Source organism: Pseudomonas asplenii, assembly GCF_001293465.1.
Lineage (GTDB): Bacteria > Pseudomonadota > Gammaproteobacteria > Pseudomonadales > Pseudomonadaceae > Aquipseudomonas > Aquipseudomonas fuscovaginae_B.
In genome coordinates this window covers 2,131-59,801 of record NZ_JSYZ01000003.1, presented here as the reverse complement: position 1 = coordinate 59,801, position 57,671 = coordinate 2,131, and the positions used below count along the sequence as shown (strand labels likewise).

Annotated in this window: 38 protein-coding genes, 1 tRNA gene and 3 rRNA genes (1 of these 42 running past the window's edge); 9 read left to right on the top strand and 33 right to left on the bottom strand. The window is 64.7% G+C overall.

From position 1 onward, the window contains the following. From PF66_RS04225 to PF66_RS04130, 20 genes are all read right to left on the bottom strand, one after another. Nucleotides 1–4,327, bottom strand: the 5' portion of a protein-coding gene (locus tag PF66_RS04225; protein WP_054061971.1) for a dermonecrotic toxin domain-containing protein. 890 nt of this gene lie to the left of the window's left edge; the window shows 4,327 of its 5,217 coding nt (coding positions 1–4,327); it begins with the start codon at nt 4,325–4,327; its stop codon lies beyond the left edge, outside the window. Nucleotides 4,328–4,398: 71 nt separating this feature from the next. After that, on the bottom strand, nt 4,399–4,914 hold the full coding sequence (pgaD, locus tag PF66_RS04220) for a poly-beta-1,6-N-acetyl-D-glucosamine biosynthesis protein PgaD (RefSeq protein WP_054061970.1): 516 nt from the start codon (nt 4,912–4,914) through the stop codon (nt 4,399–4,401). Nucleotides 4,915–4,916: 2 nt separating this feature from the next. Next, complete coding sequence (gene pgaC, locus PF66_RS04215) at nt 4,917–6,266, bottom strand: poly-beta-1,6-N-acetyl-D-glucosamine synthase (RefSeq protein WP_054061360.1); 1,350 nt, start codon at nt 6,264–6,266, stop codon at nt 4,917–4,919. Nucleotides 6,267–6,270: 4 nt separating this feature from the next. Continuing rightward, nucleotides 6,271–8,268: a poly-beta-1,6-N-acetyl-D-glucosamine N-deacetylase PgaB gene (pgaB, locus tag PF66_RS04210; RefSeq protein WP_054062200.1), complete on the bottom strand. Its 1,998-nt coding sequence runs from the start codon at nt 8,266–8,268 to the stop codon at nt 6,271–6,273. Between the two features lie 12 nt (nt 8,269–8,280). Next, nucleotides 8,281–10,761, bottom strand: coding sequence for a poly-beta-1,6 N-acetyl-D-glucosamine export porin PgaA (gene pgaA / locus PF66_RS04205; RefSeq protein WP_054061969.1), 2,481 nt, complete (start codon nt 10,759–10,761; stop codon nt 8,281–8,283). Between the two features lie 189 nt (nt 10,762–10,950). After that, nucleotides 10,951–12,462, bottom strand: coding sequence for a YdgA family protein (locus PF66_RS04200; protein ID WP_054061968.1), 1,512 nt, complete (start codon nt 12,460–12,462; stop codon nt 10,951–10,953). 252 nt (nt 12,463–12,714) lie between these two features. Beyond that, on the bottom strand, nt 12,715–13,350 hold the full coding sequence (locus PF66_RS04195; RefSeq protein WP_054057377.1) for a hypothetical protein: 636 nt from the start codon (nt 13,348–13,350) through the stop codon (nt 12,715–12,717). A gap of 165 nt (nt 13,351–13,515) precedes the next feature. Further along, nucleotides 13,516–14,166 carry a hypothetical protein gene (locus PF66_RS04190; RefSeq protein WP_054061967.1) on the bottom strand — a complete coding sequence of 217 codons (651 nt, stop codon included), beginning with the start codon at nt 14,164–14,166 and terminating at the stop codon, nt 13,516–13,518. A 69-nt stretch (nt 14,167–14,235) separates the two neighbouring features. Beyond that, entirely contained in the window at nt 14,236–15,672 is a 1,437-nt protein-coding gene (locus tag PF66_RS04185) for an efflux transporter outer membrane subunit (RefSeq protein ID WP_054061966.1), read from the bottom strand. After that, entirely contained in the window at nt 15,669–16,583 is a 915-nt protein-coding gene (locus PF66_RS04180) for an efflux RND transporter periplasmic adaptor subunit (protein ID WP_054057375.1), read from the bottom strand. Before PF66_RS04180 ends, PF66_RS04185 begins: the two co-directional genes overlap by 4 nt. After that, nucleotides 16,580–16,789 carry a DUF1656 domain-containing protein gene (locus PF66_RS04175; protein WP_054057374.1) on the bottom strand — a complete coding sequence of 70 codons (210 nt, stop codon included), beginning with the start codon at nt 16,787–16,789 and terminating at the stop codon, nt 16,580–16,582. The genes PF66_RS04180 and PF66_RS04175 overlap by 4 nt, the downstream gene beginning before the upstream one ends. Then, nucleotides 16,786–18,870, bottom strand: a complete 2,085-nt coding sequence (locus PF66_RS04170; protein ID WP_054061965.1) for an FUSC family protein — start codon at nt 18,868–18,870, stop codon at nt 16,786–16,788. Before PF66_RS04170 ends, PF66_RS04175 begins: the two co-directional genes overlap by 4 nt. Next, nucleotides 18,867–19,280: a MarR family winged helix-turn-helix transcriptional regulator gene (locus PF66_RS04165; RefSeq protein WP_054059117.1), complete on the bottom strand. Its 414-nt coding sequence runs from the start codon at nt 19,278–19,280 to the stop codon at nt 18,867–18,869. Before PF66_RS04165 ends, PF66_RS04170 begins: the two co-directional genes overlap by 4 nt. Before the next feature lie 132 nt (nt 19,281–19,412). Beyond that, a complete protein-coding gene (locus PF66_RS04160) occupies nt 19,413–19,658 on the bottom strand; it encodes a DUF2789 domain-containing protein (protein WP_054059116.1) in 246 nt (81 codons plus the stop codon). 240 nt (nt 19,659–19,898) lie between these two features. Further along, nucleotides 19,899–20,831: an aspartyl beta-hydroxylase gene (locus PF66_RS04155; protein WP_054061964.1), complete on the bottom strand. Its 933-nt coding sequence runs from the start codon at nt 20,829–20,831 to the stop codon at nt 19,899–19,901. Further along, nucleotides 20,819–21,607 (bottom strand): aspartyl/asparaginyl beta-hydroxylase domain-containing protein, encoded by a 789-nt coding sequence (locus tag PF66_RS04150; RefSeq protein WP_054061963.1) that lies wholly within the window; start codon nt 21,605–21,607, stop codon nt 20,819–20,821. Before PF66_RS04150 ends, PF66_RS04155 begins: the two co-directional genes overlap by 13 nt. A gap of 75 nt (nt 21,608–21,682) precedes the next feature. Further along, nucleotides 21,683–23,200, bottom strand: a complete 1,518-nt coding sequence (locus PF66_RS04145; protein WP_054060932.1) for a TolC family protein — start codon at nt 23,198–23,200, stop codon at nt 21,683–21,685. A gap of 75 nt (nt 23,201–23,275) precedes the next feature. Next, the gene (locus PF66_RS04140; RefSeq protein ID WP_081009787.1) at nt 23,276–29,266 is read right to left on the bottom strand and encodes an Ig-like domain-containing protein; all 5,991 of its coding nucleotides are present in this window, start codon (nt 29,264–29,266) and stop codon (nt 23,276–23,278) included. 122 nt (nt 29,267–29,388) lie between these two features. Next, a complete protein-coding gene (locus tag PF66_RS04135) occupies nt 29,389–30,234 on the bottom strand; it encodes a sulfotransferase family protein (protein ID WP_192842830.1) in 846 nt (281 codons plus the stop codon). 177 nt (nt 30,235–30,411) lie between these two features. Then, on the bottom strand, nt 30,412–32,001 hold the full coding sequence (locus PF66_RS04130; RefSeq protein WP_054061961.1) for a glycosyltransferase family 39 protein: 1,590 nt from the start codon (nt 31,999–32,001) through the stop codon (nt 30,412–30,414). A 221-nt stretch (nt 32,002–32,222) separates the two neighbouring features. Between PF66_RS04130 and PF66_RS04125 the strand changes: the two genes are divergently transcribed. Both PF66_RS04125 and PF66_RS04120 read left to right on the top strand, forming a co-directional pair. Continuing rightward, nucleotides 32,223–32,810: a phage tail protein gene (locus PF66_RS04125; RefSeq protein ID WP_054061960.1), complete on the top strand. Its 588-nt coding sequence runs from the start codon at nt 32,223–32,225 to the stop codon at nt 32,808–32,810. Nucleotides 32,811–32,861: 51 nt separating this feature from the next. Further along, nucleotides 32,862–33,173, top strand: coding sequence for a DUF6916 family protein (locus PF66_RS04120; RefSeq protein WP_054061356.1), 312 nt, complete (start codon nt 32,862–32,864; stop codon nt 33,171–33,173). Here the strand turns inward: PF66_RS04120 and PF66_RS04115 are convergent. The 4 genes from PF66_RS04115 to PF66_RS04100 are packed head-to-tail and all read right to left on the bottom strand — an operon-like array spanning nt 33,166 to nt 37,884. After that, nucleotides 33,166–33,660, bottom strand: a complete 495-nt coding sequence (locus tag PF66_RS04115) for a GNAT family N-acetyltransferase (RefSeq protein WP_054061357.1) — start codon at nt 33,658–33,660, stop codon at nt 33,166–33,168. The genes PF66_RS04120 and PF66_RS04115 overlap by 8 nt on opposite strands. A gap of 29 nt (nt 33,661–33,689) precedes the next feature. Then, nucleotides 33,690–35,786: an HlyD family efflux transporter periplasmic adaptor subunit gene (locus tag PF66_RS04110; RefSeq protein WP_054061959.1), complete on the bottom strand. Its 2,097-nt coding sequence runs from the start codon at nt 35,784–35,786 to the stop codon at nt 33,690–33,692. Beyond that, the gene (locus tag PF66_RS04105; RefSeq protein ID WP_054061958.1) at nt 35,786–37,108 is read right to left on the bottom strand and encodes an efflux RND transporter periplasmic adaptor subunit; all 1,323 of its coding nucleotides are present in this window, start codon (nt 37,106–37,108) and stop codon (nt 35,786–35,788) included. The genes PF66_RS04110 and PF66_RS04105 overlap by 1 nt, the downstream gene beginning before the upstream one ends. Next, complete coding sequence (locus tag PF66_RS04100; protein ID WP_054061285.1) at nt 37,105–37,884, bottom strand: efflux RND transporter periplasmic adaptor subunit; 780 nt, start codon at nt 37,882–37,884, stop codon at nt 37,105–37,107. The genes PF66_RS04105 and PF66_RS04100 overlap by 4 nt, the downstream gene beginning before the upstream one ends. Nucleotides 37,885–38,096: 212 nt before the next feature. Here PF66_RS04100 and PF66_RS04095 point away from each other — a divergent pair, with 212 nt between their 5' ends. Then, a complete protein-coding gene (locus tag PF66_RS04095) occupies nt 38,097–40,271 on the top strand; it encodes a hypothetical protein (RefSeq protein ID WP_054061957.1) in 2,175 nt (724 codons plus the stop codon). Nucleotides 40,272–40,277: 6 nt separating this feature from the next. Beyond that, nucleotides 40,278–40,982, top strand: a complete 705-nt coding sequence (locus tag PF66_RS04090) for a DUF3142 domain-containing protein (RefSeq protein ID WP_054061956.1) — start codon at nt 40,278–40,280, stop codon at nt 40,980–40,982. A gap of 137 nt (nt 40,983–41,119) precedes the next feature. On the opposite strand, the gene PF66_RS04085 is transcribed toward PF66_RS04090, so the two are convergent. The 4 genes from PF66_RS04085 to PF66_RS04070 are packed head-to-tail and all read right to left on the bottom strand — an operon-like array spanning nt 41,120 to nt 44,824. Next, nucleotides 41,120–41,986, bottom strand: coding sequence for an ABC transporter permease (locus PF66_RS04085; protein ID WP_054061288.1), 867 nt, complete (start codon nt 41,984–41,986; stop codon nt 41,120–41,122). An 18-nt stretch (nt 41,987–42,004) separates the two neighbouring features. Then, the gene (locus PF66_RS04080; RefSeq protein WP_054061955.1) at nt 42,005–42,859 is read right to left on the bottom strand and encodes an ABC transporter ATP-binding protein; all 855 of its coding nucleotides are present in this window, start codon (nt 42,857–42,859) and stop codon (nt 42,005–42,007) included. Nucleotides 42,860–42,864: 5 nt separating this feature from the next. After that, complete coding sequence (locus PF66_RS04075; protein WP_054061290.1) at nt 42,865–43,902, bottom strand: ABC transporter substrate-binding protein; 1,038 nt, start codon at nt 43,900–43,902, stop codon at nt 42,865–42,867. A gap of 25 nt (nt 43,903–43,927) precedes the next feature. Further along, nucleotides 43,928–44,824 carry a TauD/TfdA dioxygenase family protein gene (locus PF66_RS04070; RefSeq protein WP_054061954.1) on the bottom strand — a complete coding sequence of 299 codons (897 nt, stop codon included), beginning with the start codon at nt 44,822–44,824 and terminating at the stop codon, nt 43,928–43,930. 437 nt (nt 44,825–45,261) lie between these two features. Between PF66_RS04070 and PF66_RS04065 the strand changes: the two genes are divergently transcribed. The 5 genes from PF66_RS04065 to PF66_RS04050 all read left to right on the top strand — a co-directional run bounded on the left by PF66_RS04065 (nt 45,262) and on the right by PF66_RS04050 (nt 51,674). Next, the gene (locus PF66_RS04065) at nt 45,262–45,945 is read left to right on the top strand and encodes a GntR family transcriptional regulator (RefSeq protein WP_054061953.1); all 684 of its coding nucleotides are present in this window, start codon (nt 45,262–45,264) and stop codon (nt 45,943–45,945) included. A gap of 695 nt (nt 45,946–46,640) precedes the next feature. Continuing rightward, entirely contained in the window at nt 46,641–46,817 is a 177-nt protein-coding gene (locus PF66_RS31790) for a DUF3050 domain-containing protein (protein ID WP_239688152.1), read from the top strand. Then, a complete protein-coding gene (locus PF66_RS04060) occupies nt 46,814–47,761 on the top strand; it encodes a diiron oxygenase (protein WP_054061293.1) in 948 nt (315 codons plus the stop codon). Before PF66_RS31790 ends, PF66_RS04060 begins: the two co-directional genes overlap by 4 nt. Further along, entirely contained in the window at nt 47,758–51,177 is a 3,420-nt protein-coding gene (locus PF66_RS04055) for an amino acid adenylation domain-containing protein (RefSeq protein WP_054061952.1), read from the top strand. The genes PF66_RS04060 and PF66_RS04055 overlap by 4 nt, the downstream gene beginning before the upstream one ends. Before the next feature lie 29 nt (nt 51,178–51,206). Beyond that, nucleotides 51,207–51,674 (top strand): SRPBCC family protein, encoded by a 468-nt coding sequence (locus tag PF66_RS04050; protein WP_054057380.1) that lies wholly within the window; start codon nt 51,207–51,209, stop codon nt 51,672–51,674. A gap of 93 nt (nt 51,675–51,767) precedes the next feature. On the opposite strand, the gene PF66_RS04045 is transcribed toward PF66_RS04050, so the two are convergent. The 5 genes from PF66_RS04045 to PF66_RS04025 all read right to left on the bottom strand — a co-directional run bounded on the left by PF66_RS04045 (nt 51,768) and on the right by PF66_RS04025 (nt 57,671). Beyond that, nucleotides 51,768–53,648 carry a methyl-accepting chemotaxis protein gene (locus tag PF66_RS04045; RefSeq protein ID WP_054061951.1) on the bottom strand — a complete coding sequence of 627 codons (1,881 nt, stop codon included), beginning with the start codon at nt 53,646–53,648 and terminating at the stop codon, nt 51,768–51,770. Between the two features lie 316 nt (nt 53,649–53,964). Then, nucleotides 53,965–54,080, bottom strand: a 5S ribosomal RNA gene (gene rrf / locus PF66_RS04040). Between the two features lie 109 nt (nt 54,081–54,189). Further along, nucleotides 54,190–54,305: ribosomal RNA gene (gene rrf, locus PF66_RS04035) — 5S ribosomal RNA — on the bottom strand. Between the two features lie 149 nt (nt 54,306–54,454). Continuing rightward, a 23S ribosomal RNA gene (locus PF66_RS04030) occupies nt 54,455–57,345 on the bottom strand. Nucleotides 57,346–57,595: 250 nt separating this feature from the next. Then, nucleotides 57,596–57,671 (bottom strand) — tRNA-Ala (locus tag PF66_RS04025).

Below are 57,671 nucleotides of genomic sequence, written 5' to 3'. Positions count from 1 at the left end.
CCAGCAGTTCGAAATAACGATCGTCGAGCTTCAACAGGCGGGCATCGCTGCCCCGCCGTCGGTACAGGTCCTGGCCTGTCGGCAGCTCCACGACTTCGTCCTCGGCCAGTGCCAGGCCCCAGTTCCTCCAGTGCGTGGATGACACGGCCGGACGGCGGCTCATCCACTCCGGTCGCAACATCGGAGCAGGTGCCGGCGCGGGGCTCGGCCTCGTTTCCCAGGGCCGGTGGAAAGGGCTGCGACTGGGCCCCGGCTGCGGTTCGGGGGCGTCGGCACGCAACAGGTGCTCACCCGACTCGCGGATGTACAGGATCAACTCGTTCGGCTGTGCGGCCGTCCGCTTCAGGCGCAGGACCTGCTCGCCCTTGGGCCGGTAGACCTCATAGCGATGCACGCCGTCGCTGATGAACTGCACGCCGTTTTTCACCTGGCTGCCGGCGTTGGTCGGGCCGTGCAGGCGTACCCCATCATCCCCGGCGATGTTCGCCGCATAGCCCGGGAGTGGCGGTGCGGGACGGCTGCCCGCATCGAGCCTTTTCAGCGCGGCAGCGCCCTTGACATATAACGTGCGGCGCCGACCGATGCTTCTCAGCGCCGCCCGTGCCCAGTTGCCCAGGGCGGCCCGTGCCGGCCGGGCGCCTGCGGCCAGCGGATAGACGATCGGGGCGACATCGATGAGGGTCATGTGCACCGCCTTGAACAGCTCGAACGCATCGCGCGGATCACCACTGCGGGAGAACCGGCGCAAGGCCGCGGCACTATCGTGGACGTCGACGGCGATGCTGGCGATCGGCACCACCGACAACACCCTCAGCCAGTACGCCGTGCGCTGCTCGTGCTCATGCACCTCGCGCTGCTGCGCCAGTTGCCAGCTGGAGTTCGAGACCACCCTGGCGCGCTGCTGCGCCTGCAGCACAAGGGCGTGGGCGAGGATCAGCGCCAGGTCCGAACGCGGGGTCTTCTCCAGGCGCAGCCAATGCCCGGGATTCTGCCCGATCTCGCGCAGGACTTCCTGCCTGAGCGCCTCGGGCCCCGGAAAAGGCTGCTCCACCTCGCTGTTCCACCAGCTCCGGATGACCTTGAACAGCCAGCCAGGTCTGGCCGTCAACAGCGGCTCGGCCAGCGCAGCGGTCGTCGCCGGCTCCAGGCCAGCGTCCGGGCAGGCCATGGCAGGCGTCCGCTCGGCGGGGTACTGCGCGATGACCTCTGCCGCCCAGCCCACCGCCAGGCGCTGGGCGATATCCCCAGCCCGTTGCAACGCCTGCCCACCGTCGACCAGCGCCCGCTGCGCCGCCAGCAGATCCGGGTACTCGGTCAGCACCTGGGCATGGGGCGCCCCCGGCAGGTAGACCACGGTCATGCCGGACACCCTGTCGCGGATCGCCACGGCATTGCCGACATGCCGGGCCTTGGCGAAGGCCCGGCCGGCGAAGGTGATGAAGTACAACTCCGGTGCCGGAGCGTCGTGGCGCGGGTTCGCGACAGGTGTGTCGTTCAGGGCCTGTTCGAACAGCCGCGCGGCCTGCTCACCGAGCCCCTGTTGTCGCGCGCTGAACAGTTCCAGGCGAGCCCGCTGGCGAACCAGACGATCCAGCAGTGCCCGCTCAAAGGCCGGCACCGCTTCGCTGCGGGGGTCGTCGACACCGTAGAAAGCCTGCTGGATCAATGTGTCGTACTGCCCGCCCAGGTCCAGGGCGGAGATGGTCGAGATCAGGTAGTCCGGCGTCAGGCGCTGCTGCCACGCGGAGTCCAGGATCCGCCCCTGCTGCAGCCGCAGTCGGGTGCCGGGCGCTTGCGGGTCGAGGTTCTCCAGGGCCAGTTGCAGGAAACTGTAGCGGTGCCGTTGCTCGCTGACCACCGTCTTCGGGCCGGCCCCGCCGACCGGATTCTCGGGATGCCCGACCCACACCCGCTCGACGCTGTCGGGCAGGTCGAACAACGGCTTGTCGATCTCCAAGCCCGGATGAAGGCCGTCCTGCCTGAGCCGCTCGATGAGCTTCCCGCGGGCGAAGTCATCCAGGTCCGGCAGACGCTGTTCCAGGCGCCGGGTCAGGGCCTGCGCGCTCAGTTGACAGGACCTCAGCAGGCGAGCGTACTGCTGGCGCCTGCCGAACGTCGCCTGCGCCAGCCAGGCGGGCAGCTCACGGGCCTGGGCAGCCGTCAGTTGCAGGGCGGCGATGTTCTCCAGCGCCTGCTCACGGGCGTCATGCTCCGGGACATTCAGGCTCTGCTCCAACTCATGGGCGAGCATCTGCAACGAGCTGCGCGCATCGCCGATTTCCGAGAAGGGTCGCAGCCCACCTTCGATCGCCTGGCAGAGCCGCAGGTGCTCGCGGATCTGCTGTCGCAGCCCGTGCCGCACGGCATCCGCGGCGATGACCCGGTAATGCACGGGCACCCGCGCCCCTGGAGCCAACTGACGCAGCCAGTCGCGTAGCGCACCGCGCCGGTCCCGGGCAACCAGCGGCCAAAGGGTCTCACATTCAGGGTCGAGCAGGGTCAGGCCCAGTTGCTGCGACAGGCTTTCGAGGCTGACGAACACGGCCAGGCCACCCAGCCGGCCTGGCACGAACAGCCATGTCGCGGTGTTCAGTTGCGGATCCGCCAGGGCCTGACGGGTGGTGACGATGCAGGCCCCGGTCAGCGCCCAGGACGAATCCTCAGGTCCCACCGCAATGCCTGCCACCTGGGTATCGAGCGCCGTTCGCGACGCAGCCGGAAGGACATCGAGCAGACGCTCCAGCTCAGGTTGCTCGATCAGCCCGAGCTGCCGTTGCATCCGCGCCTCATGCAACAGGGCCTGGCAGTGACCATCGAGCAGCCTGTCGGTCAGCTCGACACCCTGCTCGTCCTTGCCGCTCCAGAATGCTGGCCGGGCATAACTGTCACGGTCCCGCAGCAGTTCACGGACACGGGCCACCTGCCGCAGCCACGGCTCATGATCGTCCAGTAACGCCTTGGGCTGCGAGCCTGCATGTTGCTCGAACAGCTTGAGCAGGCCGCGCTCCTGTTCGCGAACCTTGCCTTGCCGCAGATGCAGGGGAATGTCGGCGGCCAGGCTGCCAAAGGTGATCGCCAGCATCCCGTGCCGTTCATCACTGCGCAGCAGGCGTGCGAGCAGCGGGCGAATCGCCGGCAGGTGGGCCAACGCGCCACGGGTCTGCTGCATGGCCTCTATGGCCTGCAAGGGTTCCAGGCCTGCGCTGTCGGTCGACAACTGCGGCAACAGGCGGGCCGTATTGAGCTGCAACGCAGCGGCCCACTCGCTGGCCAGTTGCGTTTCCAGTCGGGCCAGGGCGCTGTGGGCCAGGGCATCGTCGGCCAGTGGCGCACATTCCAGGAAACCATAAGGCAGGGCGGTAGGATCCGCCGGGGCAAACAGCTGGTGACGTTCCTGCAGCGGCAGCAGTTGCCAGGCTGAATAGTTGCCCGGCGCATTGAGGTGCGTTGGCAGTTCGCGCTGCAGTTCGGCCAGGTTGGTGAACTCGAAGAACTCCTCGGCCACCCCCGGTACGTAGACGATCTGTCGACCGGACAGCTCGCTGCCCGAACTCCACAGGTGCAGGGCGCCACTGAGCCTGGGGGCAACCTGGCCGACACCCGGCCAGACCAGTTCCGACACCGCCAGTTTGGCCCAACGCCCGCCGGCAAGTGCCCGGGCCTGGGCCGACGGTGTGTCCAGCAGGCCCATCAGCATTGCCGTTGCCGCCGGGGACAGCACGCCAAGGCCATGGGCAAGCAACACCTTGTCGTGAAACAGCCGCTTGTGCAGCTCGACCAGCCGCTCCCGGCGGGAAACGTGGCTGCCCTGCGCCGGCTGCTGCCAGTAGTGGAGCAGACTGGCGGCGATGCTGGAGGCCAGCCCCAAGGCCTGGAGGCGTGCCAGGATCTGATCGGGTGTCAGTGCCAACGGGCTGTCCGGCTCGCCAGCCAGTGTCAGCCGCGTTCCCGTTTGCAGGGAGAGGAATGGATTGCGCAACATCGACAGGGCGAGTTGTATCAGGCTGCGTTCCGTCTGCCCACTTTCCCGGCCCGCAGGAGCGCTGAACAGCAGGCGCTGCGGATCATGCCCAAAGGCTTCGCGCAGCAGTTGCCCGAGCACGACATCGATCTGCGGTGCCCGCTCCAGCAGTCGCCCGAGTTCGCGTTGGCTATCGAGACCGCGCGTCAATGCCGCCTGGAGCCGATTGAGCGACAGGCTGGGATGCCGCGAAGCGGCCAGGTGCTTGAACAGTCGCTCTTCGAAACGCTTGAGCAGCAGGTTGTCGGGCACCGGCAACACCGCCGCCCGAGCCGTGCTGGCCGGGTCCTGCTGGAGGCTCTCCATGAGCTTTCCCTCTTTTCCATGAAAAAAGGCAAAGCCTAAGGCGCCAGTTGCCAGGTCCAGGCGTTAGATAATTAGCCCTGCGGCTTGCCATCCCCCTCCGACGGCAGGCGGATCACATGCGGATGCGCCGGCGGCGCCAGGGGCGAAGGCTGCTCGCCCGGCTCGACCCGATACAGATGGGTGATCACCTCGCGCACCCCGCCGTCCTCGTCGTTGTGCACGATCATCGAGCCGGACTCGCGCATCCGCGCGAACTTGTCCTCGCTCAACCGGAAGCTGCGGCTCAGCCCGTCGTCGCCGACCACCGGCGGGGCCAGGCGCCGTTGCGCAAAGCCACGGCTCTTGCGCTGCTGATAACGGGCCCAGGTGATCAGCACCAGCGCATTCAGCAAGGCCACCCACAGGTAGATCTGCAGGGTGTCGAGAGCCTTGAAGAACGAAATGTCGATGCGCGGGCCGGCGTGGCCGTCGAACATCGGCCACAGCCCCTCGACCAGCAGATACAGGAGGCCGGCCCAGGCCAACAGGGTGACCAGCGTATCGATGAGCACCATCAGGGGATGCTGGCGGGTCTTGATGATTTTCATGCTCACACCTTCTGCTTGTCGCCATCGAACGGCTTGATGCCCCGGTCCGGGCTGACCCAGCGGGCCCGCCTGCCGGCCTGGCCGAACAGCACCCGGGGAAAGCTGACCAGGGTGGTGAACAGGCTGATGAGCCAGAACACCAGGGGGTACCAGATCACCCAGAACATGATCTTCCACAGGTCCCGTTCATAGCGGCGGTCGATCAGCACACTGACCGCGAACTGCCCCAGGCAGACCACCGCCAGCAGCAACCCGGTAAAGGCCGGGGGCAGGATGCGCTGCACGTTGATCGCCTCCGGCAGTTCGATGAACAGGCCCAGGCAGTAGAAGATGATCGACAGCACGAAGGTGAACGCCCAGCCGGTGGACAGGCAGTACTCGAACAGCAGTGGCCACAGGTAGCGATGGCGCCAGTGCCAGATACCGCGCACGTTCTTGAACAGCACTTCCGCCCCGCCCCGGGCCCAGCGCAGCCGCTGCTTCCACAGCCCGCGCAGGGTTTCCGGCATGAGGATCCAGCACAGCGCCCGAGGCTCGTAGAACACGCTCCAGTGATCGAGCTGCAGCTTCCAGCTGATGTCGATGTCCTCGGTGATCATGTCCGGGCTCCAGTAGCCCACCCGGTCGAGCGCCGTGCGGCGGAAGGCGCAGACCACCCCGGAGACCGTGAAGATCCGCCCGAACACCCGTTGGGTGCGCTTGATCAGGCCGATGATCGAGGAGAACTCGCCGACCTGGACCCGCCCGACCAGGGTCGAGCGGGTGCGGATCCGCGGGTTGCCGGTGACCGCGCCCAGCCGCGGGTTCTGCAGCAACGGTGCGACCAGGTAGGCGGCGGTATGCGGCGCCAGCAGCGCGTCGCCATCGATGCACACCAGGTACTCGCTGCGAGCCGCCACCGCGCCCATGCTCAGGGCCACCGCCTTGCCCTGGTTCTGAGCCAGGTGAATGACCCGCAGGCGCGGGTCCTGCAGCGCCAGCTCGTCGAGCATCTGCCCGGTGTTGTCGCTGGAACCGTCGTTGATGGCGATCACTTCGATGTTCGGGTAATGCTGGGCCAGTGCCGCGTCGATGGTCTCGGCAACATTGTCGCCCTCGTTGAAGCAGGGGATCAGGATCGAGATCAGCGGCTCGCCCGGCAACGGCGGCGGCAGGGTATCGGCCTCCCAGGGCCAGTGCCGCTCCCAGTGCAGCCAGAAGTACAGGCCGCCGGCCATCCACAGGCCCGACATGAACAACGGGTAGAAGAACACGAAGTCCATCAGGAATTGCCCGGTGACCAGGAAAATCACGCCCAGGGGAAAACCGAGGACGAGCGCCAGGACGATCAGTGCCACGATTCGATCCATCATGATCTTAAGGATTCCACTTGTTGGAAAGTGCCGGACGCACCACCTGCACGGCTGGGCGGCCATCGAGGAAGTTGTCCGGGTAGTAGCCGAAGCTGGTGGCGCCCTTGCGCTTGAGCTGGCCCATCCATTGCACCAACTGTTCGCCGTCCAGATCCTGCGCCGGCTGGCTGCGCCAGTCCCGCGCCTGCAGTTCGAACACCGTGCGCTTGAGGGCACCGGGGCGCTGTCCGACCTTGTCGACCAGCGCCTGCAGCCAGTCGGCCGCGTGCCGCTCGCTCTGCCCTTCCATCAAGGGCATGGCCATCGGCGCGGTCCAGTCGTAGTTGGCGAGGAAGTCATCGAGATTCTGCGCGAACCAGGCCTCGCTCTGCGGGTTCAGTACCGGTTCGGCGAACAGGTTGCGCGCGGTCTGCACCTGCGGCCCGCGAATGGCCCGGACCTTGGCGGTCAGCTCATGGGTGAAGTCGATCAGGTAGCGGCTCTTGAAACGCGCCCAGCGTTGCAACGTGGCCGGATCGTCGCGCAAGGCACCGATACTGTCCGGCAGACCGGCGGCGGCGTAGGTCCGCAGCGCCTGCGGGCTGGCATCCTCGAAGTCGGACAGCACGGCATCGTCGTGATAGAGGATGCCGTCGACCGAGGTCAGCCGGGCCAGGTCCTCGTAGATCTCGCCGACCACCCGGCGTACCTCGGGGTCGAACGGCGACAGGCGCCGATACTGTTGTGGATCGACCGCAACCTGCCCGGTGGCCGGGTCCCAGCGGCTGACCCGCGGCAGCTTTTCATCCAGGGCGAAGCTGAGCACCGGCATCCAGGCGAACACCTGGACATGGGCGCGGGTGCGCAACTGCCAGGCGACCCGGTCGAACAGGTCGGCACGCACCGGCAGGTGCCGGTTGGGGAAGTACAGTGAGCGGGCCAGGCCGTCGCCCGTCGGGTCGGCGAAGGCCTGCAGGAACACGGTGCTGGCGCCCAGGTCGGCGATGCGCTGCACCAGCCGGCCGAGGTTGGCTTCCTGCTGGCCCGGATCCGGGTCGTAGACGTTGTCCAGGTCGACATGCACCACCCGCATCGGCACGTGGTCCTGCATCGCCACGACGCTGCTGGCGAAGTGCACCAGATCCGGGTCGGAAGACACCAGCAGGCGCGGGCTGTTCAACAGTTGATCGAGGCTGTCGATACCGTCATCCAGGGTCAGGGCGACCTGGTAACCCTGGCTTTCGATCACCTTCAGCGCCGTGCCATCGGCGACGCCGTAGGGCCAGACCCAGACCCGTGGCGAGTACCCGGTGGCCGCGCGGATCTTCGCCGAGATCGCCTGCACGTCGGCCCGCAGGCGCGCCTGGAACTCGGCCTCGCTTTCATAGCGGCCGGTCTTGGCGTCGTAGCGGCGGGTCGCCGCCGCCGGTTGCAGGTTGCCCTGGGGGTTGGCGAGCACGCCCTGGTGGCTGGCATTGGTGTGGGCGGCGATTTCCACCAGCCCGGAAGCCGCCACTTCGCGGATCTGGGCCCAGCTCAGGAACTGCGAGCGCGGGCGCAGTTGGCCAGCGAAATCCACCGGTTTGTCCGTCGGCGTGTCGATCCACACACCGACCGGCGCCAGCACCGCCGGCCAATGATAGCTGCGCAGCAGCGGCATCACCCGGGTGTAGAAGCTCGAGTAGCCATCGTCGAAGGTCAGCAGCACCGCCTTGGGCGGCAGCTCCGGGCCGCCGTTGCGCGCCGCCAGGATCTGATCCACGCTCACGGGCCGGTAGCCGTTCTCGCGCAACCAGGCCAACTGGTCGACCAGCCGTTCGGTGCGCACCGCGACGACTTCCTGGTCGGGGTCGCGGTCCTGGACATCGTGGTAGGTCAGGCTCAGGAAGTGGTTTTTCGGCCAAGGCGCCTCGTTGGCCGGCACCGGCCGCTGCGCCGGCGCGACGAACTCGGCCGGAGCCTGCGCGCAGGCTCCGGCCAGCAAGGCTCCCAGCAACAGGACGCAACGCGTGATCAGAAGCATCATCCACCTCGACTAGAAGCGGTAGGTAAGGTCCAGGAGCAGGCGCACGTCGCGCTCGCGTTCACCGTCATAGGGTCTGCTGATCCAGCTGAGGTTGGCCCCGGCCTCCAGCACATCGTTCCAGATCACCCGCTGGCCATAGCCCAGCAGGGCAATCGCACCGGTGGAATGATCGCGCTGGCTGTAGCTGCCGGCACCGACCTGGAACTGCTGGCTCCACTGGGTTTCGTAACGGTGGTACAGCACATGGTTGATATTCACCGTCGGCAGCACGCTGAAGTCGGACTTGGGATTGAAGTACGGCACGTCCTCGTTCTTGCTGTTGTGGCTGGCGCCGACTTCCAGGCCCAGGTCCACTTGCACGTGGGCGGTGCTGTAGAGGCCCTCGCGCCCGGTGAGCAGGTATTCGGTGCGATGGTTGCCGTCGCTGAAATGCGACGGGGTGATCGCCAGTTTCCATTCGCGGCTTTCATTGGCCCGCCAGCGCAGGAAGGCGCTGGCCGAATTGGCGCTGATGTCGTTCTTCAGGGCGCGCAGCGGTGTCGCCGCCGCCAGGCGTTCGAGGCTGCCGCCGTACTGCCAGTGATCGTCGATGTCGAAGGCGGCCGATAACCGGGCGCCGAGCTTGTTGCCATAGCCATAGGACTGGTTGGAGATCTCCGCCTGCAGGGTCATGTCGCGGGAGCGGTTTTCCACCCCCAGCCGCTGCCAGCGGCGCCGGGCATCACCTTCGGTGAAACGGCCGAAGGCATAGCCGGCGCCGGCGAACAGCCGCCAGTCTTCGCTGATCGGCGGGCTGTAGAGCACGCTCTCGATACCATAGTCGCGGCTGCCGGTGACCGCGCCGGCGCCGCTGCTGCCACCCCCGAAACTCCGGCCGGTGTAGCCCTCGACCCGCAGTTCGGCCATGTCGTGGACCTCCCGCTGCCGTGCCAGGCGCTGGACCTGCTGGTTCTCCGGGAAACGCGCGACGACGTCATCGGTCAGCACATCGAGCTGGCGCCACTCCTGCAGCGCCAGGGCGGTATTGGCCTGGGACAGCTCGAGGCCCAGGTTACGTGGCAGTACGCTTTCGGTCTCCTTGTTGAGGGCCTCGGCACGTCGTGGCCAGCCACGGGCCAGATAGGTGTCGGCCTGGGCAACCCGCACGCTGACGTTGCCCGGGGCCTTGCTCGCCAGGGCCTCCAGACCCTGCTCACTGGCGGGCAGGTTGCCGTTGTGCTGGCCCATCTGCGCCGCCAGTTGCTGGGCGTCGATCCACTCGTCATTGGGTACGCCGATGGGCTGGCCCTTGAGCTCGAGGCGGGCCTGGGTGGTCCTGGCCAGGTTTTCGGCGACCTCAAGGGCCTCTTCCGGCCGATCGCTTTCGATCAGGGCGTAGGCCAGTGCCGAGGTATCGTCCACCCGGTCGGCCGGACCGGCATCGGGTGACGCCAGCTCCTGACGGTACAGTTGCGCCGCGTTCTCCGGCTGCCGAAGCGCCAGGTAGGCCGCCGCCACCCAGCGCTGGGCGTAGGTCGGAAGCGTCACGCCGTCATCGAGCAGCTTTTGCTGCTCGGTCAGCACCTCGGCATTACGCGAACGGGCCTTGAGCGCCCCCAGACGGTCGATGCGCCAGCGCACCAGGTCGTCATGGGCCTGCGGGTCCGCCGACCAGGTGGCAAACAGCCGGTCGTAGTCGGCCAGGGCCCGATCGGCCACCTCAAAACGCTCCCGCTCGGTGCGGCTCGGCCGTTCCGCCAGGCGCACCCGCTCAGCGGCCAGTTCGCCTTCGAGACGACGGGTCGCGGCCGCGTCGAGCAGCCCGGGATGCCGCTCGGCCAGGCGCAGGGCCGGCTCCGGCAGGCGTGCCCGTTGCAGGGCGAATACGTATTCGCGCAATACCTGGGGCTTGTCCGGAGCGCGGGCAAAGGCCTGGTCGTATTCGAACAGGGCATCGCTGTCGGCGCCCGAGCGGGTCAGTGCATAACCCAGCGCCATGTGGCCCGACGGGTCGCCGGGGCGCCGTGCCACCTGCTCGCGGGCGCGGCGTATCGCGTCCTGGGGATTGCCGTCATCGGCCTCGGTCACCGCCAGCCCCAGTTGCAGGTCGATATTGCCCGGTTCGCGCTCCAGTGCCCGGCGATACAGGCGCTCGGCATCGTCCCAGCGTTTCAGGTTGCGATAGGCCCGGGCCACGGCGCCCAGGGCCTGGGAGGGCAGGACGCGCTGCACGCCCTGGGTTTCGTAGACGCTGACCACTTCGGCATCCAGCCCGGCCCAGCTGGCGATCTGCAGATGGTCGCTGACCTGCCCGGCCGATTGCCGGGTCGCCGGCAGTTGCCGCAGGAACGTCAGTGCCGGCGTATAACTGCCGTCACGGGCCTGGCGGATCAGCTGATCGTAGGAGGTATCGGCCTGCGCGGCGAGTGGCCACAGCAGTTGGCTGCACAGCGCCACACCGAGCAACGGGCGCAATCTGCCGCCTGGGCAGAACAGGGTATTACGCGGCATATCGTCCAATTCCCGAAGGCAGCCGGAGTCCAATGCTCCCGCCTGTTCCAGACGGGCAGGACGGGGCCACATGACAGCAGGCGGAACCCATGGTTCCGCTGTCTTTCAGGAAGGGTAGACGAAAAAAACGGGGGCAGGATCCAGAGTGGAAGGGCATCGGCCAGGACGGCCGATGCCGCGTTCGAAACGTTACTCGGCCGCTTCCGCGCCGCCCAGGCCACCGGCCTTGGACATGATCAGGGCAATGAAGTCTTCCACCGGCATTTTCTGTCCGTTGAAGTCCACCTGGCCTGCGGCATAGTGCAGCTTGGACACGATATCCATGCCCTCGATGGTCGCCATCTCGGTGGACAACGCCATGGTTCCGGCCATCTCACTGGTCATCGACGCCTGCTGGGCGATCAGCTTGGGATCGGTCTGGCCTTCGAGCAGCGCCTGTACGCCGGCCAGGTCGGCGATCATCGGCTTGGACAGCGACAGCTTGGCGTCCAGCTGCGAAACCAGTTGCTTGCCCAGTTCCAGCGGCGGCAGTTGCGTGGACGACGGGTTGTCCAGATTCACCTGCAGGTTGAAGCGGCTTTCACCATTGGCGGTCTTGAACGACAGGTTCTCCACGGCGATCTGCGGCTTGCCGGCCAGCAGTTTCTTGATGTCGGCCTGGGCCTTGATCTGCTGCTCGGCGCTCAGCTCGGGCACCGCCGGGGCGTCTTCACCCTGGGTGGCGGCCTGTTGCATGGCCTTCAGTTCGGCCCGGTACATCTCGGTCAGCGAACGCACCGCCGGGATATCCAGGCTCTTCGCGCTCAGGTTCAGTTTCGCGCTGCCCACCGACTTGCCGTTGTAGCCGATGTCGCCGACGGTGTAGTCCAGACGACCGGACAGCACGTTGCCGTTGGCCTCCAGGTTGTCTTTCTGTTCGAAGTCCTTGACCGTCACCACCACCGGTTGCTCACCATAGGTGACCTTGGCACTGCTCAGCTCCAGGGTGTTGCCGCCCAGGTAGAAACCGAAGTCGCTGCGGGTCAGGTCGCTGGCCACGGTGAAACCGCCGAGTTCGACCGACACCGGGCCGTCCTCTTCGGACTGGCCGGTGATCTTCACGCTGTCCATGTAGCCGTTGGCCTTGATCTTCGCACCCTTTGCGGTGCCGGCCACGTTCAGGTTGAGCCCGGAAAACTTCACCGTGCTCTTGTCGTCCGGGGCGAAATCCAGCGGGATCAGTTCGATGTTGCCGTCGACCGAACGGTCGTAGCCCAGCGCGACCATACCCTTGAGCGGTGCGGCGCCCTTGGCGGCATCGAACCATTTGGCGGTCAGGTCGTTCTTCTCCAGCTCGTAGTTGCTGTTGAACATCACCGGCGCCAGCTTGAACGACTTCAGGCGCGACCACGGCAGCGGACCGTGCTCGATGTGATCGACGAACAGCAGCTCGATGTCCTGGTTCTCTTCGCTCAGTTGCAGGTTCTGCAGCTTGAGCCGGTAGTGCGCGGTGCTGGTGAACAGGTTGCGCTCCAGCGACACCAGTTCGATGCTCGCATTCGCCCCGCCGCTGTTCAGGGCTGTCTTGAGTTGGGCGTTGGCCTCCTGGATGGAGCTGTTCAGCGCTCCTTCCAGCTGATTGCCGGTGTACCAGGCACCGGCGGTGCTCAAGGCACCCACCACGACGACAACCCCCAACAGCAAGCCTGCTGATTTATTCATGAATGACCCGATCAGATATCCGTTGTGTTGAAAAATGCTGGTCTTCCCTGAACCCTTGACCGGGTTCGGCTCGACGGCGCCCCGAAAGCGCGCAGAGTAGCATTTGCACCAGGATGGACGCACCTGCCGACCTCGCCTCGGCATGTGACGCAGAAAGCAAAATGCACGCAAAGATGCCGCTCGCCCGGCGGACACGCCGGGCGACGGTGGATGAACCCCGGGCCGAAGACCCGGTGACGGACAGGCGAAGACTCAGGAGTATTGCAGTTCCATCTCGTCCAACTGGTGATCGAAGGTTTTCAGCCGGGCGGTCCAGGTATACACCAGCACCTCGAAGTCGCGGTTGATCACCACCCCGTCCGGCGAGTCGTTACGCGGGTCGCAGACGTCCAGCTGATAGCGCTCACGGGCCATGGCGCTGGCCACGTCCGCCAGCTCGCGGGCGTTTTTCAGCCAGTGGCGCTCGTCGTGGGCCACTTCCCGGTCGAGTTTCAGGCATTGGCTCTTGAGGGTCTCCAGGCTTTTCTCCAGCGGCGTGCCGGTCAGCTCGCCCATGACCTCCTGGAAAGTCCGCCCGGGCTGCCAGTAGCTGCCCCAGAAATAGCGGTCGAACACGGTTTCGACCCGGCGCAGGGCAACCTTGGTGTCCCAGACCAGCACCAGGGTCTTGCTCTGCGACAACTGTCGCTTCCTGATCTGTTGGGTCTGGTAGCTGGCCCAGGCCACTACCACGATGGACATCACGGCGATCAGGGCACAGACGCTGTCGAGGAACACCAGCGCCTTGTCGATCTGGTGGGCGAGCATCACGCCATAGAAGTACGCCGCCGACAGCAGCACCAGGGCGACTACCGCACACCAGAAACCGGGAGCATAAGGGTTTTTCATTATTAGAATCCCCATCAGGCCACGCCGGCCGCGCCAGGGGATTCACCCGAAGCCCCGAACCAGCGGCGGCCAGCCGCTAATTCAGAGCATAGCAATGGACTTGGCGTATCGACGGACGACCGAAGCTCGTTCGTCCGAAGTTCTTCTACCGGGCCGGAAGTGGGTTCATGAACACACGGGGATGAGAACTTTCTGCGTGTTCTCATTGCTCGCGGCGTCTTTCATGACGAACTCCAGCTCATGTTCGTGGCCGGAATCGGCAGGTATCAGCACCTGGCAGTGCATGTACTTGGCAGACGTCCCATCAACCGGAATCACCTTCCCTCCCGACCGGACAAGAACCCCCTGGGGGACCGGGAAGTTGATCCCGTCATCATCGACCCGGAACAGCACTCCAACCGTCTGGCCCGCCTTGATCACGCGCGAATCGAGACGCAGCTCACCCAGCCGGGGGATATCCGATTGCGCGGCAGGTCGCGGTGGAGTCAGGTCCAGCACGTCTTCAGAGGCAAAGAATCCTGGATGGCGCTCCGTCATCAGCAGGTCTTCCACCTGCTCCTTGATGTGATGCCCCAGCCACTCCTGCATTTCGAGCATCCGGGTCTGCATATCCTGCTGATTTCGCAGCAACGCGGTGCGCAAGGCGTTCAACTGCTGGAGCTCCAGTCCCCGCTCGATCCGCTGGCTGTCCAGCGCCGAGATCGTCTCCTTCATTTCCCCATCACGCTTCTGGATGAGATAGACGCACCAGGCGATAACACCGGAGGCGATGATGCTGATGACCGTACAAACTACCGAAAGAGTATCGGAATCCATGTTCTGCTGATTTCCCGAGAGTGGCTGACCCGACAACGATTATACGGGGTCGTCATACCGGATCCCGATTCACTTGCCAGCGGTTGCGGATGTACTTTCCCACCCCCCGCCCAGCGCCAGGAACAGCTCGATCTGACTCATCGCCACCTGGGTGTTGGCAGAGGCCAGTTGCGCGCGCATGTCGGTGTAGGTGCGGGTGGCCTGCAGGTCGGCGAGGAACGACGCGCGGCCGGCGGTGAAGAAGCGGTGCGTCTGCTCCGCGGCCAGCTTGGCCGACTGCTCGGCATCGGCCAGGGCATCGCGGCGGTCGAGTTGCGCGGTGTACTGGGCCAGGCTGGTCTGGGTCTCGCGGATGGCGTTGAGCACCACCCCGTCGAAATGCGCCAGCACACCTTGAGTGGTCGCCTCGGCTTCGCGGATACGGGCCCTGGCACCATTGGTCGGTACCGTCCAACTGATCGCCGGGCCGAACCCCCAGCGGTTGGTCGAGGGTTCGCCAAGGTCCTTGGCGAAGCCGACCGTGCCAAGGGTGGCGCCAATGCTGATGTTCGGATACAGCTCACCCGTGGCGACGCCAATCCCGGCGGTCGCCGCCGCCAGCCGGCGTTCGGCCTGGCGGATGTCCGGACGGCGCTTGAGCAGTTCGGCACCGTCGCCTACCGGCAGCAACTGGGCGATATGCGGCAACTGGGCGCAATCGGCGACACCGGCCGGCAACTGATCGACGGGTTTGGCCAGCAGCATCGACAAGCGGTACAGGCCGGCCTGGCGCGCCGCCGTGTAGCGCGGCAATTCGGCGCGCAGGGACTTGAACTGGGTCTGCGAGCGGGTGACCTGGGTTTCGTCGCCGCGCCCGGCATCGCGCAGGCGCTTGGTCAGCTCGGTGCTCTGGGCCTGCAGATCGAGGGAGTGTTCGGCGATCTCACGCTCCTCGTTGGCCGCGCAGATCTGCGTATAGGAACGCACCACGTCGGCCACCAGGGTGATCCGCGCCACGTCGCCCGCCGCCTGGGTGGCATCGGCATTGGCCTTGGCCGCCTCGATGCCACGCTGCAGGGTGCCCCACAGGTCGAACTGGTAGGAAGCGGACAGCGAGATATCGGCGACGTTCGCCACCGGCACCTTCTCCGCCAACAGGAAGGCCTGCCCGGATTCCTGCAGGCGTTGCGCGCCGGCCTTGATGCCGGCACTGAAACCACCGGCGGCCTCGGCCTCGTCCACCTGTGCCCGAGCCCGCGCCAGGCTGGCCGCGGCGACCCGCAGGTCGGTGTTGGAAGCCAGCGCCTGGCGAACCAGCTCGTTCAATCGCGGGTCCTGGTAGAGCCGCCACCAGTCGGCAGGTACCGGCGCCGAAACGACGTTGTCGCTCTCACCGGCGATCGAACCTTGCAAGTCCTTGCGCTGCATCGCCGCGTCAGCCGGCAGGTGATAGTCCGGGCCGACCATCGAGCACGCCGACAGCAACAGGCCCAGGCCCAGGGTCGTTACCTTTGCCAGCGGTTTCATTTCGAGGCCTCTGGCTTGGCTTGCGGCTTGGCCGAGTCCTTCGCGGCGTCGTCGATGATCGAGACGGTGGCCGTGCGCCCGGCGATCATGCGGAAATCCTGCGGTACCTCATCGAAGGCGATGCGCACCGGGATACGCTGGGCCAGGCGCACCCAACTGAAAGCCGGGTTGACGTTGGGCAGCAGATTCGAGCCACTGGTGCGGTCACGGTCCTCGATGCCGGCGACGATGCTCTCGACATGACCGCGCAGGCGGGCATTGTCGCCGATCACGCGGATATCCACGCTCTGGCCGACATGAATGCCGTCGAGCTTGGTTTCCTCGAAATAGCCGTCGATATGGAACGAGGCGCTGTCGACCACCGACAGCACCGGACGGCCGGCGGTGACGAATTCCTGCTCGCGCGGCGCGCGATCGTTGACGTAACCGTCCACCGGGCTGCGGACCACCGAACGGTCGAGGTTCAGTTGCGCGGCATCCACCGCCACCCGGGCTTCGGCCAGGGCCGACTCGGCCCGCGCCACTCGGGACTGGCTTTCTTCCAGTTGCTCGCCGGGTACCAGGTTGCCCAGGCCACGGTTGCGCTTGTTCTCGCGCTGCGCCTGGGCCAGGGTCTCCTGGCGATCGGCGACAGCCGCCTGGGCTTGGCGCAGGGCCAGCCTGAAGCGGTCCTGGTCGATGCTGAACAGCACCTGGCCACGCTTGACCGGCTGGTTGTCGCGCACCTGGACCTGCTGGATCAGCCCGGAGACATCCGGGGCGATCTGCACGATATCGGCGCGGATATGCCCGTCGCGGGTCCAGGGGGCGAACATGTAGTACATCACCATGCGCCAGATCACGAGACAGGCGAAGGCCACCACGAGCAAGGTCAGGACCACGCGGCCGATGGTCAATATAGGTTTTTTCATGTCATCAGGTATCGACTGAACGAATCCACAACGCCCAGCAACAAAGCGTAGAGACCGACGTTGAACAATGCCCGGTGCCAGACCAGGCGATAGAAGTGGATGCGCGTCAACAACTCGTGCACCACGAGGTACAAGCCATAGGTGATGCCCATCAGCACCAGTAGCGTGGGCAGGAACACCCCGCTGATATCCACGTCACCGATCATAACGGCACTCCATTGATCCCATAGGGCACGTTGTCCGGCTGATCGCCACTGTCGACGAACTCCACGCCGGGCAGCAGCGCCAGGCGCAGTCCGCTCAGGGCGTGCAGCAGGTGTCGACGGGTTTCGCCGTCGTCCAGCCCCTGGGAACTCAGGGCCCGACGCGTGCGGTCCAGCGTCATCAGCAAGGGCGCGGGCGCCGGCAGGCGCTCGCGAGCCTTGAGGCAGGCGCGGAAATACTCACCGACCTCCTCCACCACCTGCTTGAGCAACACGTTGCCCACACCGAGCACCCGCGGGGTATAAGCCAGCAGGTCGAGCAGGTTGAGCGCGACCCGCAACTCGCGCAGCGCGGCCCCGGTATCCTGGCCGGTCAGGGCCAGGCGCGGCAGGTGCTGCATCAGCCGGTCGAGCATCTTCACCCCCATGTGCCGGTGTTCGGCCAGGGTCGCAGGCTCGGTCAGACGGACGATGTCGCGCCAGCTGAAACGGGTCAGGCGCTTGCTCGCCAGCTCGGCGCCGAAGGGCCGGACCACCAGGGTCCAGACGAAGGCGAACAGCAGGCCTACCGGCCCCGCCAGGTTGGCGTTGGTGAAGTTCAGGAAGTCCGCGTCATAGGCACCGGAAATGCTGATGAAGGACGAGGTGTTGACGATGGTCAGCAGGGTCCCGAGGTAGAACGCCGGCTGCAGCGTCAGGGTGCCGACGCAGATGAACGGCACGGCGAACGCCAGCACCAGCATCGGGAAATCGTGCAGATTGGGCAGCACCACGAACAGGTAGAGGCTGGCGAAGATCACCGACATCGCGGTCCAGAAGAAGAACCGGTAGATCTGCGGTGCAGGGTCGTCCATCGCGGCGAAGAAACTGCAGGCCACCGCGGCGAGGATCACCGCACTGGCACCGTCGCTCCAACCGGTCAGGATCCACAGCACCGAGGCGACGGCGATCGCCAGTACGGCGGTGCCGGCCGAATAGAGCATCAGGCCACGGTCGATGAACGGCGACAGCCGCGCCAGCCGCCAGTGACGGTAGACCGCACGCCAGTTGTCCTGGCTGTCGCACTGGATGGCCTCCTGCAGGCTGCGCAGGTCCTGCCAGAGGTCGATCCACTCGCCAAGGCGATAGAGGGCGTTGGAGAACAGCAGTTGTCGGCGATCATCGAGTTCGACAGCGCTCGGCTGCAGGCTGTCGACCTGGGCGCGCAGGGCCTGCCAGTGTTCGTGCGGTGCGCCCCGGGCGGTGCTCTCCAGCCAGGCCTGGGCCGCCGCCAGCAACGGCTGGAACCGTGCGACCAGCTCCGGCGTGCGCCGCTCCAGGGCATACAGTGCATCGTCGAGGGCATCGACCACCGGCAACAGGTGGATCATCCGCCCGCGCAGTTCCTTGGCATTGCGCACCATCTGCGGCCGGGCGCCCTCGTGGCGCAACTGGCCGATCATCAGTTCCAGGCTGTTGAAGGTCGCGACCATGGCCGAGCGCAGGGCGCTGACTTCATCGGTCTGCACATTGCGCGCAAGGAACTTCTGGCTGTAGCTGGAGGCCGAGCCGAACCACTTGCCGGCGGCATCGAGCAGCACCGGCGCCAGCCGACGCGGCCAGAACAGGCTGCCGACCACTGCGGCGACGACGATGCCGAGGAAGATCTCCTCGGTCCGCGACACGGCGATGTCGAACACGTTCAGCGGGTTGTCCACCACCGGCAGGGCGATCATCGGCATGGTATAGCCGGCCAGCATCAGCGCGTAGCTGTTGGCGGTGCGCAGGTGCAGCGAGAGGAACAGCAGGGTACCGGTCCAGAGCGCGACCACTATGGCCAGCAGGAACGGGGTCTGCACGAACAGCGGCACGAACAGCACCGCCGCCGCCGCGCCGAGGAAGGTCCCGACCGCCCGGTACAGCGCCTTGGAACTGGTGGGGCCGACAAAGGGGCTGGAAACGATGTACACCGTCGCCATCGCCCAATAGGGCCGCGGCAACTCCATCAGCAGCGCGATGTACAGCGCGATCATCGACGCCGCGAAGGTCCGCACACCATAGAACCAGTCGCGGGCCGGCGGCATGCCTGTCCAGAAACCTTTCAAGAGTCCGCCACTCCCGACGCCTGCCCGGCGGCCTCGAAGGCGCGAATCACCCGCAGCGCGGCTTCCAGGTCGGCCAGGGGCAGGTCGCCCAGCACCTCATGGCGCAGGCGGACCAGCTGCTTTTCGATGTCGTGGAACAGGCTCTGGCCGGCCTCGGTCAGGCCGAGGGTCTTGGCCCGCCGGTCGCTGGGGTCCTCGGTACGCTGCACATAGCCGGCACCGCACAGTTGATCGAGCAGGCGCACCAGCGACGGACTCTCCATCCCGGCGATCTGCGCCACGGTGACCTGACGCACGCCGGGGCCCATGCGGCCGATGATCAGCAGCGGCATGGCGCAGGCCTCGGAGATGCCATAGTTGGCCAACGTGGTCTGGCAGACCCGCCGCCAGTGGCGCGAGGCGAGCACCATGCCGGTGCAGATAGTCTGCTGGAGCTGTTCGAGGGGCTTGGACACAGGAGGATTCGCATAATGTTAGTTTGCTAACTATCAATATCGCGCATCGATCAGGATTTCGTCAAGCTTTGAAACAAATTTGTGATTTCAGCCGCCGCGCCCCTTCCTCAGCAGCACATTCAACTGATCGATCACTTCGGCCCAATCGGCGTCCTTCAGCACTTCATTGCGCAGGAAGTCGGCCTGGGCCTGGCTCCAGAAAAACGCATCGGCCAGGTGCAGCTCCGGCTTGAGGGGGGAATGGGCGGCGATGAATTGGTCGATGCTCACCGCGTCGCTGGGCAGGCCCAGTTGCTCGAACAGGGCGGTGAGGCTGTGGGTCGGGGAATCCATGGACATCTCCAGTTATCGGGGGAAGTATCGGGCACGGCGTTGCGACAGGCCCGCACCCATCAATGGAGGGGACGAGAAACGCAAAGGTTCAGTGGCCTGTCTTGAGCGCCGGGGAACAGGGCGCCATGGCCAGCCATGAATAGAAGTCTAGGCCGTCCGGCGCCGGGTGCATCTGAAACCGGATCGGGGCAGGCGCGCTTGTGTCCTTGAGCGGACTTTCGAGGGGATTCGTACCGCAGATCAGGCCAGGCGCAGCCGCTCCAGGGCCTGGTAGGGCGCATCGGCCCAGAAGGACACGCGTTGCCTGAGCCGCTCGGAAGCCTCCCGGTGCTTGTCCTGGCTGTCGGGCACGAAGGCCTGGTCCGGTTGCTTGGCATGCTGCGCGGTCACGGCAAACACCCGGCGGCGCTCCCGGGCATCGAGTCCGAAGAACTCGCCCAGATACCCCTCCAGCGCCAACGGCAGTTCGCGGTAGTTGACCGGCAGCCCGCCCAGGGCCTGGCAATGCTGCGCCGCCCACTGGAACATCCGCCCCAGGCGCGCGGCGATGTAGTCCTCCCGCGAGTCGTCCTGGCCGGACGTCTCCAGGCAGCTTGCGCCAATCATCCCCGGCACCATGTGCATGCCTGCCCGGCGCCAGTGGGAGACGGCAATTTCCAGGGGGTCGCGGTACACGAACAGCCACGGCGTCTCGGGAAAACACTCGCGCAGCAGCGGCAGTTCGCCGATGTTCCAGGCATCGAGCTTGATCACCAGCGCCCGCTCGTCGCCATGCCGACGCTGCCCATAGGCCGCCAGCAGGCCACGCAGTGCCGCACGACGCTCCTCGGCATCGAGTTGGCCACGCAACAGGCTGTCCAGCGGCGGCGGTTCGCTGACCACGATGTGCTCGTCAAGCTGCGCCAGCATCTGGCAGAGCAGGGTCGAGCCGCAGCGCGAGGCGTGGTAGATGAAGGCCGTCGGCGCGACAGCCGGCATCCGCCATTCGCTGAGCGCCGCCAACGGGGTTTCCCGACGGAATGCCTGGTTGAACGGCAACCGCAACGCCTCGTCCACCGCATCACGAAAGAACGGCTGGGTCAGCCTGCGCTCACCGAACCAGCACCAGTCCACCCGCCAGTCGCCGGCCTGCTGCCAGATTCGGATCGGCAGCCAGTGCTTCAGAAGCTCCATTGTCGACTCCAGGCGTTACGCCCCTGGCGCATCGCCGCACGCAGGTCCTCGCGGCCGAAACGCAAGCCGCGTTCGGCCGCCAGTGCCAGTGTGCAGGCGATGAAGGCTTCGGTGTCTTCCAGGCCCTGCAAGGCCTCGCACAGCGCCGGCTCGCTCTCCAGCAAGGCCCGGAACCGCGCAAGATCGCCGGCCGCCCGGCCAATACCGGCGGCCGGCGTGGTCGCGAGGCCGGCGGCGATCTGCTGGTCCAGCCAGGCCTCGGGGCGACAGTCGAGCACCAGGTGAATGCGTTCGCCCTCCCCCCAGTTATCGACGCTGTGGGGCCGGGCCAAGTCGAGGAACCAGCACTCGCCGGCATTCATCGGGATACGTTGCCCGTCGAGCATGAAATCCACGCCGGGCGGACTGAGCAACGGAATATGCAGGCGCCGGTCCGCGTCCGGTGCGCCCAGGTCGTAGTCGCGATGCTCATGGATGCGCCCACCCGGCCCGAGCCGCAGCAAGCGGGCCGAGCGAATCGACAGCGGCAGATCGAGGACGCAGGCCCAAGTCGCATCCCGCAGCCAGGGTTCGCGCTCGACCGCCACACCGGCTCCGTGGCTCAGTTCGCCCCGCGCGTCAGCCGGGGAAATCAGCGCCACGCCGCTCCAGTCGCCGTCGTAGTAACCGGTATTGAAGTGCGGCTTCCAGGCCGCCTCGGGAATACGCGCAAGCGCCTGCAGCAACGGCGGCAGGGCCAGCGTGACCGGCAGGCGGGAGAAGGCTGGCAGGCTCAGGACATCACCCCGGCGCGATGCCCCTGAAGGCCCTCGCGCAGAAGACGATGGGGGCTCGTCCGTGGTACCAGCAAGTTACTGCTGCACCTTGGCATCGGGCGCTGGCGTGCTGATGTTCCCGGCTGCCCACTGCGACTCGCGGGTGGCCAGGGCACTGGCAATCGCCTGAACCTTGGTCGAGGAGACTTCCGGTGGCAACGGGTCCAGGCCCGCACTGGCGAAGATCTGCCCGTAGGCGTTACGCAGGTCGGCATAGGCCAGGTCGCGGCGCAGGTCGGCCTGCAGGTTGTTCAGTTCGCCCTGGATCAGCTCCAGCTCGCCGATGCCCGCGGCCTGGTGGCGGTTACGCAACTGGCCGACGATCTGCCCGTCGATGCTGGAGAGTTTCTGGCTGGTCTTGAACTGGCGCAGCGCCTCGCGGTAGTTGGCGTTGGCCACGTAGAGCTGGGCCAGTACGGCGATGGACATCGCCTGGCGCCGGGCACCGGCGACTTCCTCGCCGGCCTTGGCCACGTCGATGGCGGCTGGGGCGGAGATCACGTTGAACAGGTTCCAGGTGACCTTGACGCCGTAGTCGGCCCACTTGTCGTTGACCAGGAACGAGTTGCTGTCGTAGTGCCCGCCGGCCGAGAACTCCAGCCCCGGCAGCAGGCGCAGCATGGCCTTGCGGGTCTCGTTGGCGCTGATACGGGTCTGGTAATCCTGCTCGCGCAGCTCGGGACGGCTGGCCAGGGCCTCCTGCTCGAGCTTGGCCATGTCGACCTTGAGCTCGGGAATCGCATAGTCGTCGGTGGTCGCCAGGGTCAGGTTGGTGCCCAGCGGCAGGTTGATCAGGGTCGCCAGTTCGGTCTTGGCCAGGGTCAGCGCCTTGCGCTGTTCTTCCAGCTGGCGGGTCGCCTCGATCAGCGCGCGCTGGTAGCCCAGGGCCTGGATCGGGTCGCCGATGCGCTGGTCACTCATCTGCTGGCTGTTGTTCTGTGCCGCCTCGACCCGCGCCATCAGGCTGTCGATCTGCTTGAGCAGACGCTCGGCCGCCACCGCCCGCCAATAGGCCGAACGCACGTCCTGGACGATGGTGTTGATCACCTTGCGCCGACGTTCCTGGACGATCAGGCGCTGGTCACCCTGCTGCTTGGCATTGATGTAGCTGACGCCAAAGTCGAGCACGTTCCAGACCATGGTCAGGTCGGCGACGCGGCGATCGCGGTCCTGGGAGGTCGACGGTTCCAGGGATTGGCTACCGGTCTCGACACTGCGGCTACTGGAAGCACTGACATTGTTGCGCCCGGCATAACCGGCCGACAGCGCCATGCGCGGCAGCATGTCGAAGCTGGCGAGGTCCAGCTGACGCTTGGCCAGGGCCTCCTCCATGATCTTCAGACGGCCTTCGAGGTTGTACTTCACCGCGCGAGCCATGGCTTCGTGCAGGGTCAGCGGGCCACTGAGCGGCTCCTGATCCTTGTACATGTTCTGCAGATCGCTTTTCGCCCGTTGCTCGCTGACGCTGCGATCGATCGGTTGGCTGGTGACGGCACAACCGCTGACTACCAGCGCCAGCAGGCTGACGCTGAACAACTTCTGACTTCTTCTCATCCCTAGCATCGCCCCTGACTGCCGCTTTTTTCTTTATGGGCGCCGACGCGTGTCGGCGCGGATTGCCAATGATTTTCAGGCCGGTATTGCGCTGACACCGACCTGTTCCAACGCCCAGGCTAGCTCATGCAGTTGTTTCTGCTCGCTGTCCTTGAGTTGCTGCAACTGCTGACCGAGGGTCGGCGCACCGAAAACGCCGCGCAGGCCCTGGGCCGGATCGCCCAGGCTCTTGTTGCCCTGGCGCTCGAAGGCCTTGGCACCGCTGGCGTCGCCAGTCGACGACTCACGGTTGAACAGCCCCGACAACGTGCTGCTGCCGAACACCCCGCCATCACCGCCGCCGAAGCCGAGGAAACCCTGGCCCGTGCCATTGCCACCGCTATCGCTGGAACTGAAGACCTGGGCGATGAAACTCGGCGCCAACGCCCCATTGTTGAGGAAGATGCTGCCGGTCGGCGGCAGCCCCGCGCCCATGTCACGCTGCTCGAACAGCGGCGGGAAGCCCAGGGGCGAACCGAGGTTGCCGGTGGGCGGGCCGAAGATGGTCGGTTGCAGCGGCTGGTTCGGCGCACTCGGTGTCGACACGCTCGGGCCGCTGACGCGGAATTGTGGATCGCCGCCCTGGGCCACCGTGTTGATCGCATAGTTGTTCGAGTTGGCGAAACCGACGCCGGCGTTACCGGCCAGGTCGGTCACCAGGCTGGTATCGAGGGTGATGAAGTTGCTCGGGTCGTTCAGGTTTGCCGTCGGCGTCAGGGTCGCGGTCCAGGTCTTGCCGCCATCGCTGCTGGCCAGGTTGGACAGCGTACCGCTGGCCACGCTGAGGTCGTCCAGGCTGAAGCCGGTGACCTTCTCGCTGAAGGTGAAGGTCACGGTGGTGCTCTGGCCGGCAGTCAGGTTCGGGTTGGCGACCACGATGGTCGCGGTCGGCCGGTCGCCGTCGATCACGTAGTTGTTGGAGATGGCGATATCGGCTCCGGCGTTGCCGGCGTTGTCATTGACCAGCGCGGTATCGAGCACGATCAGGTTGCTCGGGTCGGTGATCGCCGCGGTGGGCGTCAGGGTCGCGGTCCAGGTCTTGCCGCCGTCGCTGCTGGCCAGGTTGGACAGTACGCCGTTGGCAACGCTGAGATCGGCCAGGCTGAAACCGCTCACCACCTCGCTGAAGGCGATGGTCACGGTGGTGGTCTGGCCGATGCCCAGGTTGGGATTGGCCACGGTGATGGTCGCCGTTGGCCGTTGGGTGTCGATTGCGTAGTTGTTGGACGTGGTGGTGCCGCTGCCGGCGTTGCCCGACGCGTTCTGCACGCCGCTGTTGTCCAGGGTGATGACGTTGGTGGTGTCGGCGATGTTCACCGAAGGCGTGAAGGTGGCCGTCCAGGTCACGCCACCGTCGCTGCTGCTCACCGCGCTGAGGGTACCCTGCTCCACCGTCAGGTCGGCATTGGTGAAACCACTGACCGCCTCGCTGAAGGTGATGGTCACCTGCGAGGTGGAGCCGACATTCAGCGCCGGGTTAGCCACCACGATGGTCGCCGTTGGGCGCACGGTGTCGATGGTGAAGTTGGCCGAGTTGGTCACGCCGACACCGGTGTTGCCGGCCAGGTCGGTATAGCCGGTGTTGTTCAGGGTAAGCACGTTGCTGGTGTCGCGAACATTGGCATTCGGGGTGAAGGTGCCGGTCCAGGTGATGCCGCCATCGCTGCTGGTGAGCGTGCTCAGGGTACCGTTGGGCAGGCTCAGGTCGCTATTGTCAAAACCGGTCACCGCTTCACTGAAGGTGATGGTCACGGTGGTGCTCTCGCCAGCCGACAGCGTCGGGTCGCTCATCACGATGGTCGCCGTCGGCCGCACGCTGTCCACTGCGTAGGCATTCGAGGCGGTGGCGCCTGAGCCCGCGTTACCGGCAACGTCTGTCACGCCGGTGTTATCCAGGCTGACATGGTTGTTGCTCGCGTTCACACCCGCCGCCGGGGTCAGGGTGGCGGTCCAGGTGATGTTGTCGCTGGTGCTCAGGTTGCTCAGGGTGCCGTTGGACGCCGTCAGGTCGGCCAGGCTGAAACCGGTCACCGCCTCGCTGAAGGTGATGGTCACCTGCGAACTGCCGGCAATGCCCAGCTGGTTGTCCGCCACGACGATGGTCGCGGTCGGCCGCTGGGTATCGATCACGTAGTTGTTGGACGTGGTCAGGCCCGTGCCGGCGTTACCCGAGGAGACCGCATTGACGCCGCTGTTGTCCAGGGTGATGTGGTTGGCCGCGTTGCTGATGTTGCCGGCCGGGGTGAAGGTCGCCGTCCAGGTGATACCGCCGTCGGCGCTGCTCACCGCGCTCAGGGTACCGCCCACCACCGTCAGGTCGGCATTGGTGAAGCCGGACACCGCCTGGCTGAAGGTGATGGTCACCTGCGAGGTGTCGCCGATCTTCAGCGCCGGGTTGGCCACCACGATGGTCGCGGTGGGACGCACGGTGTCGATGGTGTAGTTCACCGAACTGGTGGTGCCGGTGCCGCTGTTGCCGGCGATATCGGTCACTCCGGTGTTGGCCAGGGTGATGACGTTGGTCCCGCTGCTGGTATTTGCATTCGGGGTGAAGGTCGCGGTCCAGGTGATGCCGCCGTCGCTGCTGCTGAGGTTGCTCAGGGTACCGTTGCCGGCGTTCAGGTCGCCCAGGGTGAAGCCGGTCACCGCTTCGCTGAAGGTGATGGTCACCTGCGAGGTCTCACCGGCGCTCAGGGTCGGGTCCGACATGACGATGGTGGCGGTCGGACGCTGGGTGTCGATCGCGTAGTTGTTCGACACGCTGGTGCCGGTCCCGGCGTTGCCGGCCGTATCGGTGTAGCCGGTGTTATCCAGGGTGATGACGTTGCTGGCGTTGGTGATGTTCCCGGTCGGGGTGAAGGTCGCGGTCCAGGTGATGCCGCCATCGCTGCTGCTCACCGCGCTCAGGCTGCCGCCCGACACCGTCAGGTCGCTGTTGGAGAAGTTGGTCACCGCCTCGCTGAAGGTGATGGTCACCTGCGCGGTCTGGCCGATGATCAGCGAGCTCTTGTCGATGGCCACGGTCGCGGTCGGCCGCACGCCATCGATGGCATAGTTGTTGGACGTGGTGGTGCCGCTGCCGGCGTTGCCCGCTCCGTCGACCACGCCGCTGTTGTCCAGGGTCACGTGGTTGCTCGCACTGTCGACGCCCGCTGTCGGGGTGAAGGTGGCGGTCCAGGTGACGCCGCCGTCGCTGCTGGTCACCGTACTCAGGGTACCGTTGGTCACGGTCAGGTCATCGTTGGTGAAGCCGCTCACCGCTTCACTGAAGGTGATGGTCACCTGCGACGTCTGGCCGATGCCGATGTTCGGGTTGGCGAACACGATGGTCGCGGTCGGCCGTTGGGTGTCGACCGAGTAGGTGTTGGAGTTGGTGGTGCCGGTACCGGCGTTGCCCACCAGGTCGGTGACCCCGGAGTTGGTCAGGGTGACCACATCGCCGCTGTGGGTGACACCGTTGGTCGGGGTCAGGGTCGCGGTCCAGGTGATGTTGTCGCTGGAGGTCAGGTTGCTCAGGGTGCCGTTGGACGCCGTCAGGTCGGCCAGGGAGAAACCGCTCACCGCCTCGCTGAAGGTGATGGTCACCAGGCTGCTGCCACCGATGTTCAACGTATTGTTGCTGACCACGATCGTCGCGGTCGGCCGCTGGGTATCGACCGCGTAGAGGTTGGACAGGGCCACGCCGGCGCCGGTGTTGCCCGAGGCATCGGTATAGAGGCTGTTGTCCAGAAGGACGTAGTTGTTGTTGCTGGTATTGCCAGCGTTCGGCGTCAGGGTCGCGGTCCAGTGGATGTTGTCGCTGGTGCTCAGGTTGCTCAGGGTGCCATTGGTCGCCGTCATGTCGGCCAGGCTGAAACCGCTCACGGCCTCGCTGAAGGTGATGTTCACCGTCGACGTGTTGTTGGTGGTCAGCGTGGCGCTGGCGACCGTGATGGTCGCGGTTGGCCGTACGGTGTCGACCGAGTAGTTGTTGGACGTGGTGGTGCCGCTGCCCGCCGTACCGGTCGAAGTGCTGTTGACGCCGGTATTGTCCAGAGTGATGACGTTGCTGGCACTGCTGACGCTTGAATTTGGCGTGAGGGTCGCAGTCCAGGTGATATTGTCGCTGGTGGTCAGGTTGCTCAGAGTGCCGTTGGACGCCGTCAGGTCGGCCAGGGCAAAACCGGTCACCGCCTGGTTGAAGGTGATGGTCACCAGCGAGGTGCTGCCGATGTGCTGGGTCGTGTTGCTGACCACGATGGTCGCGGTCGGTGCCGGATTGTAGGCGGTGTTCAGGACACCACCATCGTTGTAGATGCCGTCCACCGCCGACGGCGTCGCGCCCTGGCCACCCGCGCCCGAGCCGCCGATACCGCTGGCCCCCTTGTTGCTGCCGCTGCCCAGCGCGCTGTAGTTGGCCGCAGTGATCCGCAGCGTGCCCCGGTTCCAGATCGCCCCGACGCCCTTGCCGCCGGCACCGCCCGGGTCGGAGGAGGCGCCTGCACCGCTGCCACCACCACCGCCGCCGCCACCACCGGCCGCAACGTTGTTGGAGATGACCGAAGTGCCGACGATGGTCAGGGTGCCAGTAGTACCGTTGTAGATACCGCCGCTGGCCGCAGCGCCGGCACGGCCGGCGCTGTCCCAGCCGGAACCGCCACCGCCGCCACCGATGGAAAGGGTGCCGTTGTTCGCTGTGCCACCACCGCCACCATTGCTGTAGCCGAAGGCGCCCTGGCCCCCTGCACCACCGGTGCTGCTGCCGCCGCGGCCGCCCATGACGGTAGGGTTGTAGCCACCGCCGTTGCCGCCGGTATTGGCCGTACCCGCCTTGCCGGCGTAGTAGCCCTGACCGTTGCCGGCATCACCGCCACGGCCACCGGCCTGCCCGCCAAGGGCACCGCCACCGCCGCCACCGCCGCCCACGGTGCCGCCCCTGACACCGCCACCACCACCGCCGCCGGAAGCGGCGTTGGCGGTCACCGTGACGTTGTTGAGGGTCAGGTTACCGAGGTTGACGATACCGCCGCCCATGGACACGGAGGCGTCCGAACCGGCGTTGGCCCCCTGGCCGACGGCCAGGCCCTTGGTAATGACCAGCCCGTCGAGGGTCGCGGTGACCCCGGCATTGACCCGCAGCACCTGGGTCTTGTACTGCCCGCTCACGGTCACGTCGGCGGTGCCGTCGTTGTTCAGGTCGCCATCGACGGTGAGGTTCTTGGTGATGACCAGTTGCGAGTTCAGGTTGACCGTCATCGCACTGTTGAACGTGACGATATCGCCGGCCACCGCATCGCTCAGCGCCTGGCGCAGGGAGCCGGCGCCCGTGTCATTGCTGTTGGTCACGGTGATGGTCGCCAGGCCGTACTGGTAGGCGGCCATGGCATCGGCCGAGAGCACGTTGTGGCTTTCGATGGTGCCGGTGGCGATTTCCAGGGTCCAGTCGCCGCCCAGGCCGGTGCGGTTGGTGGACGCGGCGATATCCCGCCCGGTGTACTGGGCCAGGGAGTCGACGAAACTGATGCCCTTGTCGCCGGCGGCGGTGTTGCAGGCGTAGATCAGGATGTCGCCGCCGACGTTCATGTCGCTGCCGATGCGCGCCAGCACGTCGGCCCGCGCCGCCACGTTGTCGGCCGACAGGTAGGTGTTGCCCAGCCACAGGTCGCCGGCGTTGCCGTGGGCGAGGATTTCCACGGTGCTGATACCCTGGTGGGTGTCCAGGTAGTCGGCGATCTGCTGCAGGCCGTCCTTGCTGGCGTCGAGCACCACCACCTGGGTGCCGGGGGCGACGCCCTTGAGGAGGCTGTCGAAATCCTTCACCCGCGAATCGACGAACACCACCGACTGGCCGGGCACCGCTGTCGGCGTGGCGGCTGGAGTGGCGTCGGACTGCGCATGGGTGTCGCTGCTGGCCGCCGCGTGATCGCTGGTGGGCGCCTTGGCCGCGTCGGTGCTGGCGGTGGCGTGGTCGGTCGGCTGCGCGGCCTCGGCCACGGTCGCGGCCACGGCGCCGTCGAACAGCATGCGTGGCTCAAGCGGGATGATCATGGGTGAAGCCAGGGTTCTCACGCCTTCAGCCCGCGCTTTCGGTTTGCTCCACCACATGCTTCACCTGCACTTGAGCGTTCATGCGCCCAAAGAATTTTTCTGTTGAGATTAAAAAACCGCGATCAGTTGACCGCGGTGTTGGTTTTCATGCGAATCACATTCGCGGCGCTGGCCGTTCCATCGTTCCAGAACGACAGCTCTGCATATTTCTCGAACAGGTCCGGCGGCAGGATGGTGCGCCGTGACTCCAGCGCCACCTTCGGCTTGACCTTGTGCAGGCCGGCGACACCGAGGGCCTGGTCGAACTCGGGCGCGTCGTAGGCCAGGTTGTCGAAATCGTGCTCGAACCAGGGCTCGCCAATGAAGTCGTAGACCAGCCGCAACACCCGCTCCGGCGCCTGGGATAGCAGGTCGTAGTCGACCAGCAGCAGGGAGTCGGCGTGTTCGCCGTAATAGGCTTCCTTCAGCGCGGTCCAGGCGTAGCCCACCAGGCGATTGCGCTGGGCCAGGGTTTCGCAGCGGCTGTAGACCGTGTTGCGCTCGACATCGTCAGTGAACAGCTTGGTGTTCTCGAAGGGGTTGGCGCGGTACAGCCGTTCCAGGCTGTCCATGACCCAGGCCACGTTACGCACGCAGACGATGACCTTGGAACGGGGAAACAGGTCCTGCAGCGCCGGCAGGCGCGCGGACCACTGCCGATTGGTATCGAAGATGACGGACTGGCTGGTCTTGTCGGCGTAGTAGGAGTCGAACAGCCCACGCAACAGGCGGCGGCGGGTGTCGGTGTCGATCACTGCGCCGAATTCGCTGCCGGCGCTGCAGTTTTCCAGCACGCCGTTGAACAACGTGCCGACCGGGCTGCTCATGCCGGCATGAAACCGCGGGTTCTGCAGGAGAATGGCGGACAGCAGGGTCGAGCCTGAGCGCGGCAAACCGGAGATAAAATGGAAACTGCGCAATCCCTTCACCCTAGACGTAAGTCCCTTTGTAGGACAAAGCCTAGCGTAAGGAAGTGTTTCAGACTAGTAGTGTTTTGATATCAATCATCCGTGCCTTAAGCCGGAAAAGGCCCATGAACACGGGACTTCGCCCGTTTCCACAGCTCTTGAGAACGCTCCGATTGAGCTATATCAAGCCCTTGGCGGTTAGTGTTCACTACATGAAGGATGGCAGGTCTCATATAAAACCGCCTGCGTATCGCCCCCCGCGTGCTGGTCGATTTTCCGCCAGCCGGTCGGAATCGACGGGAACTCATCCGGTGCAACCCGGCTCATCACCAGCCAGACCCGCCCATTGCCCGCCGGCAGGTCCTCCAGGTGATCGAGATAAACCCCGGCCTTTTCGTCGATCAGCGTGCCGAATCCGTAGCGATTGGGCCGGGTCGATTCGCCCTCGGCGGTCGGCGGCGTATACAGCCGCGGCGCAGTGGCGCTCCTGTCGTAGTAGCCCCAGGTCAGGTACCAGAACATGTCGCCCAGCACCACCTGATCGCCCGCCTGGCTGTGCTGGTTCATGTATTCGACCATGTGGTTGAACTGGTCGCCGGCATCCACTGTGTAGTTGTTCCTCAGCCCCACCCCTTCCGCAGCCAGCACCGCCAACAGCAACAGCCCGGCCAGGGCCTTTCGGCCTCGCGCGAGGCGGTCGATGGCCAGGGCCAGGAGGATCGGCAGGCCCAGCGCCGGCACCGTCAGGTAACGCTCGATGAAGACCGGTGAAATGAACGACACCGCGAACACCAGCAACAGCGGCAGGGCGCTGTAGATGACCAGCAGCGTTTCCAGGTGGAAGCGGCTGCGATCGCCGCCGACGATGAACACCATCACCAGCACCATGACACTCGGCAAACTGGCGAACAACCACAGCGGCATGCCCACGCCATCGTCCTGGGCCAGCACCTGCCAGATCATCGACGGCAACGAGCCCAGGGTCACCGGGGGTTCCCAGCCGACATCACCGCCGGCCTTCAGCTCGTCCATGTGCAGCACGAGATCGATCAGGCCGGGCAACCAGGGCAGGAACAGCAGCACGATCGCCACGTTGGCCAGCCACCAGTCGCGGCAGGCGATGGGGCGTTGCCCACTCTCGGGATGGCGACGCAGCAACAGCAGCCAGCACCAATGCGACAGCACGCACAGTGCGGTGAAGTAGTGGGTGTAGAAGCCGGCGGCCATCAACAGCACGTAGGCCACCAGGTAGCGCTTGCGCTGCGGGTTGTGCACCCAGTAGACCAGCGCCAGGGTCGCGCCCAGCAGCCACACGCCCATCAGCGAATACATGCGGATTTCCTGGCTGTAGTGCACCGCCGTGGGCAGCAGCGTCAATAGCAGACCGGCCAGGATCGTCGCCCGACGACCGGCGGCGACCAGGTGCGCCAGCCAGATGCCAAGGAACACCACCACGACCCCGGGCAAGGCGCTGGCCAGGCGGATCGAGAAAATCGAGTCGCCGAACAGGCTGATCCAACCGCGCAACAGGGCGAAATACAAGGGCGGGTGAACATCACGGGCGGCATGAGTCCACAGCTCGGTCAGCGGGTATTGCGCCAGCAGCAGGCTGGAACCTTCGTCGCCCCAGATCGCCGCAGCTGTCAGCTGATAAAGGCGCAATGCCAGGGCCAGCGCCAGCAGCGGTACCAGCCAGGGTTCGCGAAGCAGTTGCACAAGGGGTTGCAGGGGTATGACAGGCTGATCGTAAAGCCGCTTTATCGTTTCATGACTACCGGGAACGCCCATTACCACCCTCAACAAGTCAACGACTGCCTCCCCGGGAGGCATGACGCGGTGAATTGTAGGCTAGAACGACATCGGCTTGCCCAGCTGTTCCATTCGCGACTTTTGTCCGACAAAAAAAACCTAAACGTCAAAGACAAAGGCTACTCTGTCACCCGGTGCACTACAGACTCGGGATAGCCGGGCGCAGCACCTCACTCAACACAGCTGAAGGAAATGGATCCATGGAAGTTTTTGTCGGTACTATCCAGATGTTCGGATTCAACTACGCCCCTCGGGGCTGGGCACTCTGCGCCGGGCAGTTGATGAACCTTTCGCAGCAACAGGTGCTGTTCGCCCTGATCGGCACCTACTACGGAGGCAACGGCACCACCAACTTTGCCCTCCCCAACCTGCAGAGCCGCCTGCCTGTCGGCCAGGGCACCGGACCCGGCTTGTCCTCGCGCACCATCGGCCAGAGCGCTGGCACCGAGAACGTCACCCTGCTGAGCACCAACGTGCCAGCCCAGCAGATCTCCACCGCCGGGCTGACCGTCACCACCACCATCGGCCTGGCGAGCGCACCCAGCAATGCGGTCACCGCACCAACGGCGACCAACTGCTACATCGGCGCCTCCGCACCGTCGGGCCCACCCTCGGCCGGCATCTTCTCCGACCAGTTGGGAACGGCCGTTCCGCTCAAGGGCGTGGGCAGCACCATCGGCGGCACTCTGAACACTGTCGGTGGCAGCATACCGATCAACGTGATCAACCCCTACCTGGCGGTGAACTTCAGCATCGCCCTGGAAGGGCTCTACCCTTCGCGCAACTGATAGAGCCCGTGGGAGCCGGCTGCCCGGCTCCCATACAAACGGAGAGCATCAATGCTGCAACATGTTTCAAGCGAACACTTCCAGCCCCTGGTGGATCAGTCCTGCCCGCTCTACCTGCCCGACGGCAGCCCGTTACAAGTCCGGATCGAGTCCATAGCGCTGCGCTCGCAGGCACAGTTGCCGGAAATGACACGTACGCCGTTCATCGTCCAGTTGCACAGCCTGCAACCGACGGATTTCGTCGACGGCCTGTGCAGCCTGGAGTTGCCAGGCCTGGGGCGGCTCGAGGAGGTGTTCGTGTCGCGGGAGCCGGCGTTGGGCCGTGATCCGGCCCTGGGCTACTTCAACATCGTCTTCAACTGAAACCCGGATACCACACCAGCCGCTCGGCCCCCGGTGTGCTCTCTTCGACCTGAAACCCCAGCGCCAGGTAATGCTGGCGCGCCTGGGGATTGCTCGCCCAGACCGTCGTCGCGACCGGGCAGCGCACCTGGGTGGCGGCCTTCTGCACGTCCTGCAGCACCATCCGACCGAAACCCTTGCCCCGTGCCGCCGGAATGAACGCCAGGTACAGGACGCGGATTTCATTGGGCCCGAAGTCGGCGCTGAGCACGCCGATGGGCGTATCGAGCTTCTCCACCACATAGTGCAGGGCATTGGGGAAATGCTCGCCGATGCCCTGTTCCTGAACCTGGAACTGCTGGGCGATCACCTGCTCGATCAGTTCCGGCTCGGCATCGATCAACTGCAATTCCGGACGGGCCGACTGGTAGAGACTCTGCAGAAAGGGTGCATCGGTGGGCCGCGCGGGCCGCATGGACAAACCGGCAGCCGACGAACTGTTCAACATCGGAATATTTCCCTGAACCTGGTTAATGGTCAAAAACCGCTTTCACGCACGCCCAGCGCCGCCATCCGGCGCCAGGCGATGCCCAGCAGCGACTCGCTGCGTCCCTGCAACACCGCCACGCCGCGCAGCGGATGACTGGGTGTCGGCACCTCTTCGAGCAGCTTCAGCCGCGCGCCGTACTGCGCCTGCACCGGCTCCGGCCGGCGGTTCTCGTCACGGCGCACGGCAATCGGCCCGTGGTGGTCGGACGTCAGCGCCTCCTGGTCGATGACGGACACACCGTTGGCATCGACATCCAGCAGTTCCACCGGCCAGGCCGGGCGCATCGGGTCATCGGCGACGAAACGACCGCTCGCACCGGGCGCGACCCGCCACAGGTCCTCCTCGGCCAGATAGCCGCGCAGGCGCGTGCCGTCCTCGACGATCCGCGCCAGCGGCTCGCGGCTCGAAACCCAGCGTCCGGCACGCAACTGCGGCATCAGGTCACGCACCTGGCCGGCCTGGGGTGCCCGCAACAGCAGGCGTTCACGCCGGGCCTGCAGGCCACGGTACTCGGCCACCGATTCGGCCAGCCGCTGTTCGAGAATGCCGACATCCGCCGCGGTTTCGCTGCGACCGGCCTGGCGCCGCAGCTGCAATTGCAGGATATCGATCTCGCGCCGGACGATGATCGAGCGCGATTCGATATCCGGCGACTCCAGTTCCACCAGCACTGCGCCCTGCTCGACCCGCTGGCCATCCTCCACATTGACCTGGCGGACCCGCGCCGCCACCGGCGCATGCAACGCCGTGACCCGCCCGGCCTCGAGCATCGCCGGCACTTCCACGCTGCTGCGCCAGGGAACCGCCACCAGCAACAGCAGGCCCAGCAGGCCCAGGCCGCTGAGCAGTACCCGCGGGGTGTGCGCCTGTTCGCGGCGTGCCCACCATTCGCGGGTCTCCTTGAAGATCGGCAGGAAGATGAACCAGCCCAGCTCCACCAGCATCAGGAAGATACCCAGCAACTTGAAGAACAGGTGATAGACCGCCAGGGCGATCCCGAAAAACAGCGCCGCCCGCCACAGCCAGGACATGAAGCCCCAGCCCAGCAGCCGCCGGCGCATGCTGGCCGACCAGGGCTCGGGGGCCGGCTCGCCGTAGCCGAACAGCGCCTCGCGCAAGCGCCAGCGACACAGGGCGAAGGCCCGGCCCTGGAGGTTGTCGACCTCCCAGAAATCGCTGAGCAGAAAATAGCCATCGAAGCGCATGAACGGGTTGAGGTTGACCGCCAGGGTCGTCAGCCAGGTGGCACTGGCGAGCATGAACGCCGCCGTGCGCGCCGCGCCGTCCGGCAGCAGCGACCAGGCCAGCAGGGCGATGCAGGCCAGCAGCATTTCCGCCAGCACCCCACCGGCGCCGATCAGCAGCCGTGCCTTGCGGTCGTTGACCCGCCAGGCATCGCTGACGTCGGTATAGAACAGCGGCAGCAGCACCATGAACGCCACGCCCATGCTCTGCACCCGGCAGCCGGCGCGCTTGGCCATGAAGGCATGGCCGAATTCGTGACAGAGCTTGGCGAAGAACAGCGCCACGCCAAAGGCCATCGCCCCGCCCAGGCTGAACAGGTGGGGAAAGGTCGCGAGAAAGCGCTCCCAGTCCCGCGAGACCAGGAACACCCCGAGGCCCAGGGTCAGCGGCAGCCCGTAGCGCAGCAACCGCGGGCCGAAACGCGCCAGCCATGGCCAGGCGCGGTTGAGAAAGGCATCCGGACGCCACAGCGGAATACGGAAGAACAGGTACTGGTGCAGCGCCATCTGCCACAGGCTCTGGCGCGAGGCGGCGGCCTTCCAGGCGTAGCTGGCGCGCTGTTGCGGATCGAGTGCGGCGATCAGGTCGTGGCTGCGCAGGAAGACCAGCATCTGTTCCAGTTCCGGCTCGCCCAACGGCAGACCCGGTTCGTCGTTCGCCGCCTGCAGCACCCGCGCCGGGTCACCCAGCGACCAGTGCCGCAGCAGGCGAATGGCCTGGGCGCCCAGCTTGAAATAGCGACCGCGCACCGGATCGGCCAGGGTCCAGCGTGGCGAGCCGTCGAGGGCCGCCGAGGCGGGTGTGAGTTGCAGGTCCGCGCGCAGGCTGGGCAGGTTCATTACAGGCCGACGCTCTGGCGCAGCCCGGCCAGCGGCCGGCGCAGCAGGTACAGGGCCAGCGGTGCGCGCTGGCCGAAGATTTTCGCGGTGCCGCGCAGGCCGATACGCGGTGGCGGCGAGTCGCTGAAGCTGGCGTCCAGGCGATAGGCCAACTGGCCGGCCGGCGTGGTCTGCGCCTCATAGGCCACCCGCTCGAGCCTGGCCGAATGGCGCTGCAGCGGATCGCTGTCGAGGAACAGCGCCACTTCGGCGTCCGGTTCCAGGGCGATGGCGTCACCCACCGCCAGTTCGATGCGCAATTCGGCCTGGCTCGGGTCGGCCAGTTCCATCAGGCGCTCACCGGTCTGCACCGGCTTGCCGGTCCAACGCTCGGCATCGGCGAAGACCGCGATGCCGTCGCGCTCGGCGCGCACCTCGCTGCGCTTGAGCAGTTCGGCGGCGTAGTCACGCTCGGCGCGCTTCTGCTCGACCCGGGCCGCCAGCAGGTCGAGTTTCGCACTCGATTCGGCATCGGCGAAGGCCCGCTGGGCGTTGGCCTTCAATTCGGCCTCGGCCACCCCGAGTGCCCGCTGGGCCACATCGGCCTGGGCCTTGAGGGTGGTGCTTTCGAAACGGACCAGCAAATCGCCGGTCTTCACCGTCTGGTTGGGCTTGACCAGGAACTCGGCGACCACCCCGTCCAGCGGCGCCGCCACCACCCGCCCGGCCAGCGGCACGACCTCGGCCGGCGCCAGTACCGACTGGCGCACCGGAATCAGCAGGCTCAGCAGCGCCAGGGCCAGCAGCAGCACCTGGCGCTTGCGGGTCAGGCGCAGCCGCCACGGCCGACGCGGCTGCAGGGCCAGCCAGGCATGGCTGTAGGTGTCGCCCAGTTGTGCCAGCAACACCTGTTCGGAAGGGCTCCAGGGATTGTCGCGGGCCAGCCACAGGCCGCCGAACACCTCGCCCTTGTGGTCCAGCAGCGGCAGCCAGAACACCTGCGACGCCGACAGGCTCTGCCAGTCTTCGACCACCGACGCACTGAAAGCCTCCATCGGTACCACGGTGGCGGGCTTGGCCCGTTCCAGCTTGAACAGTTGCGCCACGGCGTGTTCGACGAAGGCTACGAACGGCGCATTCGGCTCCACCGCGCTGACCCCGGTCACCGCGCGCACCTTGCCGGCGATCAGCAGCGCGGCATGGCGAAAGCCGAACAGCGCCTGGCCGTCATTGACCAGGCTGTAGGCCAACTGCTCGGTGGTGCGGGCGGCCCGGGTCAGCCGCTCCAGGTCGAGGAACTGGGCAAAGACCCGCTCCACCGCTCCCGCCACCGGTGCGTTCATTTCAGCTCCGCGAAATGCGCCGTGCCGCTCATGCCCGCCAGCAGGCCTTCGGCCTTGGGCAGGCTGGCCACCAGCAGCAGGGTCTGGCTGCCTTCGTCGATCCGCGCGCCGAGGCGCTTGATGGTGGCGGTCAGCGGCTGGCCGGTTTCATCCGGGACGAAGCTGAAGGTCTGTCCGGGCTTGAGCTTGCCCATCCAGCGCGACGGCACCAGCAGGTGGATTTCCAGGGTGCGGTTGTCGACGATCTCCAGCATTGGCGAGCCGACCGAGACACTTTCGTAGCGCTGGACCTTGCGCTGCACGATCTGGCCGTCATAGGGCGCGATCACGCTGCAACGCTTGACCTGAACCTGATAGACCTGGGCCTGGGCCTGGGTTTCGGCGACCTTGGCCTCGGCCCGGGCCACCTCGAAACGACCGACCGAATTGAGCGAGGCGAGCTGGCGGTTGTGGGCCAGTTCCTCGTTGGCACCGCGGCCGGCGGCCTGGGCCGCATTGAGCTGGGCCTGGTAGGCCGAGCAGTCGAAACGCGCCAGGGTATCGCCCTGCTTGAAGGCTTCGCCTTCGCTGAACGGCAGCTCGACGATGCGCCCGGACAACTCGCTGGCGAGCATTGCCTGGTCCCGCGCGCGCAACACGCCACGGGCCTCGCTGGCGGCGGTCGCATGGGCCGCCGGTGCGGCCGTGTCCAACAGCGGGTCGGTCTCGGCAGCCTGGGCCTGAGCCACGTACGCCACACAGGACAACCCGAAAACCACACCCCAAAAACGCTGCATAACAGTGACTCCTTGTCGGACAATCGCGAGTCTACGGTAGCCAGGGTGAGCGTCAAGCAAATTGCCAGTATGGAGCCCCGGTTCACCGATGTGCGGCAGGTCACAGCCTGCGTTGCCTGGCCCCGTACAAGCATAGGTGTACATCCCGGGCTTCGGTATGATGAGCACCCTCCCGGCCTCGGCGCCGCACGTTTACGGATTAAGGACAATTCATGCGTATCGCTCTTCTGACATCCCTGGCGCTGGGCGTCGCCTTCTCGTCCCAGGCCCAGGCGAGCTCCGATGATTTCTGCTATCCACGCTGGTCGATGATGCAGTACGGCCTGGACCGTTGCAGCAACCTGGCCTTCCTCGCCCCCGGTAACGACAGCCGGGTCAACCTGCGCCTGCTGCTGGCGGACCAGGGCAAGCTGCCGCTGGCACCCAACGAACTGAGCGAAGACGACCTCGCCGAAGGCTACGGCCCGGTGCCGTTCGCCAACACCCGGCTGCAATCGAGTGTGCCGGACGCCAGCGGCGAGGTGAGCAACGCCGAAAGCGTCGAGCTGGACGAGACCCTGGAAAAGCTCGGCATCAAGCGCGGCGACGAGGCACCGGCCGGCGACGCCTTCCTTTCCGGCGAAGGCAGCCGCTGCCGCAGCAACTCGGAGGAAAGCACCAGCGCCTTCATCGAGGCCCTGCTCGGCACTGGCGAGCTGTCCGAAACCGAACGTCAGGCCCTGGCCCGCTCGCGGGTCCAGATGCTCACCGCCTGCAACTGGGACCCGGCACAGCAGGCGGCGTTGCTGCCCACCGATGTGCAGTCCGCGCCAGGCCAGGCGTTCGTCGCCTACCTGCGGGCCGCCAGCGACTTCTACAGCGGCCGGTTCAGCGAGGCCGCCAGCGGTTTCGCCAGCCTGGCGCAGAACAGCCAGCCCTGGCTGAAGGAAACCGCGCACTACATGCAGGCGCGTACCGCCCTGAACATCGCCCAGCAGAACAGCTTCGATGCCGAGGGCATGCCGACCGACAAGGAGGCCGACCCGGCGCAGTTGAAGCAGGCCGAGGACGGCTTCAATGCCTACCTCAAGGCTTATCCACAGGGCGCCTACGCCACTTCCGCCCGCGGCCTGTTGCGCCGGGTCTACTGGCTGGCGGGTGACAGCGACAAGCAGGCGGCCGAATACCTCTGGCAATTCAGCCTGCCCGAAGACGCCCCGCGCAACGTTTCCTCGGACAGCCTGGTGCAGGAAATCGACAGCAAGCTGGTGTTCGGCGTCGGCGAAATCAAGGACCCGCTGTTCCAGGCCGTCAACGACCTGATGGCGATGCGCACGACGGGCGACTACGAAACCAGGAAACAGCTGACACTGGAAACCCTGCAGGCCCACAAATCGATCTTCGCGGCCCAGCCGGCGCTGCATGACTACCTGCTGGCGGTGTTCCACCTGTATGTCGAGAAAAACCCGGAAGCGGCGCTCAAGAGTCTGCCCGGCGAGATCCCGTCGAAACTCGACTACTTCGCCTTCAGCCAGCAGGTGCTGCGCGGTCTGGCGCTGGAGGCCAGGCAGGACTGGCCGGCGGCCGAGAACCTCTGGCTGCAATTGCTGGCCCAGGCGAAGCAGCCGTTGCAACGTGAACAACTGGAACTGGCGCTGGCCAACCACTACGAGCGCAGCCAGCAGGTGGCCAAGGTGTTCGCCGCCGACTCGCCGATCAAGACCGCCCAGGTGCGCGCCATCCTGCTGCGCCACGTGGCCGATGCCGAACTGCTGCGCCAGCAGGTCAAGCAGGGCGCGGATGCCAGCGAACGCGACAGCGCGCTGTTCGTGCTGCTGTACAAGGACCTGCGCCTGGGTCACTACCAGGACTTCAGCGAAGACCTGAAGCAACTGCCCGCCGAACCGGCCGACACCAAGCTGGGCAGCAGCCTGGGCTACGTCTACAGCGGTGGCCAGTCGCTGAAGCTGTTCCGCTGGAATGGCGCCAAGGCCGAATCCGGCTACGTGTGCCCAACCATCGCCGAGACCGTTGCCAGCCTGCAGGCCGATGCCAAGGCACCGGCGGCGCTGAACTGCCTGGGCGAATTCATCCTGCGCAACGGCCTGGACGGCATGCCGCTGGACAGCCAGCGCAACAAGGACGAACTGGGCGGCACCCCATCGCTGTTCAAGGGCCCGCTGTACTCGCGCCTCGACGGCTACCAACTGGTCCTGGCCGATGCCAAGGCCTCGCGCACGGACAAGGCCTACGCGCTATTCCGGGCCATCAACTGCTACGCCCCGGCCGGCTACAACAGCTGCGGCGGCAAGGAGGTCGAGCCGGCGCAACGCAAGGCCTGGTTCAAGCAGTTGAAGGGCAGCTACGCCGACACCCAGTGGGGCAAGTCGCTGCAGTACTACTGGTAAGTGTCGATGGGCCGTGGGTGCTGGCTGCTGCTGGCCGCCTGGCTGAGTGCCGGCCAGGCGCTGGCGGCGGTCGATGCGCGTGAGCATGATGCGTTCTGGCTGTGGAGCGGGGTCGCGCCACAGCCGGTGCTGGCCCAGGCGCGCAGCCTGTACGTGCTGCAAGGGCAGATCAGCCAGTCACGCCAACAGGGTGTCCGTTTCATCGCCCAGGGCATCGCGATTCCGCGCCTGACCCGGGGCGAGGTCTGGGTGGTCTATCGCGCCCACACCCTGCGCTGGCCGGAATCGGTCTATCGCCAGTTGCTCGGCCAAGTGAAACGCTGGCAGCAGGCGGGCAACCCGGTGGTGGGCATCCAGATCGACTTCGATGCCCGCACCCGCTACCTCGACGAGTACGCCGACTTCCTGCGCGACCTGCGCAAGCGGCTGCCGACTGATTTGCACCTGAGCATCACCGGGCTGATGGACTGGAGCAGCAACGCCGACCCGACGGCCATCGCCCAGTTGCGGGGGGTGGTGGATGAAGTGGTGGTACAGACCTACCAGGGCCGCCGCAGCATTCCCGACTATGCCGCATACCTGCCGCAGATGAACCGGCTGGGGTTGCCGTTCAAGGTCGGCCTGATCCAGGGTGGGGAGTGGCAGGAGCCCGGGTACCTGAAGGGCAGCGAGTGGTTTCGCGGGTATGTGGTGTTTTTGCAGAACCCTTGAGTCAGGCGGTGCCTGGGCCTATGCCTTCGCGGGCAAGCCCGGCTCCTAAAGGGCCGCGTCGAACACAGAGGTTATGTACCACATGATTCTGTAGGAGCCGGGCTTGCCCGCGAAGGCTTCAGATCGAACCACACCGCTTAGCGCTGCATGCCCCAGCGCTTCACCGTCACCCGCTCCAGGCTGTCGAACACCAGGTTCTCCACCAAAAGGCCTATCAGGATCACCACCGCCAACCCGGCGAACACCTTGTCGGTGTACAGCTCGTTGCGGTTCTGGAAGATATACCAGCCCAGCCCGCCCTTGCCGCTGGTGGCACCGAACACCAGTTCCGCCGCGATCAGGGTGCGCCAGGCGAATGCCCAGCCGATCTTCAACCCGGCGAGGATCGACGGCAGCGCCGCCGGGATCAGGATGAACAGCACGAAGCGCAGGCCCCTGAGGCCATAGTTGCGCCCGGCCATGCGCAGGGTCTCCGACACGCCGAGAAAGCCGGCGTAGGTATTGAGCGCCAGCGCCCAGAGCACCGAGTGCACCAGCACGAAGATCAGGCTGTTCTGCCCCAACCCGAACCACAGCAGCGCCAGCGGCAACAGGGCGATGGCCGGCAGCGGGTTGAACATCGAGGTCAGGGTGCCGAGCAGGTCGCGGCCGAAGCGGCTCGACACCGCCAGGGTGGTCAGGCCGAACGCCAGCACCACGCCCAGCACATAGCCCTTGAGCAGCACCTGCAGGGAAATCCATACCTTGCCCAGCAGCTCGCCACTGAGCAGGCCGTCGTACAGGGCACTGGCGGTCTGCAGGAAGGTTGGCAGGAGCAAGTCGTTGTCCTGGTAACGCGCCACCGCCTCCCAGAGTACCGCCAGCAGCACCAGGATCAGGCTCTTGCGCAGCCAGCCCTGTTGCCACAGCCGTTGCGCCAGCGACAGTTCGCGCTCCAGCGGCACTTCGAGCAGCGGCTCCAGGATGACTTCATATTCTTCACGCACGGGGGATGAAAGACTCATCGGCAACTCTCCAGCCGCTCAATAGGCAATGCGGATATCGGCAAAATCCAGTTCGGTTTCGGCCTGCGGGGTTTCGTCGAACAGCAGCCGATGGATGCGCCGCGCCGAGGCCTGGAAGTCCGCACCGCCCAGGCTGTGCAGGTCGTACTGATGGCTGTGGATCTGCGCCCGCACCCGCCCCGGATGGGGCGACAGCAGCAGGATACGGTTACCCACCACCAGCGCCTCTTCGATCGAGTGGGTGACGAACAACAGGGTGAAACGCACCTCTTCCCAGAGTTGCAGCAGCTCTTCCTGCATCTTGCGCCGGGTCAGGGCGTCGAGGGCGGCGAACGGTTCGTCCATCAGCAGGATTTTCGGCTGCATCGCCAGGGCGCGGGCGATCGACACCCGGGCCTTCATGCCGCCGGACAGGGTGTGCGGATAGGCTTCGGCAAAGGCCGCCAGGCCGACCTTCTCCAGATAGTGCAGGGCGCGCTCCTCGGCCTCGCGGCGCTTGAGGGTGCCGGAGGCGAGCAGCGGGAACATGACGTTCTGCTTGACCGTCTTCCACGGCGGCAACTGGTCGAACTCCTGGAACACCACGATACGGTCCGGGCCCGGCTCGGTGACCACCTGGCCCTGCAGGCGGATTTCGCCCTCACAGGGCCGGATGAACCCGGCCGCCGCCTTGAGCAGGGTCGACTTGCCGCAGCCCGAGGGCCCGAGCAGGACGAAGCGGTCCTGCTGGTCGACTTCGAAACTGACCCGGTGCGTGGCCCGCACCACCCGCTGCGGGGCGCGGTACTCCAGGCTGACCTGGTCGACCGCCAGCAACGCGGGGGTGGTAGCGGTCGGTTTGCTGGCCGTGTGGCCTTGCAAGGGGGCATTCATGACGGTCAGCTCCCCTGCAGCGGCTTGGCGTCCTGGAAGAAGTAGTCCTTCCACGACTCGGGTTTGTGTTTGATGGCGCCCACGCGATAGAGGAATTCGGCCAGCGGGTAGGTGTTCTTCGGCGTCACGGTGAATTCGAACTGCGGGTTGTCGATGATCTTGAGCAACGCCGCCCGGTCGATCTTGGCCTTGGTCACCCGCAGGTAGGTGTCCGCCGCCGCGCCCTTGTCCTTCTGGGCGAAATCGGCGGCCTCGGCCAGGGCTTCGACGAAGGCCTTATAGGTCTTGGGGTTGTCGTTGCGGAATTTCTCGGTGGCGAACAGCACGGTCGGCGAGTTCGGCCCGAACAGGTCGTAGCTGTTGAGCACCACGTGGACGTTGGGGTTCTCCAGTGCCTGCTCCTGGAACGGCGGGTTGGAGAAGTGCCCGGTCAGTTCGGTGCCGCCGGCCAGCAGGGCCGCGGTGGCGTCCGGGTGCGGGACGGCGACGGTGTACTTGTCCAGGCGGTTGAATTCCTTGTCGCCCCACAGCTTGGCCGCCGCGTACTGCAGGTAGCGCGACTGCACCGAGACGCCCACCGCCGGCAGGGCGATGCGGTCCTGTTCGGTGAAGTCGGCAATGGTCTTGACCTTGGGGTTGTTGCTCACCAGGTAATAGGGGAAGTTGCCCAGCGACGCCACGGCCTTGACGTTCTGTCGGCCGTAGGTGCGGTCCCAGATGGTCAGCAGCGGGCCGACGCCAGCGCCGGCGATGTCCACCGAACCGGAGAGCAGCGCGTCGTTGATCGCCGAGCCGCCGGACAGCTGGGTCCAGTCCACCTTGATGTCGATGCCTTCGGCCTTGCCGTGCTTCTCGATCAGGTGCTGGTCGCGAACCACGTTGAGCAGCAGGTAGACGATGCCGAACTGTTCGGCGATGCGGATCTCGCCTTCGGCGTGAGCGCTGGCCGGTGCCAGCAGGCTACCGGCCAGCAGGCTGAGGCTCAGGCCGAGGGTGGTGGTGAGGCGGCCGAGTTTCGGCAGCAGCGCAAAGGGTGCAGGCATGACGATGCTCCTTCAAGCGATCAGGTCAGAATGGGGCATCGCCCTGGATGGTGGTGCGGTAGAGCTTGCGGCGCAGATGGTTCGGGCAGCCGGCAGCCAGATGAATCAGCGAGCGGTTGTCCCAGAACACCAGGTCGTGGGGCTGCCACTGATGGCGGTAGATGTTTTCCGGGAGCACGCTGTGGGCGTAAAGCTCGGCGAGAATCTGCCGGCTCTCGTCGTCCGGCAGGCCGACGATGCGGGTGGTGAAACCTTCGCTGACGAACAGCGCCTTGCGGCCGGTCTCCGGGTGGGTGCGGACGATCGGGTGCACCACCTCGGCGACCTGGGCCAGTTGTTCCGGAGTCAGGGTCGGGCGCCAGTTGCCCTCGAATTTGCTCTCGCTGTAGCGCGCGGTATACGAATGTGCCGCCGAGCGGCCTTCGACCGCCTTGCGCAGCCCTTCGGGCAGGCTGTCCCATGCCTTGTGCTGGTCGGCGAACAGGGTGTCGCCACCTTCGGCCGGCAACTCCTGGGCATGCAGCATCGAACCGAGGCTCGGCAGTTCCTTGTAGGAAAGATCCGAGTGCCAGAACTTGCCGGCATCGCCCAGACCGATGTTCTGACCGTTCTCGACGATGTTGGAGACAATCAGGATCTCCGGGTGCCCGGCCAGCAGGAATTGCTTGAGTACATGGATCTGCAACACGCCGAAACGACGACTGAAGGCGATCTGCTGCTCGGGGCTGATACGCTGGTCACGAAACACCAGCACATGGTGATCCAGGTGCGCACGGTGGATGCGGGCGAAGTCCTCTTCGTTGACCGGCTGACGCAGGTCCAGGCCGATGATTTCGGCGCCTGTCGCGCCGACGAAAGGGCGGATCTCGAAGGATTGGGACGCCGCCACCGGCGCCGGGGAAACCGCAGAAACCAAAGACATGTATTCACTCCCACGCAGAGCACGCCCGACAGCGCGCCTCGATCAGAAACTCACGGTGGTCCCGTGTTGGTTCAGTTCGTGCGGCGCACCGATTGGTCGGTGGGTACGCAGTGGGACGACAATATAGTCATAAGAGAAATAATTTAAATATCATTTGGGAATATGCATAGGACACTGGCGGACTTCGATCCGGGGCAACGCCCGACGGTGTGCAAAATGCCTCGCCGCTGCAAAGTAAAACGTACTTACAAAATGACGGAGACCTACACTTATCAGGGAAACGATTGATAGTTCCGCAGGCTTTGCTGGAAGAAAATGGCACCTTGCAATTATCGCTGTGGAAGGACCCCGGCAGCGGTTTGACCAGCGTCCGGGTGACGGCAGGCATTGCGTCGAATTCGATTTCAGCTGCCCATCGAGCAGCAGGTGGTCTGAACGTGGCAAAAAAACCGAACCCTCTGGGCAGCATCCTCGTCAGCGGCCCGATTCCCGCCTACCTCGCCCGGGCGGTGATCGAGGAAACCTTGCGCGGCGCCATTCTCGACGGGCGATTGCCCTGCGGCACGGCCTTGCGCCAACAGGAACTGGCCACGCTGTTCGGCGTCAGTCGCATGCCGGTCCGCGAGGCGTTGCGCCAACTCGAGGCGCAGTCGCTGCTGCATGTCGTACAGTACAAGGGCGCGGTGGTGGCGCCGCTGATCGACGATACCTCGACGGAAAACTACGACCTGCGCATCCTGCTGGAGTCCCAGGCCCTGCGCCTGTCGGTGCCACTGCTCAGCGCAGAAGACCTGGAGCGCAGTGCCGCATATGTCGACGAACTGGAAGCGCAGACCGACTACACCCACGTGGGGCGGCTCAATCGCCTGTTCCACATGAGCCTCTATTGCAGGGCACCCAACCAAAAGCTGCTGGCGCTGATCGAACAGGGCCTGGTGGAGGAGGAACGCTTCCTGCGCTTCAATCTGTCGGCCATGGGCCTGGGGAAACTCTCCCAGGACGATCACCGGGAACTGCTCCAGGCGGCCCGTGCCGGCCAGGTCGATGCCTGCGTGGCGCATCTGCAACAGCACTTGCGACGAGGCATCGAAGTCATCCAGCGCTACCTTGGCAAGTCCTGATCCGCCCGCCGGCGCACGGGTGCCGGCCAGTCGCGGCATCGCCCCGAGCGCTCTCATGAGGCCTGCCCCGCGTCACCCTGGCTGACGCGGGATGACCAGGCCCGGTCGAGGCGTCGGACGTGCTGCGCCTCCTCAGGCGATAGCCGAGCCGCGCATTTGGGCACACCCTTGCCAATCGACGCGGTACGAACCCGCCACGCGATACCCGGATAGGAGACTCACCAGAAGGAGCTTTGCCACAGGCCGCAAGGCACGGAGCAAGCGTGTCCCGGCCCTGCCGACCCAAACCATCGTTCAACCGTTTGAAGAGTGGCCCGAGTGAGGCATTCACTCATTGTTTTAATTCTGCCGGTTATTGGGCGGAAAAGGCACTCTTACGCCCAATAAAACAAAATTGAATTGTTTTATAAGCACCGCTCATTCCTTATAAAAGTGGAAACTTCAATAAACTTAAAAACAACTTGATCGAAACTTGTCTTGTGTACTAGGTTTGAATAACCGGAAACACGCACCCCAGCCCTGCCCTCGCAGCGCTGTGGCGCATGGCTCAGACCGGTCATCCATGCTGCTGCCTCAGGCCTCTCGACTTTCAATTACCGGTTGAGGCCTTCGTTCGCCTGTTATTCAGCCCATGGCAGCAATGTATGGAATCGGCTGTTTATCGCCATCCAACTTACCAACCACCAAGGTGGCCAATGAATATTTATGAAAAACGCCTCGAATATGAACAGGCACAATTACTTGAGCATCCTGTTTTCAGTGAAGTCGATTCACTGAAACGACTTATGCGCTTCATGGAAAGCCATGTCTTCGCGGTGTGGGACGCCGTGCTCCTGAAACTGCGGGCCGAGCCCATCGGAGTCGCCTCATGAACGCCGCCGACTACAGCGCCTTCGTCGAGGCCTGGGAAAACCGCGCCAGCATCCGTACCCGTCCGCGGCGCCTGCTGGAGGACGATGACCGGCTGATCTACCCGCTCAGCCGCCAACCCCTGGCCAACAGTGGCACCCTGCTCGCCCACTGCCCCGAGCAGCGCGACTTCGTGCTGACCCAGAGCCTCTACAAGTTCATCAACGATGTGGTGATTTTCGAGACCGAGATCGTCGACCGTACCGCACGGCGCATTGCCAAGGACCGCTTCCCGATCCGCTTCCCGCTGGCCTGCCGCTATGCCGCCATGACGGTGGTGGTGGATGAGGATTACCACGCCCTGGCGGCAATGGACTTCATGCAGCAGACCATCGCCCTCACCGGCATCCAGCCGCTGGCGATGCCCGGCGAGATCGAGCTGAGCCGCGCGATACCGGCAGCCCTGGGCATGGCGCCGGAACACTTGCGCGGCGCCGTCGAGCTGATCTGCGTGGCGATGGCGGAAAACACCGTGACCAACGATGTTGCAGCCTTCGCCCAGGAGGGGTCGGTCAAGGCTTCGGTCAAGGGGCTGATGGCCGACCACCTGCTCGACGAAGGCCGTCATGCCGGGTTCTGGACCCGCCTGGTACGGCTTTACTGGCAGGGTGCGAGCGAGGCGGATCGTGAAGCGCTCGCCGAGATCCTGCCGGTGTTCATCGTCCATTACCTGACCAACGACCTGCAGAAAGCCTTCGACTTCACTGTCATCGAACACCTGCCGGTCGGCGAGCCGATCCGCCAGGCCCTCAGGAGCGAAGCCGCCAGCCTGGCCTACCCGCTCAATCGGCATCACCCGCTGGTGATCAATATCGTGCGCTTCCTGCGCAACAGTTCGCTGCTGGACTCTGCCTGCGTGCAGGAGACGCTGGGTGACTATCTGCTCCAGCCCGGGAGCGCGTCATGAGACGCCTCGACATCCTCCTGGTCGGGCACAGCCAGGTGCTGGATGACCTGAAGAGGGAGTTGGAGCAGCAGGGTCATGTGATCCGGCACCAGAGCGGCGACGCAAGCCAGCCTTGGGCTGCCGACCTGCTGATCGAGGATGGCAGCCAGCCGCTGCCGGTGGCGGGCGGCAACGCGCCACGGCTTGGCTTGCGCCTGGAGTACGGCCCGCCGGCGCCCGGCCCGCTGCCGGCGCTGGCCCTGCGCTGCTGGCAGGACGGACGGCTGATCCGGCGCCAGCCGCTAGCCCGGGACGACAGCGGCAATGGCCAGGTCCTGCGGCTGGCAGCAAGTCGTGAGCTGGTGGAACTGGGTGCGCTGCTGGTCAGCCGTTTCGCCCGTGAGCGTGGCTATTTTCTTGAAGTCCCCTCCATCACCCCACCGCCCGGTGGCGTCGAGCATCCGCTGTCGGCCCTGGAGTCACTGGCCTTCGAACACCGCCTCAACCACACGGCCCGGCCCGAACTGCTGGCCCTGGCAGCCGTGCCGGTGATCCAGCGGATCGAAGACAGTCTGCGGCGGTTCGCCGAACGTCCGGCCCTGAATGTGGCCGGCGCGGTGACCCGTTACCGCCAGTTGCATGCCCACGGCCTGGCGATCCAGGAGCGCCTGCTGGCGGCCCTCGCCCGACTGGATAGCCGTGAGGAGCCCGCCGTGATCGGCCTGTGCCTGGCGAAGACACCGGCCTTCTACGCCAGCCTGCTGGCCATTCTCGGCTGTGGCGCGGTCTACCTGCCCCTGGACCCGAATCAGCCACTGCAGCGCCAGCAGTTCATCCTGGCGGACGCCGGGGCCGCCCTGCTGCTGCATGATGGCCGGCACCCGATGGGTGATCGCCTGCCCTCGCTGGATGTCACCACCGTGCGTAGCGACGACGGCTCATTGGGCGCGTCCCTGGTACGCCATGCCCTCACCGCGCAAATGCCGTGTCTGGCGCTCTATACCTCGGGCACCACCGGCCAGCCCAAGGGCATCCTGCTCAGCCAGGCCAACCTCGCCCATTTCTGCGCGTGGTATGCCGATTACGTGGAACTCGAAGCCCGGCACCGGGTGCTGCAGTTCTCGACACCGGGCTTCGATGCGTCACTGATCGATATCTTCCCCAGCCTGATCCAGGGCGCCGAACTGGTGGTCGCCAGCGAGGATCAGCGACGCGACCCCGCACAGCTCGCCCGACTGATCCGCGGGCAACGGATCAGCCATGCCTTCCTGCCGCCGATGCTGCTCGGCCTCCTGCCGCTGGAGCCGCCGCTGGGCCTGAGCCATCTGCTGACCGGCGGTGATGTCTGCGAGCCGTGGATCATCGAACGCCTCGCCGGGCAGACGAATTTCCATAACCTCTACGGCCCTGCCGAGGCGACGGTGCTGATCACCGCGCGGCAGTGGCGCACCGACACCGGCCACCGCAGCCTGGGTGGACCGATCGCCAACAGCCAGGTGTTCATTCTCGATGAATGCGGCCAGCCGGTGGTCGAGCAGACGGTCGGCGAACTGCATATCGTCGGGCCAGGTGTCAGCCTGGGGTACCTGAACGCTGCGGACCGGAGCGCCGGGAGCTTCATCGAACTGCGCCCCGGCGGCGGCCCGGCACTGCGGGCGTATCGTACCGGCGACCTGGCCAGGTGGACCGCCGAGGGGATCGAGTTCTGCGGGCGTCGGGACCACCAGGTGAAGATCCGCGGCTTTCGGGTCGAGCCCCAGGAAATCGAGCGCTGCCTGCGCGACAGCCGCTTGTACCGCCAGGTGGCGGTGGTCATCGACAGCCGTCGGCAGGTCCTCGCCTACCTGGCCCAGCCGACCAGTGCCGACCGCCACCGCGAAGCCCTCAGGCAGTATGTCGAGCGCTGCCTGCCGGACTACATGCACCCGGCCGCCTATGTCGAGCTGACAGCGTTGCCGATGGCCGCCAATGGCAAGGTCGACCGCCGGGCGCTGCTGGCCTTGCCGGTCCGGCTGGGTGGCAGTCCAGGCCTGCGGCAGCCGGCCAATGCCGACGAGGCCTGGTTGCAGGCGCTTTGGGCCAGGCTGCTGGGATTGCCGGCCGAGGGGATCGCCACCGATGAAAGTTTCTTCAACCTGGGCGGGCATTCGATCCTGCTGTCGAAGATGCTGCTAGGCATTCGCGCCCGTTACGGGCATGGCATCTCCATCAACCGCTTCATCGAGGAGCCGACCCTGTGTCGGCTGGCGGTGCTGGTCAGGGGCGAGTCGGCCGCTGGGGCATTGAGCCCGCGGATACGGGTCGATGCCGAACGCGGGCTGGACTGGCAGGCGTTGCCGGCGCAGCGTGCCGGTGACCGCGGCAAGGTGCTGCTGACCGGTGCCAACAGCTTCGTCGGCGTGCACCTCGTCGAGGCCCTGCTGGCGGCGGGCGTCAGCGAGATCGCCTGCCTGGTCCGCGACAGCGCCAGCGAGCCGGCCGCCGCGCGTTTTGCCCGGGCCCTGCGCGACAACCGTCTGGGGCACCTGAACCTGGAGCGTGTGCGGGTCTACCCTGCGGATATCCGCCAGCCGCACCTGGGGCTGGCCGACGATGTGTACGAACGCATCGACCGCGAGTTCGGGGTACTGATCCACAACGCCGCCCACGTCAATCACGTGCTCGACTACGAGGCGCTGGCACCCGACAACGTCGCTCCGCTGTTCGAGTGCCTGCGCCTGTGCGAGGGGCGCAGCAAGAAGATCTTCAACTTCATCTCCAGTCTGTCCGCCTGCAGCCGGGTCAGCGACCAGGGCCGGGTGCTGGAACAACCGCCGGCCGAGACGCCGCCGATCTACATCCGCAATGGCTACAACCTGTCCAAGTGGGTCGGCGAACGGATTGCCCAGCGGGCTCGCGAGCAAGGCGCGTGGGTCAATCTCTTCCGTCCCGGCAATATCGCCTTCAACAGTCGCAACGGCGTCTGCCAGCCGCACCGCAATCGCCTGCTGCTGATGCTCAAGGGCTCACTGCAACTGGGCCAGGTGCCGGCCCTGGCGCTCAATTTCGACCTGATGCCGGTGGACTTCCTCGCCCGCTTCATTGCCGCCCACAGCCGACGCCTGCCGGACAGCACCGGGGTCTTCAACCTGCACAACCCGCAACCGCTGAGCTGGAACGACTACGTCGCGGCGTTCCGCGAGGCCGGGTACGCGTTCCGGCTGGTCAGCGTCGCCGACTGGCAGCGGCAACTGCAGCGGGTCGAGCGCGATAACGCGCTGTTCGAGGTGCTGGGTTTCTACCTCAACGGTTTCGAAGAAGACATCGGCGACATCTCGACGATCGAGCACAGCCAGGCCGAGGCCGGCGTGCGGCGCATGGGGGCGACCTATCCGGTCAAGAGTGCGGCGCTGCTGCGCAAGGGCTGCGACTACCTCAGGCAGATCCGATTCATCTGATTCACCACAACCACCTGGAGCACATCATGATGCACTCCCTGCAACCCGATACCCTGATCCGCAACCCTCGAGGCGAGGCCGTGACGTCCACGGTCGAGCTCCCCACCAACGCCGCCAGCGCCTGGGCCATGGTCGGCGACTTTGCCGGCTTCGCCGTGTTCGTCACGGCGCTTTCGCATATCGAGATGATTGGCGAAGGCGTGGGCGCGCTGCGCAAGAAGTCGTTCAAGGACGGCCATGTGGTGGTCGAACAGCTCAACAGCCGTGACGAACAGGCGATGCGCATGACCTGGACCACGCTCTACAACACGCTTGGGGTTGGCCAACTGTGGGCGATGATGAGCGTCGAACCGTTGGCGCAGGAGCGCTGCCGGGCGACCTGGACCATCATCGCCGAACCGGCGGCGGCCAGCGCCCAGGGGACGCCGGGGTTTCGGCGTTTCATCCAGGAGTTCGCCGATGAGGCGATGGGAAATGTGCGGGCGTTGTTGAGCTGAGGACGCTGGTGTTCCTGTTCGCGGGCAAGCCCGCGAACAGCTTTTTACTGACGCCGCCCCTACCCTTTCGCAGGAGCGGACTGTCGGCCGGAATCAGATCTTGAAGCTGTCCACCAACTGCTTCAGGCGACCCGCCTGCTGTGCCAGCGCATCGCAGTCCTTCAACGTCTCGTTGAGGTTGGCCACGCCCTGCTGGTTGAGCAGGTTGATCTGGGTGATGTCGAGGTTGAGAGCCTCGACCACCGCCGTCTGCTCTTCGGTCGCGGCCGCCACCGACTGGTTCATGCCATCGATCTCGCCGATCCGCTGGGTCACGCTGATCAGTCGCGCACCGGCCTGGTTGGCGACTTCGACGCTCTCCTCGCTGGAGGCCTGGCTGGCATTCATGGTGGTCACCGCCTCGCGGGAGCCGACCTGCAACGAGGTGATCATCTTGTGGATCTCCTCCGCCGATTCCTGGGTACGGTGCGCCAGGTTGCGCACTTCGTCGGCGACCACGGCAAAACCCCGTCCGGCCTCACCGGCACGGGCTGCTTCAATGGCGGCGTTGAGGGCCAGCAGGTTGGTCTGCTGGGAAATGCCCTTGATCACGTCGAGGATGTGCCCGATGTTGTCGGTGCTGGCGTTCAGGGTCTCGATCTGGGTGCAGGACAGGCTGATTTTCTGCGACAGCTCGGTCATCGACTGGATGGTGCGTTCCACCACTTGGCGGCCATCGTCGGCCTGCTCGCTCGCACCGCTGGCGTGCTGCGAGGCATCGGCGGCATTGCGGGCGATTTCCTGCGTGGCCGCACCCAACTGGTTGATGGCGGCGGCGACACTGTTGGTCCGCGCGCTTTGTTCATCGGAGCCGATGATCGAGGCGTTCGAGGAGTTCATCACCCGCTGGGACAGGTCGTGTACGTGGCGCGTGGCCGAGGACACTTCGGCGATCGAGGCATGAATCCGCTCGACGAACTGGTTGAAGGAGCCGGCCAATTCGCCGAACTCGTCCTTGTGAACGATGTGCAGGCGACGGGTCAGATCCCCCTCACCCTGGGCGATATCCTGCATGGCCCGGCCCATAGTGGTCAGCGGACGCATCAGCACCTGGATGAGCAGGCTCAGCAATACCGCGATGGCGGCCACCGCGATGAACATCGCGATCAGTGCCGAAGTGCGGAACTTGCTCAGTGGCGCGTAGGCCTTGTCCTTGTCGATGGACAGGCCGATGTACCAGTCAGCCGACGGCAGGCCCACCACCGGGGTGAACGACAGGATGCGTTCCTGGCCGTTCAGGGTGACCTCCTGGATGCCCTTGGCGATACGAAGGGCCGAACCCGGGTAGATGTCCTTGAGGTTCTTCATCACCTGGTCCTTGTCGGGGCTGACGATCACCTGACCGTCACCGCTGACCAGGAAGGCGTGGCCGATCCCGCCGAAGTCCACCGAGTTGATGATCTTCACCAGGGTTTCCAGGCTCAGATCGCCGCCGACCACACCCAGCAGTTGCCCGCTGCCTTTGACCGGCATGGCGATGGTCACCACCAGCCCGCCGACCGAGGCCATGTAGGGCGGGGTGAGCATGGTCTTGTCGGCCGCTACGGCGGCCTTGTACCAGGGACGCTGACGTGGATCGTAGCCGTCCGGCATCTTCGCGTCGGGACGCTGGGTGAAGGTGCCGTCGGTCTGGCCGACGTAGGTGAACTGGAAGTTCGAGGTGAAGGCCGGTTGGTCCACCAGGCCTGGGTAATCGGCCTTGCTGCCCTGGTGCGCGATGTTCTGCGCGAGGTTTTCCAGCACCAGGATCCGCCCGCTCAGCCAGTTCTGCACACTGCTGGCGGTAAGGTCGCCCGCTTGCTCGACCGATGATTCGAGGTTCTGCCCGATGGTGCTGCGTTGCAGGTAATCGTTGTAGAGGGTGAACAGCGCAAAGGCCAGAACCACGACACCGGAAGCGGCCAGCAGGATTTTATGGCTGAATTTAAGATTCATTTCACGGAACTTCTCATGCCGAAGATTGGGGGTGCGTACACGATGCGACAGTCCCTTCAGTAGCGCAGATGACCGTCCATGGGTGCTCTACTTTGGTGCACGCACGGCTCTTCCTCTTGTCGGCATCATCGGCAGAAAACTTAATGGCCTTATCGCAAATGTCGCGGTTCGCCGACGAGAGGGCAGATAGCCCGTGCTGATTCGTGCTCCCAGGTCAGGGGGAAAATACGGGGGTGAGACGGACGGTGTCCAGAGAGAGTAGCCGGAAAAAACAAAACCCCTACCTGCCTGCGCAGATAGGGGTTTCGGAATTCAATCTTGACGATGACCTACTCTCACATGGGGAAACCCCACACTACCATCGGCGATGCATCGTTTCACTTCTGAGTTCGGGATGGGATCAGGTGGTTCCAATGCTCTATGGTCGTCAAGAAATTCTGTGGCCGGTTCGTCGCTCGTGCAACGCCCCAGCAAAATGAGGAACTTCTACAAAAAGACAAAACCCCTACCTGCCTGCGCAGATAGGGGTTTTGGAATTTAATCTTGACGATGACCTACTCTCACATGGGGAAACCCCACACTACCATCGGCGATGCATCGTTTCACTTCTGAGTTCGGGATGGGATCAGGTGGTTCCAATGCTCTATGGTCGTCAAGAAATTCGGTAGCCGGCTCGTTGCCTGGGCAACGCTCCAGCGAATCGGGTATGTGACAGTCTTTGGTGCTTTGTGCGTGGCAAACTTTCGGTTCACTTCGTCTTCATACACCGCAATCTGCTCATTCGACGCAAATTGCTTGGGTGTTATATGGTCAAGCCTCACGGGCAATTAGTATGGGTTAGCTCAACGCCTCACAGCGCTTACACACCCCACCTATCAACGTCGTAGTCTTCGACGGCCCTTCAGGGAACTCAAGGTTCCAGTGAGATCTCATCTTGAGGCAAGTTTCCCGCTTAGATGCTTTCAGCGGTTATCTTTTCCGAACATAGCTACCCGGCAATGCCACTGGCGTGACAACCGGAACACCAGAGGTTCGTCCACTCCGGTCCTCTCGTACTAGGAGCAGCCCCTCTCAAATCTCAAACGTCCACGGCAGATAGGGACCGAACTGTCTCACGACGTTCTAAACCCAGCTCGCGTACCACTTTAAATGGCGAACAGCCATACCCTTGGGACCGGCTTCAGCCCCAGGATGTGATGAGCCGACATCGAGGTGCCAAACACCGCCGTCGATATGAACTCTTGGGCGGTATCAGCCTGTTATCCCCGGAGTACCTTTTATCCGTTGAGCGATGGCCCTTCCATACAGAACCACCGGATCACTAAGACCTACTTTCGTACCTGCTCGACGTGTCTGTCTCGCAGTCAAGCGCGCTTTTGCCTTTATACTCTGCGACCGATTTCCGACCGGTCTGAGCGCACCTTCGTACTCCTCCGTTACTCTTTAGGAGGAGACCGCCCCAGTCAAACTACCCACCATACACTGTCCTCGATCCGGATAACGGACCTGAGTTAGAACCTCAAAGTTGCCAGGGTGGTATTTCAAGAATGGCTCCACGCAAACTGGCGTTCACGCTTCAAAGCCTCCCACCTATCCTACACAAGCAAATTCAAAGTCCAGTGCAAAGCTATAGTAAAGGTTCACGGGGTCTTTCCGTCTAGCCGCGGATACACTGCATCTTCACAGCGATTTCAATTTCACTGAGTCTCGGGTGGAGACAGCGCCGCCATCGTTACGCCATTCGTGCAGGTCGGAACTTACCCGACAAGGAATTTCGCTACCTTAGGACCGTTATAGTTACGGCCGCCGTTTACCGGGGCTTCGATCAAGAGCTTCGCTTTCGCTAACCCCATCAATTAACCTTCCGGCACCGGGCAGGCGTCACACCCTATACGTCCACTTTCGTGTTTGCAGAGTGCTGTGTTTTTAATAAACAGTCGCAGCGGCCTGGTATCTTCGACCGGCATGGGCTTACGGAGCAAGTCCTTCACCCTCACCGGCGCACCTTCTCCCGAAGTTACGGTGCCATTTTGCCTAGTTCCTTCACCCGAGTTCTCTCAAGCGCCTTGGTATTCTCTACCTAACCACCTGTGTCGGTTTGGGGTACGGTTCCTGGTTATCTGAAGCTTAGAAGCTTTTCTTGGAAGCATGGCATCAACCACTTCGCGTCCTAAAGGACACTCGTCATCAGCTCTCGGCCTTAAGATCCCGGATTTACCTAAGATCTCAGCCTACCACCTTAAACTTGGACAACCAACGCCAAGCTGGCCTAGCCTTCTCCGTCCCTCCATCGCAATAACCAGAAGTACAGGAATATTAACCTGTTTTCCATCGACTACGCTTTTCAGCCTCGCCTTAGGGACCGACTAACCCTGCGTCGATTAACGTTGCGCAGGAAACCTTGGTCTTTCGGCGTGGGTGTTTTTCACACCCATTGTCGTTACTCATGTCAGCATTCGCACTTCTGATACCTCCAGCAAGCTTCTCAACTCACCTTCACAGGCTTACAGAACGCTCCTCTACCGCGTCACTTGCGTGACACCCGTAGCTTCGGTGCATGGTTTGAGCCCCGTTACATCTTCCGCGCAGGCCGACTCGACTAGTGAGCTATTACGCTTTCTTTAAAGGATGGCTGCTTCTAAGCCAACCTCCTAGCTGTCTAAGCCTTCCCACATCGTTTCCCACTTAACCATGACTTTGGGACCTTAGCTGACGGTCTGGGTTGTTTCCCTTTTCACGACGGACGTTAGCACCCGCCGTGTGTCTCCCACGCTCGGCACTTCCAGGTATTCGGAGTTTGCATCGGTTTGGTAAGTCGGGATGACCCCCTAGCCGAAACAGTGCTCTACCCCCTGGAGTGATACGTGAGGCGCTACCTAAATAGCTTTCGAGGAGAACCAGCTATCTCCGAGCTTGATTAGCCTTTCACTCCGATCCACAGGTCATCCGCTAACTTTTCAACGGTAGTCGGTTCGGTCCTCCAGTCAGTGTTACCTAACCTTCAACCTGCCCATGGATAGATCGCCCGGTTTCGGGTCTATACCCAGCGACTAAACGCCCTATTAAGACTCGCTTTCGCTACGCCTCCCCTATTCGGTTAAGCTCGCCACTGAATATAAGTCGCTGACCCATTATACAAAAGGTACGCAGTCACAGAACAAAGTCTGCTCCCACTGCTTGTACGCATACGGTTTCAGGATCTATTTCACTCCCCTCTCCGGGGTTCTTTTCGCCTTTCCCTCACGGTACTAGTTCACTATCGGTCAGTCAGTAGTATTTAGCCTTGGAGGATGGTCCCCCCATATTCAGACAAGGTTTCTCGTGCCCCGTCCTACTCGATTTCATGGCCAGGAGACTTTCGCGTACAGGGCTATCACCCACTATGGCCGCACTTTCCAGAGCGTTCCGCTAATCTCAAAGCCACTTAAGGGCTGGTCCCCGTTCGCTCGCCACTACTAAGGGAATCTCGGTTGATTTCTTTTCCTCAGGGTACTTAGATGTTTCAGTTCCCCTGGTTCGCCTCTTGCACCTATGTATTCAGTGCAAGATAACCAGCTTATGCTGGCTGGGTTCCCCCATTCAGAGATCTCCGGATCAAAGTCTGTTTGCCGACTCCCCGAAGCTTATCGCAGGCTACCACGTCTTTCATCGCCTCTGACTGCCAAGGCATCCACCGTATGCGCTTCTTCACTTGACCATATAACCCCAAGCAATCTGGTTATACTATGAAGACGACATTCGCCGAAAATTTGCCGCTCAATTAAGAGTACTCACAAATTTTACCTTAGCCTGAATCCGCACCAGTGAAAGTGCTTCATCAGTCTTCTTTCTATCACATACCCAAATTTTTAAAGAACGATTCTGATAAAGTTCAGAAATCAATATTCGTCATCGAATATTCATTTCTAAGCTCTACGATCTGGCCAACTGCATGGTGGAGCTGAATATGGTGGAGCCAAGCGGGATCGAACCGCTGACCTCCTGCGTGCAAGGCAGGCGCTCTCCCAGCTGAGCTATGGCCCC

Coding starts and splice junctions, on each gene's coding strand:
- PF66_RS04195 (WP_054057377.1), bottom strand. CDS start 13,350: ATGAAAAACCCTTATGCTCCCGGTTTCTGGTGTGCGGTAGTCGCCCTG.
- PF66_RS04075 (WP_054061290.1), bottom strand. CDS start 43,902: ATGCCTGCACCCTTTGCGCTGCTGCCGAAACTCGGCCGCCTCACCACC.
- PF66_RS31790 (WP_239688152.1), top strand. CDS start 46,641: ATGAATATTTATGAAAAACGCCTCGAATATGAACAGGCACAATTACTT.
- PF66_RS04060 (WP_054061293.1), top strand. CDS start 46,814: ATGAACGCCGCCGACTACAGCGCCTTCGTCGAGGCCTGGGAAAACCGC.
- PF66_RS04160 (WP_054059116.1), bottom strand. CDS start 19,658: ATGGATTCCCCGACCCACAGCCTCACCGCCCTGTTCGAGCAACTGGGC.
- PF66_RS04100 (WP_054061285.1), bottom strand. CDS start 37,884: ATGCAGCGTTTTTGGGGTGTGGTTTTCGGGTTGTCCTGTGTGGCGTAC.
- pgaD (WP_054061970.1), bottom strand. CDS start 4,914: ATGAAAATCATCAAGACCCGCCAGCATCCCCTGATGGTGCTCATCGAT.
- PF66_RS04145 (WP_054060932.1), bottom strand. CDS start 23,200: ATGAGAAGAAGTCAGAAGTTGTTCAGCGTCAGCCTGCTGGCGCTGGTA.
- PF66_RS04115 (WP_054061357.1), bottom strand. CDS start 33,660: ATGTTGAACAGTTCGTCGGCTGCCGGTTTGTCCATGCGGCCCGCGCGG.
- PF66_RS04200 (WP_054061968.1), bottom strand. CDS start 12,462: ATGAATAAATCAGCAGGCTTGCTGTTGGGGGTTGTCGTCGTGGTGGGT.
- pgaB (WP_054062200.1), bottom strand. CDS start 8,268: ATGCTTCTGATCACGCGTTGCGTCCTGTTGCTGGGAGCCTTGCTGGCC.
- PF66_RS04090 (WP_054061956.1), top strand. CDS start 40,278: ATGGGCCGTGGGTGCTGGCTGCTGCTGGCCGCCTGGCTGAGTGCCGGC.
- PF66_RS04180 (WP_054057375.1), bottom strand. CDS start 16,583: ATGAAAAAACCTATATTGACCATCGGCCGCGTGGTCCTGACCTTGCTC.
- PF66_RS04080 (WP_054061955.1), bottom strand. CDS start 42,859: ATGAATGCCCCCTTGCAAGGCCACACGGCCAGCAAACCGACCGCTACC.
- pgaA (WP_054061969.1), bottom strand. CDS start 10,761: ATGCCGCGTAATACCCTGTTCTGCCCAGGCGGCAGATTGCGCCCGTTG.
- PF66_RS04055 (WP_054061952.1), top strand. CDS start 47,758: ATGAGACGCCTCGACATCCTCCTGGTCGGGCACAGCCAGGTGCTGGAT.
- PF66_RS04140 (WP_081009787.1), bottom strand. CDS start 29,266: ATGATCATCCCGCTTGAGCCACGCATGCTGTTCGACGGCGCCGTGGCC.
- PF66_RS04095 (WP_054061957.1), top strand. CDS start 38,097: ATGCGTATCGCTCTTCTGACATCCCTGGCGCTGGGCGTCGCCTTCTCG.
- PF66_RS04085 (WP_054061288.1), bottom strand. CDS start 41,986: ATGAGTCTTTCATCCCCCGTGCGTGAAGAATATGAAGTCATCCTGGAG.
- PF66_RS04070 (WP_054061954.1), bottom strand. CDS start 44,824: ATGTCTTTGGTTTCTGCGGTTTCCCCGGCGCCGGTGGCGGCGTCCCAA.
- PF66_RS04165 (WP_054059117.1), bottom strand. CDS start 19,280: ATGGTGCTCGCCTCGCGCCACTGGCGGCGGGTCTGCCAGACCACGTTG.
- PF66_RS04110 (WP_054061959.1), bottom strand. CDS start 35,786: ATGAACCTGCCCAGCCTGCGCGCGGACCTGCAACTCACACCCGCCTCG.
- PF66_RS04175 (WP_054057374.1), bottom strand. CDS start 16,789: ATGATCGGTGACGTGGATATCAGCGGGGTGTTCCTGCCCACGCTACTG.
- PF66_RS04185 (WP_054061966.1), bottom strand. CDS start 15,672: ATGAAACCGCTGGCAAAGGTAACGACCCTGGGCCTGGGCCTGTTGCTG.
- PF66_RS04130 (WP_054061961.1), bottom strand. CDS start 32,001: ATGGGCGTTCCCGGTAGTCATGAAACGATAAAGCGGCTTTACGATCAG.
- PF66_RS04190 (WP_054061967.1), bottom strand. CDS start 14,166: ATGGATTCCGATACTCTTTCGGTAGTTTGTACGGTCATCAGCATCATC.
- PF66_RS04155 (WP_054061964.1), bottom strand. CDS start 20,831: ATGGAGCTTCTGAAGCACTGGCTGCCGATCCGAATCTGGCAGCAGGCC.
- PF66_RS04045 (WP_054061951.1), bottom strand. CDS start 53,648: ATGAATCTTAAATTCAGCCATAAAATCCTGCTGGCCGCTTCCGGTGTC.
- PF66_RS04120 (WP_054061356.1), top strand. CDS start 32,862: ATGCTGCAACATGTTTCAAGCGAACACTTCCAGCCCCTGGTGGATCAG.
- PF66_RS04050 (WP_054057380.1), top strand. CDS start 51,207: ATGCACTCCCTGCAACCCGATACCCTGATCCGCAACCCTCGAGGCGAG.
- PF66_RS04105 (WP_054061958.1), bottom strand. CDS start 37,108: ATGAACGCACCGGTGGCGGGAGCGGTGGAGCGGGTCTTTGCCCAGTTC.
- pgaC (WP_054061360.1), bottom strand. CDS start 6,266: ATGATGGATCGAATCGTGGCACTGATCGTCCTGGCGCTCGTCCTCGGT.
- PF66_RS04125 (WP_054061960.1), top strand. CDS start 32,223: ATGGAAGTTTTTGTCGGTACTATCCAGATGTTCGGATTCAACTACGCC.